Origin of the sequence: Enterobacter sp. BIDMC93, assembly GCF_001037805.1 — a bacterium.
GTDB lineage: Bacteria > Pseudomonadota > Gammaproteobacteria > Enterobacterales > Enterobacteriaceae > Enterobacter > Enterobacter hormaechei_C.
On sequence record NZ_KQ089962.1, the window covers coordinates 703756 to 759390 of the forward strand.

Sequence of the window (55635 nt, forward strand, 5' to 3'; positions counted from 1 at the left end):
ACTGGACGTGTTCAAACAGTTCAAGGTAGCGGTCTGCGGGCGTAAGGGCATCGGACGCCGGCAGTCCTTCAATCATTTCCGGTTCCGGCTCTGCCTCGATCATCTCATCCAGTTTTAACTCACAGGGATCGGTTTCGTAGCGCAGCTCTTCTGCAATCTCGAACTCGATATCCTCGGCAGTCTGTAGTTTCTGGTTGAACATGGTGTTCAGGACCTCCGGTTTTTGTCGTAACCAATACGGGTTTTTCCCGGCTATCTTTAAAGCGTAGACATTCGCTTCGGTTAATGCGGTGCGAAGTGTGCGGTAGATCACGCTTTCAAAATGGATTTAAACACGCTGAAAATCAGATATCCCTTTGATTATGAAATTATTAAATCAGAATCTTTGGAAACAGAGCAGGAATAAAATTCAGAGCATTCGGTATTCTGCATATACGCACAGATTAATGTGCCTGACGCGCATCGCCCTGAAGGCTGTTGGCGGTTTGATTGGCTTTCTGGCTGGCGCCTTCGCTTTTATCCATCGCCTTGCTGGCCGCTTTTTCCGCATGGGCGGCGCTGTACGCAGCCAGATGGGAAATCACGATGGCGTAAATGCTCATTAACGACACCCACAGAATGCTGTTTTTCCACCACAGCAGGGTAGGAATCGTCAGTATCGCCCATACCAGCGCGAGAACAAGGTGCATTTTGGCCATCAGTTTTGCGGTGATCTTTACGTGCATTTTCATATCTCTAATCTTTTTCCGTAGTAACAGGCGAACGCGTAGCGCTTTCTAAGATTAGTTAATTCCACCGCGGGTACCGGGTTATTTTGTTACCGTTTGTACAGCCGTTGGGTTTACCTGCCCAGGGCATAAAAAAACCGGCCTGCTGGCCGGTTTTGTTGCGGATCAGACGGATCAGCGCATAGTCACAAACTCTTCCGCCGCAGTCGGGTGGATCGCCACGGTGTTATCGAAGTCTTTCTTCGTTGCGCCCATCTTCAGTGCCACCGCGAAGCCTTGCAGGATCTCGTCCATGCCGAAACCAATGCCGTGGATGCCGACGATCTTCTCCTCCGGGCCCACGCAGACCAGCTTCATGCGGCATGGCTGACGGTGCGAGGTGACCGCGGTATACATCGCGGTAAACGCCGATTTATACACTTTCACCTGGTCATCGCCGTACTGCTCACGCGCCTGCGGCTCGGTTAAGCCGACGGTACCGATTGGCGGGTGGCTGAAGACCACGGTCGGGATGTTGCTGTAGTCCAGATGTTCGTCCGGCTTGTTATTAAACAGACGCTCGGAAAGACGACGCCCCGCCGCCACGGCAACCGGCGTCAGCTCTACGGCGCCGGTGTTATCACCGACGGCATAAATGCCCGGTACGCTGGTGTTCTGGAATTTATCAACGACAATGTAGCCTTTTTCATTGGTTTTCACCCCGGTTGCGGCCAGATTGAAGTTGTCGGTGGCCGGTTCACGACCAATCGCCCAGATCAGGCAATCAACGGTCTGGCTGCGACCATCTTCCAGCTCCAGAGTCAGGCTACCGTCCGCATTTTTCACCACCGCTTTTGGCACGGCGTTGGTGTGCAGGGTTGGGCCTTCGGCGTTCATCACCTCAACCAGCGTGTCGACGATCAGCGGGTCAAAGCTGCGCAGCGGCGCGTGTTTACGCACGAACAGGTGCGCTTCCGCTCCCAGGCCGTTAATCACGCCGGCCAGCTCAACCGCGATGTAACCTGCGCCCACAATGGCAACGCGTTCTGGCAGAGCAGGCAGCTCGAAGAAACCGTCGGAGTCGATACCGTATTCCGCGCCCGGAATGTTCGGGTGGCTCGGACGGCCACCGGTGGCGATCAGGATGTGATCGGCGGTGATCGTCTCGCCGTTCACTTCGATCGTCTTCGCATCCACGAAACGGGCGAAGCCGCGGATCACGTCGACGTTATTCTTGCCCAGTACGTTATCGTACGAGGTGTGAATACGGTCGATGTAGGCGGTACGGCTGGCGATCAGTTTATCCCAGTCGAAGTGGTTGATGGTGGTGTCAAAGCCGTAGTCCGGGCCATACATATGGATAGCTTCACGGATTTGCGCGGCATGCCACATCACTTTCTTCGGTACACAACCCACGTTCACGCAGGTGCCGCCGAGTTCTTTGGCTTCAATCAGCGCACACTTCTGGCCGTACATGGCTGCACGGTTGATGGAGGCGATGCCGCCGCTGCCGCCGCCGATTGCGATGTAGTCATAATGCTTAGTCATAGCGTTGTCCTTAATCGTGAATTGCCGCGATTGTATACCTGAAATCAATAGTTTCCACCGATGGCTGCGATTACTCCGGCACGATCCAGCTCACGGTGGCGTGACCCGTACCGGCTGGCACCAGCGTTTTGTGCAGCCACGGCAGCACGTTGTTCATCTGTGCTTCGAGCTTCCACGGCGGGTTAATGACGATCATGCCGGACGCGGTCATGCCGCGCTGGTCGCTGTCAGGGCGCACCGCCAGCTCAATTTGCAGGATTTTACGAATGCCGGTCGCTTCGAGGTCTTTGATCATGCGTTTAATTTGCGCGCGCAGCACTACCGGATACCACAGGGCATAGGTGCCGGTCGCAAAGCGTTTGTAACCTTCGTTAATGCCGGTCACCACCGCCTGATAGTCGGTTTTGATTTCGTACGGCGGGTCGATCAGCACCAGGCCGCGACGGGAAACCGGCGGCAGTTTGGCTTTCAGCTGCTGGTAGCCATCGGCTTTGTCCACGCGGGCGCGGTTATCTTTCTGAAACTCAGAACGCAGCAGCGGGAAGTCGCTCGGGTGCAGCTCTGTCAGCTGAAGGCTGTCCTGCTCGCGCAGCAGCTGGCGGGCAATCAGTGGTGAACCCGGGTAGTAACGCAGCTGGCCGTTGCGGTTGAAGTGATTCACCACGCCAATGTACGGCTCCAGCTCGGCAGGCAGATCGTCCTGCTGCCAGATACGCGCAATCCCTTCCAGATATTCACCAGTACGCTCGGCATGCTCGCCGCTCAGCTGATAACGGCCCGCGCCCGCGTGGGTGTCCAGATAAAGGAACGGTTTATCCTTTTCTTTAAGCGATTCGATGATCAGGCTCTGAACGGTATGTTTGAGGACGTCGGCGTGGTTGCCTGCGTGGAAGCTGTGGCGATAACTGAGCATGGGTAATGATATTCCGCTGAATTGACGATTTGCCACAGTTTACAGCAGAACGGCACAGATTACCCGCAGGCCCGGTAAGCGCAGCGCCACCGGGCGTTTTTCGACAACCTTCGGCATTGAAATCCTCTACACTTAACCCCATTACTGAAAACAATATGCACAGCGCCGGATGCGCGCTTCATTCATCTATTTCAACAGGACAGCGTTTATGACCAATCCATTACTGACGCCTTTTTCGTTGCCACCGTTTTCTAAAATCCTCCCTGAGCATGTGGTTCCGGCCGTTACCCAGTCGCTGAACAACTGCCGTGCGGCGGTAGAAAACGTGGTCGCGCAGGGCGTGCCGTACACCTGGGAAAATCTGTGTCAGCCGCTGGCCGAAGTGGACGACGTGCTGGGGCGTATCTTCTCCCCGGTGAGTCACCTGAACTCGGTGAAAAACAGCCCGGAGCTGCGTGAGGCCTACGAACAGACCCTGCCGCTGCTCTCTGAGTACAGCACCTGGGTCGGTCAGCATGAGGGGCTCTACAAAGCCTACCGCGACCTGCGCGACGGCGACCACTATGCCGAACTGAACACGGCGCAGAAAAAATCGGTCGATAACGCCCTGCGTGATTTCGAACTGTCCGGGATTGGCCTGCCAAAAGAAAAACAGGTTCGCTACGGCGAAATCGCCGCGCGCCTGTCCGAGCTGGGCAACCAGTACAGCAACAACGTCCTCGACGCCACCATGGGCTGGACGAAGCTGATTACCGATGAATCTGAACTGGCGGGTATGCCGGAAAGCGCGCTGGCGGCGGCAAAAGCCCAGGCCGAAGCGAAAGAGCAGGAAGGCTTCCTGTTAACGCTGGATATCCCAAGCTATCTGCCGGTGATGACCTACTGCGACAACCAGGCCCTGCGCGAAGAGATGTACCGCGCCTACAGCACCCGCGCCTCCGATCAGGGGCCGAATGCGGGCAAATGGGATAACAGCCCGGTGATGGCGGAGATCCTCGCCCTGCGCCACGAGCTGGCACAGCTGCTGGGCTTCGACAGCTACGCGGATAAATCCCTCGCCACCAAAATGGCCGAGAACCCACAGCAGGTGCTCGACTTCCTGACCGATCTGGCGAAACGCGCCCGTCCTCAGGGTGAAAAAGAACTGGCTCAGCTGCGCGCCTTTGCGAAAGCGGAGTTCGGCGTGGACGAGCTTCAGCCGTGGGATATCGCATACTACAGCGAAAAACAGAAACAGCACCTCTACAGCATCAGCGACGAACAGCTGCGTCCGTACTTCCCGGAAAACAAAGCCGTTAACGGCCTGTTCGAGGTGGTGAAACGCATCTACGGCATTACCGCGAAAGAGCGTACCGATATCGACGTCTGGCATCCGGACGTGCGCTTCTTTGAGCTGTATGACGAGAAAAACGAGCTGCGCGGCAGCTTCTATCTGGATCTTTACGCGCGTGAAAACAAACGTGGCGGGGCGTGGATGGACGACTGCGTGGGCCAGATGCGTAAAGCGGATGGTTCCCTGCAAAAACCGGTCGCCTACCTGACCTGTAACTTCAACCGTCCGGTGAACGGCAAACCTGCGCTGTTTACCCACGATGAAGTGATCACCCTGTTCCATGAGTTCGGTCACGGCCTGCACCACATGCTGACCCGCATCGAAACCGCTGGCGTCGCCGGTATCAGCGGTGTGCCATGGGATGCGGTCGAGCTGCCAAGCCAGTTTATGGAAAACTGGTGCTGGGAGCCGGACGCGCTGGCGTTTATCTCCGGTCATTACGAAACGGGCGAACCGCTGCCGAAGGAACTGCTGGATAAAATGCTGGCGGCGAAAAACTACCAGGCGGCGATGTTTATCCTGCGTCAGCTGGAGTTCGGCCTGTTCGACTTCCGCCTGCACGCCGAGTTCAGCCCGGAGCAGGGGGCGAAAATCCTCGAAACCCTGGCTGAGATTAAAAAGCAGGTCGCGGTTATTCCAGGCCCGACCTGGGGACGCTTCCCGCACGCGTTCAGCCATATCTTCGCAGGCGGGTACGCCGCAGGCTACTACAGCTACCTGTGGGCCGACGTGCTGGCGGCGGATGCCTTCTCGCGCTTCGAAGAAGAGGGGATTTTCAACCGCGAAACCGGTCAGTCGTTCCTTGATAACATCCTGACGCGCGGCGGTTCAGAAGAGCCTATGGAGCTGTTCAAACGCTTCCGTGGCCGCGAGCCGCAGCTGGATGCGATGCTGGAGCATTACGGAATCAAAGGCTGATTGCTACGTGAAGATCTGCTTAGTAGATGAAACAGGCGCCGGGGACGGCGCCTTATCTGTTCTGGCGGCCCGCTGGGGGCTGGAACATGATGAAGACAACCTGATGGCGCTGGTGATGACGCCGGAACATCTGGAGCTGCGCAAGCTCGATGAGCCAAAGCTTGGCGGGATTTTTGTCGATTTTGTCGGCGGCGCGATGGCGCACCGGCGTAAGTTTGGCGGCGGTCGCGGTGAAGCGGTGGCCAAAGCGGTCGGCATTAAAGGCAGCTATCTGCCGGACGTGGTGGATGCCACGGCGGGGCTGGGGCGCGATGCCTTTGTGCTGGCGTCTGTCGGCTGTCGGGTGCGGATGCTGGAGCGTAATCCAGTTGTCGCCGCGCTGCTCGACGACGGGCTGACGCGGGGCTACGCGGACCCGGAAATCGGCCCGTGGTTACAGGAACGTTTGCAACTTATTCATGCCTCCAGCCTGACGGCGCTGACCGATATCACCCCGCGCCCGCAGGTGGTCTATCTCGACCCCATGTTCCCGCATAAGCAGAAAAGCGCGCTGGTGAAGAAAGAGATGCGGGTGTTTCAGTCTCTGGTGGGGCCAGATTTAGATGCCGATGGCCTGCTGGAGCCGGCTCGTCAGCTGGCGACGAAGCGGGTGGTGGTGAAGCGGCCGGACTATGCGCCGCCGCTGGCGGACGTTGCGACCACTAACGCGGTGACCACCAAAGGACACCGATTTGATATTTATTCGGGAACGCCAGAATAAAAAAGCCGGGTGGCGGCTTCGCCTTACCCGGCCTACATTCAGTGCCGCTTGTAGGCCCGGTAAGCGTTAGCGCCACCGGGCTTTTTTGCACTTACTCGTCTTCTTCGTCACGCAGTGGAACAATCAGCATATCCACGTGTACGGTGTTAATCAGCTGGCGCGCGGAAGACATCAGCTTGCTCCAGAAGTCCTGGTGATGACCGCATACCACCAGGTCCATATCGTATTTCTTAATCGCATCAACCAGCACCTGGCCCAGATCGCCGCTACCGCTTAAGGTTTCAGTGATTGGATAGCCCGCGTTGGTAGAAAGCTCGCTCAGCGCGTGGTGAGTCTCTTCGGAGATGCGTTTCTGCATATCGCCGAGATTCACGTCGATCAGACCGGTGTAGAGGTCGGAGTAATTCACATCAACGTGAATCAGCGAAACTTTCGCGTTGTAGGGACGTGCCATGGATACTGCTTTATCAACCAGCACTTTACTCTCCGGGGAGAGGTCTACCGCGATGAGAATGTGTTTGTAAGCCATAGTGTTACTCCTTCCTTAAGTTATCGATGACTAAATGGGAAAGCCGTCGTCTGATGCTTTCATTACGGCCCAGTTAAACATATTTTTCAAGCTTTGGTGTTGATAACGATTAACCTTGTGGCAAAAAAATTAACGGATCTCCTACACTATTTAATGAGCCGTTCGGATATTAAAACGCGAACCGGATCGACTTTTGGTCATTCTTTCACTGAACTGTCTGTCAGGGCATTGGGGTGCGGTAGCTCAGGAGCCTTGCTTCGTGGGCGGACGCCGGGGAGGATGTATGATTAGCACCGTCGCATTGTTTTGGGCGTTATGCGTGGTTTGCATAGTGAATATGGCGCGCTACTTCTCATCGTTACGTGCGCTGTTAGTGGTACTTCGTGGTTGCGATCCGTTGCTTTATCAGTATGTGGACGGTGGAGGGTTCTTCACCTCGCACGGACAGCCCAGCAAGCAGATGCGTCTGGTGGGGTATATCTACTACCAACGCTACCGCGATCACCACGATGAAGAGTTTATCCGTCGCTGCGAGCGCCTGCGTCGTCAGTTCATTTTGACCAGCGCCCTGTGTGGCCTGGTTGTGGTGAGTATGATTGCGCTGATGATTTGGCACTGAGCATAAAAAAAGCGGGCCAGTTTCCTGACCCGCTTTTTTGTCGCCTTCAGCCGATTAAATCAGCTTCAGCGAAATCCAGTACAGACCGCCAGACAGCAGGATGGACGCCGGGAGGGTGAACACCCAGGCCATCAGAATGTTGGTCACGGTTTTACGCTGCAAACCGCCGCCGTCAACAATCATGGTACCTGCCACGGACGAAGAGAGTACGTGGGTGGTGGAGACTGGCATACCGGTGTAGCTCGCCAGACCGATAGATACCGCTGCCGTCATCTGCGCGGACATACCCTGCGCATAGGTCATGCCTTTCTTACCGATCTTCTCACCGATGGTGGTCGCCACACGACGCCAGCCAATCATCGTACCGATACCCAGCGCCAGTGCGACCGCCATGATGATCCAGATTGGCGCGTACTCAATGGTGTTGAGCATATCGCCTTTCAGTTTCTTCAGCAGACGTTGGTCGTCAGCATTAACCTCTGGCAGCTTCGCGACTTTATCGGTCACGTCGGAGATACAGAGCATGATGCGACGCAGTTGACCACGCTGTTCAACAGCCAGTTTGTCATAGCTTTCGATATCGGCCAGCATGCCTTTCGCACGTTCCAGCGCGTTAATCGCGTTTGCCGGATGGCAATGGAACTCGCCCGGTGCCGTCGTTGCGCCTGACTCCGGAGAAGGAATCAGCTGGTCCACGCCGGTCGCTTTCTTCAGCAAATCAGGATGCTGCTGGAAGTAAGTCTCAACGTTGTTCACCGCATCACGGGTACGGGTGATTTCGTAACCGGAGGCGTTCATGTTAACCACGAAGCCCGCCGGTGCGACGCCAATCAGAACCAGCATCACCAGGCCGATACCTTTCTGACCATCGTTCGCGCCATGAGAGAAGGCGACGCCAATAGCGGAAATGATCAGCGCGATACGCGTCCAGAACGGCGGCTTTTTCTTGCCGTCTTTCTTCTCACGCTCTGCTGGCGTCAGATGGATACGCGCACGTTTTTTCGTGTTGCTCCAGTAGCGACGCAGGATGAAAATCAAGCCACCCGCCACCACCAGACCGACGATAGGGGAGATGATCAGAGAGCCGAAAATACCGAGAACTTTCGGGATATTCAGCGCATCAACGACGGAGGTCCCGGTCATCAGGGCATTGGTTAACCCGATACCGATAATCGCGCCGATGAGGGTGTGAGAGCTGGATGCCGGCAGGCCGAAATACCAGGTACCGAGGTTCCAGATAATCGCAGCAAGCAGCATTGAGAACACCATGGCCAGGCCATGACCGGAACTCACGTTAAGCAGCAGATCCGTTGGCAGCATATGCACAATGGCATACGCAACGCTCAGTCCGCCCAGGAGGACACCAAAAAAGTTAAATACCGCCGCCATCACGACCGCAAGCTGCGATCGCATTGCGCGAGTGTAGATAACCGTTGCTACTGCGTTTGCAGTGTCGTGGAAGCCGTTGATCGCTTCGTAAAACAGCACAAAAACCAGAGCAAGCAATAATAAAAGCCCGGTATGTAAATCCAGGCCGGCAAACAAATGTAGCATAGGACGTTACGCCATTTTGAGGACATGAACGCGGCGCATTATCCAGGACAAATGCGCAACGGGCAAAGTGAAATATAGACTTTTTTTGACATACCACCTGATTTGAGAAATGTGCCTGAAAGGATAATCTTTAAATATCAATGAAATGGCTTTGTAATATCTTTTTACGCTGGTGCGACCACTGAGGAAACTTTACAATCCGCGGCAGTTAACGAAGAGGATTTTGACGTGGAAAGGTTTGATGCCGTAGTAATTGGCGCCGGTGCGGCGGGTATGTTTTGTGCGGCGATGGCCGGACAAGCGGGTCGTCGCGTGCTGCTGCTGGATAACGGAAAAAAGCCTGGCCGCAAGATCCTGATGTCTGGCGGCGGGCGATGCAACTTTACTAATCTTTTTGTCGAGCCTGCGGCCTATTTGAGCCAGAACCGTCATTTTTGCAAATCTGCGCTGGCGCGCTACACCCAGTGGGATTTTATCGAGCTGGTGGGTAAACACGGTATCGCGTGGCATGAGAAGACGCTGGGGCAGCTGTTCTGCGACGACTCCGCGCAGCAAATTGTCGATATGCTGGTGGCCGAGTGCGAAAAAGGCGGCGTAGTTATGCGCCTGCGCACCGAAGTGCTGGACGTCGCCCGTGACGAGGAGGGCTACACGCTGCAACTCAACGGTGAAACCGTCAGCGCCGATAACCTGGTGATCGCCAGCGGCGGCCTCTCGATGCCGGGTCTGGGCGCCTCACCGTTCGGCTATAAAATCGCCGAGCAGTTTGGCCTGAAGGTACTGCCCACCCGCGCCGGGCTGGTACCGTTCACGCTGCATAAGCCCCTGCTGGAACAGCTTCAGACGCTCTCCGGCGTGTCTGTGCCGTCGGTCATTACGGCCGAAGACGGCACGGTGTTCCGCGAAAATCTGCTCTTTACCCATCGCGGACTCTCGGGCCCGGCGGTATTGCAGATCTCCAGCTACTGGCAGCCGGGGGAGTTTGTCTCCGTAAACCTGGTGCCGGACTGCGATCTGGACGCCTTCCTCAACGAGCAACGCGCCGCGCACCCGAATCAAAGCCTGAAAAATACCCTGGCGATGCAGCTGCCGAAGCGTCTCGTGGAGTGCTTGCAGGTGTTAGGGCAAATTCCGGATGTCGCGCTCAAGCAGCTCAACAGCCGCGAGCAGGAAACGCTGGTGGAGACGCTGACGAACTGGCGCGTACAGCCAAACGGCACCGAAGGTTACCGCACGGCGGAAGTGACGCTGGGCGGCGTGGATACAAACGAACTATCATCCCGCACGATGGAAGCCCGCAACGTGCCGGGTCTTTATTTCATTGGTGAAGTGATGGACGTGACCGGCTGGCTCGGCGGGTATAACTTCCAGTGGGCGTGGGCCAGTGCCTGGGCATGCGCGCAGGCACTCGCTGAAAAGAACGGTTAATATTTATTTTTTTAGCGTGCTGCGTCCTTATCGGGTCCACGCTTTTTATTGTGTGCATGGTGTTTTGTCTTCTTAAAAGGGTTGTCTATGTCTGCTGCTCATCTCGGTTTCCCGACGGAAACCGTTGTTGTCTTCGTGGTGATGGCCGTTGGGGCGATGTTTATCGACCTCTTCATGCACCGTCACGATAAACCGATCTCGCTGAAAAGCGCGGTCATGTGGTCCATCTTCTGGGTCATGATGGCGATGGCCTTCGCCGGATTCTTATACGTGCACCACGGCGCGGAGATGGCCAGTCTGTTCCTGACCGGCTATGCGCTGGAAGAGGTGCTCTCCGTCGACAACCTGTTTGTGATGATGGCGATCTTCGCCTGGTTCGGCGTGCCGGATAGATATCGTCACCGCGTGCTCTACTGGGGCGTGCTCGGGGCGATTGTGTTCCGTGGTATTTTTGTTGCCATTGGCACCAGCCTGCTGAGCCTGGGACCGTATGTTGAGGTCATTTTTGCGCTGGTCGTCGGCTGGACGGCGGTGATGATGCTGAAACGCAATGAAGAGAGCGATGAAGTAGAAGATTACTCCAACCATCTGGCGTACCGCCTGGTGAAACGCTTCTACCCGGTGTGGCCAAAAATCAGCAGCCATGCGTTTATCCTGACCCAGAAAGAGGTGGATGCCGAACTGGAGAAACCTGAAAACAAGGATGTGATGGTAGGCCGCGTGAAGAAGGCGAAGCGCTACGCGACGCCGCTGCTGCTCTGCGTCGCGGTGGTGGAGCTGTCCGACGTGATGTTCGCCTTCGATTCCGTACCCGCAATCATTGCCGTCAGCCGTGAGCCGCTGATCATCTACAGCGCAATGATGTTCGCGATCCTCGGCCTGCGTACCCTCTACTTCGTGCTGGAAGCGCTGAAGCAGTATCTGGTGCATCTGGAGAAAGCGGTAGTGTTACTGCTGTTCTTCGTGGCGTTCAAGCTGGGGCTGAATGCGACCGACCACTTCTGGCATCACGGTTATAACATCGGCGCCACGGCAAGCCTGTTTGTGGTGCTGGGGGTACTGGCGCTGGGGATTATTGCGAGCGTGATGTTCCCGGGAAAACGTGAGGCCTGATGTACCGCTTTTCTCCCTCTCCCTGTGGGAGAGGGCCGGGGTGAGGGCACCGGGCCGCACCTAACCCTTAATTGGTGAATTTCGGCGCTTGCTCGGATGATGAAAATGCCGCCAGTGCGGATCCTGCGCCGCCGCCAGCAACTCGTGGTCGCCACGCGTGTCGCCCCAGGCGCGCAGGTGATACGCGTTCAAATCCCCATACACCTTCTCCAGCCTCGCTACCTTCTGGGCACAACGGCAGTTGTGGCCGGTGATCCGCCCGGTCAGCTTGCCGTCTTTCACTTCCAGCTGCGTGCCAATCAGCTTAATGCCGAGCTTATCGGCCCACGGCTGCAATACCAGCGCCGGGGAAGCAGAGCAAATCGTCACTTCCGCACCGGAATTGACCTCGTTGGCGACGGCCAGCACACCTTCCGGGCGCATCAGCTTGTTCCAGTATTTTTCACAGAAGGCTTCCGCCTGCTGACGTAACCAGTGCTCATCCACCCCCGTCAGGAAGGTTTTGATCAACACCTCTTTCAGCTCATCTCGCGTCAGCTTGCGGCGCACACAGTGCAGCGTAGGCAGGGCCATGCGCACCAGTCGGCCAGCAAAGTAGCGCTTGCCAAAGGCAAAGCGCAGGAACGGGATAAAACTGTCGTGGTGCGTCAACGTACCATCAAAGTCAAAGACAGAGAGCACGCTGGACTTCGCCACGGCTTCGTCGGCAATCATATTGGTCATAAATACGTCTTAGCTGAAATACACATTCTGTTCACTAGTTTACCTGCTTTACCTTCACAGTCCTTATATCAGGTCGCATTTTTTCCTGAACCTGTGGCCTGACGGGTCAAACAATGTCATCCACCACGCCGCCGTCAACGCGCAGCGCCGCGCCGGAAGTCGCGGAGGCCTGCATGGAACAGACATATACCACCATATTTGCCACTTCTTCCACCGTGGCGGCGCGCTGGATCACCGAGCTGGGGCGATTCGCCATCACGAACTCTTTCGCCAGCTGTTCCAGCGATTTACCGGTTCTTTCGATCTCGTCTTTCATCATCGCGGCAAAACCGTCCGACATTGTCGGGCCCGGCAGCACGCTGTTCACCGTCACGCCACTGCCTGCCACGAACTTCGCCAGACCGCGCGCCAGCGAGAGCTGGGCGGTTTTTGTCACGCCATAGTGGATCATATCCGCAGGAATATTGCAGGCCGATTCTGACGAGATAAACACTACCCGACCCCAGCCCTTTTGTACCATGCCGGGCAGCAGGGCACGGGAGAGGCGCACGCCGGACATCACGTTGGTCTGCCAGTAGCGTTCCCAGGTCTCGTCGTCGGTGGAATAAAAATCCTGCTGGCCATAGATCCCGGCGTTATTCACCAGAATATCGACGTGCGAGGCGACCCTGAGCAGTTCGTCAACGCCCTCCTGCGAGCTTAGATCGGCTATGGCGGCACGGACCTGTACGCCCGGCACCACCTGCTGTAGCGCCTGAATGCCTTTGTTCACCGAGTCGACGCTGCGCCCGTTCACGATCACTTCCGCACCGCTCTCCGCCAGCCCGCGGGCGATGGCAAACCCAATACCGCCGGTGGACGCGGTCACCAGCGCTACTTTCCCCGTTAAATCAATTTTCATCATTCGCTCCTTGTCATCTTATGGTTCAAAACTTAAAGCGTAGCAGTTGACGATGACGGCTCCTGTTTAAAAAGGCGCAACAGCGTCTCAACCTGCTCGTCCAGCGGGCTGAGGGTGCGTTTGACGATGAGGTGCAGCGGCGTGGCGCGACGTACGCCGTGGCTGAGCGGCAGCGTTTTAAGGATGCCTTGCTGGAGCGGGGTCTGAATGCGTTCTTCCGGTAACCAGCCGTATCCAACCTGATACATCACCGCTTCGATCGCGGCATCGATGGTGGAGAAGGTCCACGACTCCCCGGTGGGGTGAGCGGTGGGCTGGCTGTCTGCGATCTGAATGCGCGGCCACGGTCGTAGCATCTCGTCGTTAAGCGGTGTATCCAGCGCAAACAGCGGGTGAGCGTGATGCGCGACGGCAACAAAATCGATATTCATCAGCCATTCCCCCAGGCCGGTAATGTCCTGGCGGCGGGTTAAGACCATCACGTCGGCTTCATCATTGAGCGCATCCGCGCGGCTGTTTTCCAGCACCTCGGTAAGCCGCACCTGCGTTTGCGGGTACAGCTGCTGAAACTGGCGCAAAATCGCGAACAGCCGGCTGCGCGGAAAAATACTGTCTACCATCAGGTCGATACGGGTTCGCATCCCGCTGCGCAGGGTCGCAGCGCGCGTTTCAACATAGGCGAAGGCTTTCAGCAGCGGTTTAACCTGATTCAGCAACAGCTCACCCGCCGGTGTCAGCACGGCACGCCGTCCCTCTGTCATCAGGAGCGCCACGCCCAGCCGCTCCTGCAACAGCGACAGGTTATAGCTGACCGAGGACTGGCTGCGGTGGGTCTCTTCCGCCGCCTTAGCGAAGCTGCCAGCCTCGATGACTCTCTCCAGCAAGGCCCACTGTTCGAGCGTCGTCTTGTGCATAATTAATCTAAATTTTGGATGAATTTGATTCAAACATAGCGTTATTTATTCATTTTTTGAAGGGGTACGATCGTCTCATCAAAACAAAGGAGACATCGTATGAGCACCTTCGATAAACATGATTTAAGCGGCTTCGTCGGCAAACATCTGGTATATACCTACGATAATGGCTGGAATTACGAAATTTACGTTAAAAACGAAAACACCCTGGACTACCGTATTCACAGCGGCCTGGTGGGCAACCGTTGGGTGAAAGATCAGCAGGCCTACATTGTTCGCGTTGGGGAGAGCATCTATAAAATTTCCTGGACGGAGCCAACCGGTACCGACGTGAGCCTGATCGTGAACCTGGAAGACAGCCTGTTCCACGGCACCATCTTCTTCCCGCGCTGGGTCATGAATAATCCGGAAAAAACCGTCTGCTTCCAGAACGATCACATTCCACTGATGAATAGCTACCGTGATGCCGGGCCAGCGTATCCAACCGAAGTGATTGATGAATTTGCCACCATCACCTTCGTGCGCGACTGCGGTGCGAATGACGACAGCGTTATTGCGTGCGCGGCCAGCGAGTTGCCAAAAAACTTTCCTGATAATTTAAAATAAGCGCGACAATTAACTAAAAAGAAAAGTTCCCGACTCATTTCATATTTATTGGAAATGGTCGGGGATTTTTTTATTTGTTGATGTTTGGTTTAGATAATTGACTTTAATACGGTGAGCGGAATCACATAATAAATAATTCATAATTACTTAACCTATTGTTTAATAATAAATTTATATCAATTCATTCCTCCTTTTTATCACCATCTTAATTTTTCCCTAAGAAATGAACGTTACCTTGAGATGAGTTTATGGTTCGTTGAAATAAACGCATCGGCATTTGGTTAATATCAAAAAGTTGCCATGCATAACTCAAGGAAATTAATAATGCGTGATTTTTTGCCTTTTTCCCGGCCCTCAATGGGCGCGGAGGAAATCGCCGCGGTACAGGAGGTATTAACCTCCGGCTGGATCACCACCGGGCCGAAAAATCAGATGCTTGAAGAGGCGTTCTGTACGCTGACGGGAAACCGTCATGCGATTGCCGTCTCCTCTGCCACGGCGGGGATGCACGTCACCCTGATGGCGATGGGGATTGGTCCCGGCGATGAGGTGATTACGCCCTCCCTGACCTGGGTATCGACGCTGAATATGATCGTGCTGCTGGGTGCCATACCGGTGATGATCGACGTCGACAGAGACACGCTGATGGTGACGCCTGAAGCGGTCGACGCCGCCGTTACGCCTCGCACCAAAGCCATTGTGCCGGTTCATTATGCGGGTGCGCCGTGCGATATTGACGCCATCCGCGCCGTCGGTGAACGTCACGGTATTCCTGTCATTGAAGACGCGGCCCATGCCGCCGGAACGTACTACCACAGCCGTCATGTGGGCTGGCGGGGCACCGCAATTTTCTCCTTCCATGCCATCAAAAACATGACCTGCGCCGAAGGTGGGCTGGTGGTGACGGATGACGAGCAGCTGGCGCAAAACATCCGTAGCCTGAAATTCCACGGTCTGGGCGTTGATGCCTATGACCGCCAAACCCATGGCCGCGCGCCGCAGGCCGAGGTCATCACCCCGGGTTTTAAATACAACCTCGCGGATATCAACGCCGCGCTGGCGCTGGTGCAGCTCGGCAAGCTGGGCGAAGCCAACAGGCGCCGTCGCGACATTGCCGACCGCTACCTGCTTGAACTCTCGGATACCCCTTTCCAGCCGCTGTGCATTCCGTCCTGGCCGCATCTGCACGCCTGGCACCTGTTTATCATTCGCGTGGATGAGGCCCGGTGCGGCCTCTCGCGTGATGCCCTGATGGCCGCGCTGAAGGAGCAGGGCATCGGTACGGGCCTGCATTTCCGTGCGGCACATACGCAAAAATACTACCGCGAGCGTTTCCCTGATGTGTCGCTTCCGAACTCTGAATGGAACAGCGCGCGTATTTGTTCTCTCCCTCTTTTCCCGGACATGACCCATGACGACACAACCCGCGTCATTACCGCGCTCCATCAGCTTGCAGGACATTGATATGTTCAGTGCGCCGCCTGTACAAAAAGTTTCCGTGGTGATCCCGGTCTATAACGAGCAGGAGAGCCTGCCGGAACTGATCCGCCGCACGACTGCCGCCTGCGAGACGCTCGGCAAAGCTTATGAAATTCTGCTGGTGGACGACGGCAGCAGCGACAATTCCGCGCGGATGCTGACTGACACCGCGCAGGCGGAGGGCAGCCACATTGTTGCCGTACTGCTCAACCGTAACTACGGCCAGCACTCGGCAATTATGGCCGGGTTCAGCCACGTTACGGGAGATCTGGTGATTACCCTGGATGCTGATCTGCAAAACCCGCCGGAAGAGATCCCGCGTCTGGTCGCCAAAGCCGACGAAGGCTACGACGTGGTCGGCACCGTGCGGCAAAACCGCCAGGACAGCCTGTTCCGTAAGCTGGCGTCTCGCACCATCAACCGTCTGATCCAGCGCACCACCGGTAAAGCGATGGGCGACTACGGCTGCATGCTGCGCGCCTATCGCCGCCACATCGTCGACGCCATGCTGCACTGCCATGAGCGCAGCACCTTCATTCCGATTCTGGCGAACACCTTTGCCCGTAAAGCGACGGAGATCCCGGTGCTGCACGCCGAGCGCGAGCACGGGGAGTCAAAATACAGCTTTATGCGTCTGATCAACCTGATGTACGACCTGATCACCTGCCTGACCACCACGCCGCTGCGCCTGCTGAGCGTGTTCGGCAGCGTTATCGCGCTGGCCGGGTTTGCGCTTTCCGTTCTGCTGGTCGTTCTGCGGCTGGTCTTTGGTCCCCAGTGGGCGGCGGAAGGGGTCTTTATGCTGTTTGCCGTGCTGTTCACGTTCATTGGCGCCCAGTTCATCGGTATGGGTCTGCTGGGTGAGTACATTGGCCGTATTTACAACGATGTTCGCGCGCGTCCGCGCTATTTTATTCAACGTGTTGTCCGTCAGGAGCACCTGGCATCTCAAGAGGAAAACCACCCATGAAAACCGTCGTCTTTGCCTATCACGATATGGGTTGCACGGGCACGCAAGCCTTGCTGGACGCAGGCTTCGACATTACCGCCATCTTCACCCATCCGGATGTTGCCGGGGAAAACCACTTCTTCGGCTCGGTGGCGCGTATTGCGGCTGAACACGGTATTCCGGTTTACGCCCCGGACGATGTGAACCATCCGCTGTGGGTGGATCGTATTCAGAAGCTTGCGCCGGACGTGATTTTCTCTTTCTACTACCGCAATCTGCTTTGCGACGACATCCTGAGCGTGGCGACAAAAGGCGCATTTAACCTGCACGGCTCGCTGCTGCCTGCCTACCGTGGCCGTGCGCCGCTGAACTGGGCGCTGGTTAACGGTGAAACGGAAACCGGCGTAACGCTGCACAAAATGGTACGCCGTGCCGATGCGGGCGGTATCGTGGCACAGCTGAAAGTGGGCATTGGCGCTGATGAAACGGCGCTGGAGCTGCACCACAAGCTCTGCATCGCCGCGCAAAGCCTGCTTCGCGACGCGCTGCCGACGATCCGTCAGGGGACTTTTACCGAAACCGCGCAGGACGAAAGCAAGGCAAGCAGTTTTGGTCGCCGCACGCCGGAGGACGGGCGACTGGACTGGGCGAAACCGGCGCGTCAGCTGCATAACCTGGTGCGCGCCGTGACCGACCCGTGGCCGGGCGCGTACAGCTTCGCCGGGGTCAGTAAATTTATCGTCTGGAAATCCCGCGTGCGTGAGGACATTCCGGCGGCAAAACCGGGCACCGTCATCTCCGTCTCTCCGCTGATTGTGAGCTGCGGCGAGCAGGCGCTGGAGATCGTCACCGGACAAACGGATAACGGGCTGTACGTGCAGGGGGCGCAGCTGGCGCAGTCTCTTGGGCTGGTGGCGGGGGCGCTGATCACCAGCGCGCCGGTGGTGGCGATCAAACGCCGCACGCGCGTCTTAATCCTCGGCGTGAACGGGTTTATCGGTAACCATCTGACCGAACGGCTGCTGGAAGACGACAATTACGAGATCTACGGTCTCGATATCGGATCCGATGCGATCGGTCGATTCCTCACTAATCCCCGTTTCCACTTCGTTGAAGGGGACATCAGCATCCATTCCGAATGGATCGAGTACCACATCAAAAAATGTGACGTGGTGCTGCCGCTGGTGGCGATTGCCACCCCGATTGAATACACCCGTAACCCGCTGCGCGTGTTCGAACTCGATTTCGAAGAGAACCTGAAGATTATCCGCGACTGCGTGAAATACGATAAGCGCATCATCTTCCCGTCGACGTCGGAAGTGTACGGCATGTGTACCGACAATAACTTCGATGAAGACACCTCCAGTCTGGTGGTCGGGCCGATTAACAAGCAGCGCTGGATCTACTCCGTCTCCAAACAGCTGCTGGACCGCGTGATCTGGGCATACGGTGAGAAAGAGGGGCTACGCTTTACCCTGTTCCGCCCGTTTAACTGGATGGGGCCGCGCCTGGACAACCTGAACGCCGCGCGTATCGGCAGCTCCCGCGCTATCACCCAGCTGATCCTCAACCTGGTGGAAGGTTCGCCCATTAAGCTGATTGAAGGTGGCAAACAGAAACGTTGCTTCACCGATATCAGCGACGGTATTGAAGCGCTGTTCCGCATCATCGAAAACAAAGACGGCCGCTGTAACGGAGAGATCATCAACATCGGTAACCCGGACAACGAAGCGAGCATCCGCGAGCTGGCGGAAATGCTGCTGGCAAGCTTTGAACGTCACCCGCTGCGCAGCCAGTTCCCGCCGTTTGCCGGTTTCCGCGAAGTGGAGAGCAGCAGCTACTACGGCAAGGGTTATCAGGACGTTGAGCACCGCAAGCCGAGCATCCGCAATGCGAAGCGCTGCCTGAACTGGACACCGACGGTGAAGATGGAGCAGACCATTGATGAAACGCTCGACTTCTTCCTGCGCACCGTGGAGCTGTCGGAACAGGCATCATGAAAAAGGTCGGTTTACGCATTGACGTCGACACCTTTCGCGGCACGCGTGAGGGTGTGCCGCGGCTGCTGGAACTGCTGAGCAAGCACGACGTGCGTGCCAGCATTTTCTTCAGCGTCGGGCCAGACAACATGGGGCGTCATCTGTGGCGTCTGGTTAAACCGGCCTTTCTGTTCAAAATGCTGCGCTCGCGCGCGGCATCGCTCTACGGCTGGGATATCCTGCTGGCCGGAACCGCATGGCCCGGCAGGCGCATCGGCGCGGAAAATGAAGCGATCATCTGCAAGGCCGCGCAGCATCATGAAGTGGGGCTGCACGCCTGGGATCACCATGCCTGGCAGGCCTGGGCGGGCGTGTGGGATATCCCCCGCCTGGCGCGTGAGGTTGAGCGCGGCGTGCTGGAGCTGGAAGCCCTTACCGGCCAGCCTGTGCGCTGTTCCGCCGTGGCGGGATGGCGGGCCGACCAGCGCGTGGTGAAGGCCAAAGAGCGCTTTGCCTTTCGCTACAACAGCGATTGCCGGGGCACCGGACCGTTTTTACCGCTGCTGGGGGAAAACCGAACCGGCACGGTGCAGATTCCGGTCACTCTTCCGACGTGGGATGAAGTGGTCGGGCGCGAGGTGAGTGCCGACAGGTTTAACCGTTACATTCTGGATGCGATGCACCGCGATGCCGGTACGCCGGTTTATACCATCCATGCCGAAGTGGAAGGCATTGCGTATCAGCAGGATTTTGACGCGTTGCTTGCGCTGGCGGCGCAGGAGGGCATTCAGTTCTGCCCGTTAAGCCAGCTGTTGCCGGAGGATCCTGGCACGCTGCCCCTGGGAAAAATCGTCCGTCGTGAAATGGCTGGCCGGGAAGGCTGGCTTGGCTATCAACAAACCGTGAGCCCGGCACTATGAAAACAGCCCGCTATGGCCTGACGCTTCTCGCCCTGTTTGTCGTTTACTACCTCCTTCCGGTCAACCTTCGCCTGTTATGGCAGCCAGATGAGACGCGCTATGCGGAAATCAGCCGCGAAATGCTGGCCTCCGGCGATTGGGTGGTCCCGCATTTCCTCGGGCTGCGTTACTTTGAAAAACCCATTGCCGGTTACTGGGTGAACAGCATCGGGCAATGGCTATTTGGACACACCAATTTTGCCGTTCGTGCGGGGGCGATATTCTGCACCGGGCTGACGGCGCTGCTGGTGATCTGGCTGGCCTGGCGTCTCTGGCAGGATAAGCGGGTGGCGATCTTCTCCGGCCTGATCTTCTTAACCCTGTTCCTGGTCTATGGCATCGGCACCTACGCCGTGCTGGATCCCATTATCACCCTCTGGCTGGTGGCGGCTATGTGCAGCTTCTGGCTGGCTTCGCAGGCGAAAACGATAGCCGGAAAAGCGGGGGGCTACATTCTGCTGGGGCTGGCCTGCGGCATGGGCGTCATGACCAAAGGCTTCCTGGCGCTGGCGGTACCGGTGATTGGCGTGCTGCCGTGGGTGATTGCGCAACGACGCTGGAAGGAGGTGCTGGTTTTCGGCTGGCTGGCGATCCTCAGCTGCGTACTTATCGTCCTCCCCTGGGGGCTGGCAATTGCTCAGCGTGAACCCGATTTCTGGCGTTACTTCTTCTGGGTGGAGCATATCCAGCGCTTTGCCCGGAGCGATGCCCAGCATAAAGCGCCGTTCTGGTACTATCTGCCGTTCCTCATCGCGGGAAGTCTGCCGTGGCTGGCGATGCTGCCGGGCTCGCTGCGCCTGGGATGGCGAGACAGAGAAAACGAGAGGGCGGGGCTTTATCTGCTGGGCTGGATAGTGATGCCGCTGCTGTTCTTCAGCATCGCCAAAGGCAAGCTGCCGACCTATATCCTGCCGTGCTTTGCGCCGCTGGCGATCCTGATGGCGCGCTACGTCTGCACCGTCGCCGAAAAAGCGTTACGTATTAACGGTGGGATCAACATCGTGTTTGGTGTGCTTGGTGTGGTGGCAGCGCTGGTGGTATCCCCGTGGGGGCTTGCCAAACATCCGGTCTGGACACCGGTCGAATTGTACAAAGTCTTCTGTGCCGTGGTGGCGTTTCTGGTCTGGGCCTCGGTGGGCTGGTTTACCCTTAAAAATCCGCAGCGCTGGTGGCTGGCGGCGCTTTGCCCTGCCGGGCTGGCCCTGCTGGTGGGTTTTGCGATCCCGGACCGGGTAGTGGATTCCAAACAGCCGCAGTCGCTGGTGGATTCCGTTCGCGAGCCATTGCAGATGAGTAAATTCGTCCTGGCGAACAACGTTGGTATAGCCTCCGGGCTGGCGTGGGAGCTTCAGCGTAATGACATCATTTTGTATGGGCAGAGCGGTGAGCTGAAATACGGCCTGGATTATCCGGACGCTAAGGGGCGTTTTGTGAGCAAAGATGATATCGCGCACTGGCTTGAAGCGCATCGTCAGCAGGGACCGGTGTCGCTGGTGATCCTGCTGTCGAAAAACGACGACCTGGCCCGCGCCGGGCTGCCAAAACCGGACAACCTGACGATTCAGGGGCGTCTGGCTTACCTGCAATATCTGCCGCAGTGATGGCCTGGATCTGGCTGGTGCTGGCAAGCCTGTTGAGCTGCGCAGGTCAACTGTGCCAGAAACAGGCGACCCGGGCAGGCGGCGGTCAGCAGGTCGCCCTGTGGCTTGGGCTGGCCCTGCTGATGCTGGGTGGCGGGATGGTTGCCTGGCTGGTGGTATTGCAGCATCTGCCCGTCGGGGTGGCGTACCCCATGCTGAGCCTTAACTTTGTCTGGGTAACGCTGGCGGCAAAAATCGTCTGGCATGAGCCTGTCCCGCTACGTCACTGGCTGGGCGTCGGGTTGATTATCGTCGGGGTTATTTTGCTGGGAGGAAGCCTGTGAACGGTGCGTGTTGGGCGTTATGCAGCGTAGTGTTAGTCAGCGTGGCGCAGCTGCTGCTGCGTCATGCGATGGTAACGCTGCCCCCGATGGGCGACGCTTTCTGGGCAGCCCTCTGGCATATAGCCCCCGGTACGGGCGCGCTGATGCTGGGGCTGACAGGCTATTGCGCCTCAATGGGCTGCTGGTATCTGGCATTGCATCGTATGGCGCTCAGCAAAGCGTATGCCTTGCTGAGCCTCAGTTACATCCTGGTGTGGAGTGCTGCAATTTTACTGCCCGGCTGGGGAGAACACTTTTCCTGGCGCGGGCTGGCGGGCGTCGGCTTGATTATACTCGGCGTGCTGGTCATTTTTATGCCGCAGAAATACCGGAGTAAGTAACCGCTTCCGCCGTTAAGGTGAAAGGCGTAGGGGTACAGACCGCCAGGCTCAGCGAGCCGAAGCGTAGCTGACTGACCGGGAGGGTCTGGGCGGTGCTGTCAATACTGACAATCTGCCACGCGCTGCCGCCACGCTGTTTGACGATCGCCTCTTTGCGCGTCCAGATGCGCCAGAATGCGGAAAGCTGCTCTTCCGGCGCTTCACGTTCCAGCTCGTCATGTTCGGTGAGGCTGAAAACGGCATTCGCCAGCGCCTGCCAGTTTTCCCGCGGGCGGATCACTTCGATATCGCAGCCCACTTCACCTTCATCGCTCATCAGCAGGGCAATGTCGTCCCCGCTGTGGCTCAGGTTAAACCACAGAGGATGGCCGTTAGCGAAGGCCGGTTTTCCCTGCTCGCCGTAAATTATCTCGGGAAGCGGTGAGGGGGATAAGGTTCTGGCGAGCAGCGTCCGGCCTGCAAGCCAGGAAGCGTGTCGTGCACCCTGAGGTGCCATGTCTGCGAGCGTTGACGCCAGCGGGTCCGCGCTAAGGGTGGAGATCTTTCCCAGTACAAACTGGTACATAGTTACGCCCAGCGTTTAATGATTATCGAGGTATTGATGCCGCCAAAGGCAAAGTTATTGCTCTGAATAAATTCGCAATCAATCGGGCGGGTTTCCCCCATAATATAATCTAAAGCGCCGCATTGCTCATCCGGTTGTCTTAAATTGAGCGTTGGCGTGAACCAGCCCTCCCGCATCATGTGCAGACTCAGCAAGGCTTCCAGCGCGCCGCAGGCACCCAGGGTATGGCCGAAATAACTCTTTAAGGAAGAGATGGGCACGCTGTCGTCGAAAATGGCGGCGGTCGCCTGACTTTCGGCGATATCCCCGCGATCGGTTGCCGTGCCGTGGGCAGAAATGTAGCCAATCTCCTGAGGGCCAAGGCCCGCCATCGCCAGCGACTGCGCCATACACACCTGCATGGTTTCACGCTGGGGCTGGGTGATGTGCGCCGCATCGCAGTTGGTGGCAAAGCCCACGATCTCGCCATAGATTGTCGCCCCGCGCGCTCTGGCGTGATCCAGCTCTTCCAGCACCAGCGTGCCCGCCCCTTCGCCAATCACCAGGCCATCGCGCTGAACGTCAAACGGCGACGGCGTGGTTTTTGGCGCGTCGTTACGCTGGCTTGTGGCAAACAGGGTATCGAAAACCGCCGCTTCCGACGGGCACAGCTCTTCCGCGCCGCCTGCCACCATCACCGTCTGGTAGCCGTGACGAATCGCTTCCCAGGCGTAGCCAATCGCCTGGCTGCCAGAGGTACAGGCGCTCGAGGTGGGGATCACCCGTCCGCGCAGGCCAAAGAACAGCCCGGTATTCACCGCCGTGGTGTGCGGCATCATCTGCACGTAGGTGGTGCCGGTGATGTTGTGGGTGTGCTTTTCGGTGAGCATAGAGGCAAACTCGCTGACCGGCCCGGTGCTGCCGGTCGACGAGCCGTAGGCGATGCCGGTCTGACCGTTGGTCAGCACCGCGTCGTCGATCAGTCCCGCCTGCTCCAGCGCCAGCTCGGTGGCGCGGGTAGAGAGCAGCGACACCCGGCCCATGGCGCGAATGCGCTTACGGGTATAGTGAGCGGGGAGAGTGAAATCTTCAATCGGCGCGGCGAGCAGGGTTTGCAGGCCGTCATACGCCTGCCACTCCGTCATGGTACGCACCGCATTTTCATACTCGCGCAGACGGCGCGAGATGGTCGGCCAGTCCTCGCCGAACGCGGTGACGCCGCCCATGCCCGTAATCACTACCCGGCGGGTCATAGCATGCCTCCGTTAATCGAAATCACCTGACGCGTCACATAGCCTGCTTTATCCGACATCAGGTAACTCGCCAGCCCGGCGACCTCCTCGGCCTGGCCCATACGCTGCATCGGGATCATCGACATCGCCGCGTGCAGTGCGGCTTCGTCCATCTCGATCATGCCGGTATCGATCAGCCCCGGCGCGATGCAGTTGACGGTGATTTTGCGTTTTGCCAGCTCGGTGGCGAGCGCTTTGGTGGCGCCGATGATCCCGGCTTTCGCCGCGCTGTAGTTCACCTGCCCACGGTTGCCCATAATGCCTGACACCGACGACAGGGTGATGATCCGCCCGCCCTTGCGGGTGCCGATCATCGGCATAATGCAGGGATGAATGACGTTATAAAAACTGTCGAGGTTGGTGTGGATCACGCTGTCCCAGTCATCGTCGCTGAGCGCCGGAAAAGCACCGTCGCGGGTAATACCGGCGTTACTGACCACGCCATACCACGCGCCGTGGTCAGCGATCTCCTGTTCCAGCACCGTGCGGCACTGCTCGCGGTTGCCCACGTCGAAGGTGAGTAAACGGCCCGCGCCGCCTGCCTGGACAATCGCTTCCAGCGTCTCCTGCGCGCCCGCTTCATCACGATGGTAATGCACGCCGACGGTGAAACCGTCCGCCGCAAGCTGAAGGGCGATAGCGCGGCCAATGCCTTTGCTGGCGCCGGTGACCAGTACGGATCTCATGATGGTGTTCCCTGGTTGAAAAGTGTGGTTAATTCATCCTCGCTCGGCTGGAAGGTGTTCACGCGGCCCGTGGCGAGGGAGACATTATCCGCATGAATGGCGCACTCGAAGCTGCCAAAGCGTTCATCCTGCATCAGACGTTCGATGGTGATGGTCAGCGTGCAGCCTGCGGCAAAATGCCCTGCGTCGCACACCAGCTCGCGCGCGCCCAGCACCATGCCCAGCGCACAGTGCGGCAGCCCTTTTTGCATCCGGTGCCATTCAGACCAGACGCCCACGGTCTGGGCCATCAGCTCCAGCGCAAACCAGCCAGGCAGGTTGCCGTCCGCGTCCAGGAACGGAGCCAGAACGCCCCGATCGTTCACCGTCACGCTGCAAACGGCGCGGTCATCGGTGACGTTTTCCACGCTCTCAAGCAGCAGCATCGGCGTGTCGTGAGGAAGATAATCCCCGGGAGGTAAGTAGCGCATCATACCCTCCCCAGCAGAAGGCTGGCGTTGTTGCCGCCAAACGCGAAGGAGTTTGACAGGATCGCCGGTTTATTCAGCGGTGCGCTCTGGTGCAGCAGGCCGAAGGCGGGCAGGGTGTCGTCTGGTGCGTAGCGGGAAAAATCCTGCGGCGGCAGCGGCAGGTCTCGGGTCAGGATCAGCCAGCTCAGGGCGGCCTCGGTGATCCCCGCTGCGCCCAGCGTGTGGCCGGTAAGATGTTTCGTGGAGCTGCACGGCACGCGGTCGCCAAAGAGATCGTGGATCACCTGCGCCTCAATGCGATCGTTCAGCGGCGTGGCGGTGCCGTGCAGGTTGATATAACCGACGTCCGCCGCCGTCATGCCCGCCTCGTTCAGCGCCTGGTTGATGGCGCGGATCGCCCCTTCGCCCTGCGGATGCGGGGCGGAAATATGGTACGCATCGCTGGATTCCCCCGCGCCCAGGAGCGTAACCTCGCCCGGCTCGCGGGTCAGCACCATCAGTGCCGCCGCTTCGCCAATGGTGATCCCCCGACGGTGGCGGCCAAACGGTTCGCACAGGGTCGGGGAGAAGGACTCCAGGCTGTTGAAGCCGTTGACCGGCATGCGGCTCAGGCTGTCGGCCCCGCCGACGATGGCGACGTCCACCAGCCCGGCGTCAATCAGGCGCCGACCGCTGATGATCGCCCGCGCGCTGGAGGAGCAGGCGGTTGAGATGGTATACGCCGGGCCGTCCAGCGCAAGCCAGCGGGCGAGAAAGCGCGACGGATCGCCCAGCTCCTGCTGCGGATATTGCCACTGCGGGCTGCTCTCGCCGTTCTGCGCGCGGCGCACGTACTCATCACCCTCGTCCAGCCCGGAGGTGCTGGTGCCCAGAACAACCGCCACGCGGTCGCGCCCCACGCGCGCAATGGCCGCATCGACGGCGGGCCGGATTTGCGCCAGCGCCGCCAGCAGCAGCTGGTTGTTGCGGCTGCGATGCGCAGAAAAAGACTCGGGGACAGGGGGAAGTTCACCCTCCACGCCCCCCAGCACGGCCTCGGGTAAACCCTGTAGCCAGCCCGCACGCTGGCGCATCCCGGGGGCCACACCAGCGATCAGGTTCGCCGCTATTTCATCAGCCGAGTTGCCGAGCGCGTTGACCATGCCAACGGCAGAAAGGTAAATCATCTCAGTCACCCAGATATTGAATGGTGATGTGGTAGTGAAAAGCGTGCTGCACAATGCTAATCGGTTCGCGCCTGCCGTTACGGTTCAGGTAGACAATTTCCGTGACCAGCTTGCCCTCGGGGTTGCGCAGTTCGCGTCTGGTGTCAGTATCGTTCAGCGTCCAGCCTTTCGGCAACTGCGGCTGCCAGGCGCTGAGCGGCCAGTGGCTCAGCATCACGTCGGCCAGCACCTGGCTGGCGGGCGGCAGCTGCGGCATCACAACCGACTGCTCGGTGTGGATCCCGGTGTTGTCGTAGGTGGCGAGGAACAGGCGGATCCCGACGGAGGAGAGGCCGGCAAGCGCCACTTTATTTCCATCGGCGTTCAGCATCACCAGCAGCGACTGGGTCTGGCCTTTAAAACTGCCGGTAAGCAACTGCTGCGCGCGGATGGCAGGCGTGATGCCCGGCGGGGGCAGCGTGACGCGGGTGCCGGGCTGGAGCCAGGCCTGAGGGCGCGCGTCATCGCGGTTCGTCGTATGGCTACACCCCGCCAGCAACAGGGCCATCATCACTGCCGCCAGGCGAATGAAACGGGTCATGGTAAGTTCTCTTTGTTAGACGGCATCGCCAGCGGGGCGAGCAGGAACGCGGTGAAGATACCGCTCACCAGCACAATGCCAAAGCTGCTGATGGCCTGAGTGGTGCTGAACACCAGCATCCCCAGCGTCAGCAGGGTAGTCATCATGGCGAGGGTAATCGCCAGCATGGAGGTCAGCGGCGTGCCGCGCGGGTTGCTGAAAAACAGCGTGTAGTTAATGCCAATGCCGAGGACCAGCACCAGCGCCAGCAGGGAAAACAGGTTCACCGGATGGCCCGTCATGGCCAGCGCCGCCAGCCCGCCGCCCAGCGACAGCACGGACGGCACCAGCGCCACCAGCCCTTTTCGCCAGCCGAGGCGTAGCATCGCGCCGCAGGCAATCACCGCCAGCGCCACGCCCAGCAGCCCCGTCAGCAGCGAGCGGTAGAGCGCAAACAGGCTGTCGAAGCTGGCCTTACGGTCAACCCAGACGACCCCGGGATGGCGGGCGGCCAGTTCGCCGAGCGCGGCGCTGTTTCTGACGCCATCGACCGGGACCAGCACACCGCTTTTGCCGTCCGGCAGCGTCAGCCACAGCAAACGCCAGCCCTCGCTGGCCGGGCTGGCGAGCCACGCTTCCACGCTGACAGGCATGGCGTTCAGGTTCGGTTCACTGGTCTTCAGCCCCGTGCTTTGCAGCATTTTCATCACCGTCGGCGCGGCGTTACGCAGAAGATGCAGATCGCTGTTCTGCCGCGCCAGCGAGTTCAGCGGCAGGGTGCGCCAGCGGGTTAATTCACCGGCTTTTTGCGCCTGCGCCAGCGCCGGGGTAAACGCCTCCAGCCGCTCCAGCGTTTCCTGAGCCGACGCGCCGTACACCACGAACCACTTCTGATCGACATTTTGCCCGGTCAGGGCGGTGATGGTTTTTTCCTGCGCCAGAATGTCCTGCGGCAGCGCCTGAAGCCGGGCGATATCGTCATCCACCCGCAGGCTGGCGATCCCGATGGCGGAGAGCAGCGCCAGCGCTACCGGCAGCCCGACAGAGAGGGGTTTACTGTCGCGCCAGGCGTTCAGCCAGCGCTGCATCATCCCTCTCAGGGGGACCGGGCGGACCGGCATGCCCCGACATAACCACGGATGCCAGAACATTACCGTCAGGCACGAGGCGCTCAACCCTGCGGCGGCGAACACCGCCATCTGACGAATGCCGGGGAAGGGGGCCAGCATCATGAAGAGATACGCCACGACGGTGGTCAGCAGCGCCAGCAGCAGCGCGTTACGTACTTTCGCCAGGCTTTGCCAGGGCGAGTGTTCCGCGCCGTGCACCATCCGCTCCGTGAGGTAGTAAATCGTATAGTCCGCCGAGATGCCGATGATGCTCATGCTCATCACCAGCGTCATCAGGTGCAGTTCACCGAACAGCAGCAGCGTCACGACCGTCCCCGCCAGCGCGCCGATGGCAATGGAGAGCAGGCTCAGCAGCAGCGGACGCACGGAGCGAAACACCGACACAATCAGCAGGATCACCCCGAGCACCGTGGCGACGCCAAGCGTGGAAATATCGTTTTTAGCCTGTTGGCTGGCGTAATCGCTGTAGAACACCGTCCCGCGCGAGAGCAGCTGCGCCTGTGGATACTGGCTTTTCAGCGTCTGCTGCAACGCGTTAAGGGTGGTCACCAGCTGGTGGGTTTGCTGCATATCAAACGATGAGCCCGCCAGCTCGCCGTGCAGCAGATACCAGTAGTTCCCGGCCGCATCTTTTGTCACCAGCCAGCCGTCCATCAGCTGCATCTTTTGGCTGTTTTTCGCCAGCGCGAGCTGCGCGCCGCGCATCAGCATCAGCGGATCGTTTTGCAGCTCCTTGCCGCTCACGCCGGAAAAGGCGGAGTAGAGCTGGGACAGGATCCACTGGGCCTGTGCTTGACCGCCGTTTTGCAGGCGGGCGCGGGTGGCCGGATCGACCAGGCCATTGCGGTGTTGCCAGAAGAAATCTCCCCAGGCCTGTTGCCCGGCGGCGTCCAGCGGACCTTTTACGACACTCAGCGCCTGGCTGCGTTGCAGCAGGGTTAACCACTGCTGCGCCACGCGCGGGTCCGGCTGTTTGCCGGGGCTGACCAGCCAGATGAGCTGGCGGTCGAGGCGCTGCATAAATCCGTCGTTGAGAGCGGGAGGGATCGCGCCGAGCGTCTGTTTCGGCAGCATGGCGAGCACGCTGCTGTTCAGCCGCGCGCCGGGCAGCAGCGACAGCAGCACGCCCAGCAGGATCAGGCATACCGCGGCCCACAGCAGCGCCGGGCGCAGGGCGTTACGGTGCGGCAAAGCGCTGGCGTTCTGCATCGGTCAGGCGGGCGGGCGTCAGTTGGTGGCGGGAGAGGGCGATATCCGTCGTGTCGCCCTGCTTATCGTTCAGGCGAATGGATTCCAGATAGATCGCGCCCTTCAAATCAAGGGTGGAGAAAATCTTGTCCAGCGGCGTGGTGACGGGCGTCAGCACCAGCGACCAGCGGCCTTCGCCCAGGTCTTTGAAATCGACGCGGAAGTTCTCTTCCAGCACCTTGCGGTCGGCCTGGAACAGCGCCCGCAGCAGATGGTTGAACTGGAACATCTGCGGGTTAGTGTCGGCGGTAATGGTCTGCGGCGACTGACCGTTGACGATCTGCACCATCCGTTTGTCATCCAGCAGCAGCGTCATCGGGAACGGCGCTTTTTGATCCCACAGCAGGCCATTGTCACGGGCGATCAGCATCTCCCCCTGCGAGCGCAGGGGCTGAGGCATGTCCTTGATCGTGCGGGTCTGTTCGAAGTGTGCGCGTACCACTGGTTGCTCCGCAAACCGCTGTTGCAGTTCATCCAGCGTGATCGCGTTCACCAGCGGGCTTACCAGCAGCGCGAGTAGCGTTATCCATTTCATGGCGCGATCCCCATGCGTTCGAACAGAATGGCCGGGCTGACAAAGCACATCTCCCGGCTTGCTTCTTCCACCGCCACTTGAATGGTGTAGCCGGTGGTGGTGCGTTTCCCGGTTTGCGCGTCGAAGATTTGATAGGCGATGCGCAGACGGTTTTCAACCTCTTCAATGTGGGCGCGGACGCGAATGCGCTGCTCGAAGGTCACCGCGTCGCGGTATTTCACCCGGGTATCCACCACCGGCCAGACGTAGCCGGACGCTTTCATCTGGCGATAGCCGTAATCAAACTGGTTGAGCAGCGCTTCGCGGGCAATCTCAAAGTAGCGGAAGTAGTTGCCGTGCCACACCACGCCCATCATATCGACATCGTGGAACGGAACGGTGATTTCAACTTCAGCCGTAAAGCGGGGATCGGTCAGCACCCTTTACTCCTTCTCGTTGACCTCTGGCAGCTGCCAGAAATCGAAAAAATTAAACCAGTCGAGCGGCGACAAGAGCGCGTAATGCTCCAGCCGCTGCGCATAGCGGTCGACGGTCTGCTGTAGCGCCTGCTGGCGTTCGCCGCGCGGCAGCAGCAGCGGGTCGGCAAACGGCTCGCAGTGCAGGGTCAGCTTTCCCTGCTGACAGAGGGCAAAAATCAGCACCACCGGGCAGCGCAAAATGGACGCCAGGATAAACGGCCCCTGCGGGAACGGCGCGGGCTGGCCCATAAATTCGCTCCATATCACCCGCCAGCTGCCGCCGCGCTGCGGGGTGACGGCGATGCGATCGCCCACGATCGCCACCCATTCGCCGCGATCCAGCTTCTCTTTAATGAGGATGGCAGTCTCCGGGCCAATGTCGGTGACCGGCATCAGGTGAATGCCCGCCTGCGGCGCCATCTCCTCCATCACCTGCTTAAAGCGTCTGGCGTTGTCGCTGAAGACCAGCGCGTTGATGGTTTTCGCCCCTTCGCGCTGGGCCAGCGCACGGCAGGCTTCCACATCGCCAAGATGCGACGCGAGCAGCAGTTTGCCCTGAGGATCGTCGAGCCCCAGCGCCTCCTGCGCGCCTGGCGCAAAGACCAGATCGCGATGGAGTTTCATTTCGCCGCGCCAGCTGGCCACTTTATTCAGCATGGCATGACCGAAGCGCAGGAAGTGGGAAAAACTGTTTAGCCGCGCGAGGGGCGGCATTTGCCGCTGTGCCATCACCGTTTTAACCCGCGCCAGCCACTGCTGCGACGCCTGACGCGCAGAGCGGGCGGTCAGCCAGTAGACGGCGGTAACCGGCCACAGCAGGGCGGTAAACGCCTTACGCCCCAGCAACTGCCAGACGCGCAGCATCAGGCGCATGCCCCATAATCCTTTTACCTCCTGCTGCTGCGCCCAGTGCTGCGAGCGGCGACGCATCAGCAGGGAAGGAATGCGCGGCAGCATGCCGAGAAACAGACGGGTATGCATCAACGAGATGCGCACGTTGTCTTTCAGGGCATCAAAATGGGATACCCCGTCCGGCGGATAGGTCACGCGGGTGGGCAGAAAATAGCTGGTGTTGCCCTGCCAGTAGAGGCGCACCATCACTTCGGTATCAAAATCCATTCGCCTGCCGAGCGGCGTGGTTGCTGCAAGGCGCAGAACCGGGGCTATCGGGTAAACGCGAAACCCGCACATACTGTCTTTCAGTTGCAGGGAGAGGGTTTCAATCCAGACCCAGACGTGCGTTATCCAGCGCCCGTACAGGCGCGAACGGGGGATTGAGTCATCGTAAACGGGCTGCCCGGAAATGAGCGCATCGGGATGACGCCCGGCCAGCGCCAGCAGTTTGGGAATGTCCTCGATAGCGTGCTGGCCGTCAGCGTCCACCTGAACGGCGTGGGTGAAGCCGCGATCGGCGCAGGCTTTCAGCCCCAGCATCACCGCCGCGCCTTTGCCGCTGTTTTCGGCCAGCCGCAGCAGTGTCATCTGCGGACGATCCGCCGCCAGCGCTTCAAGCGTGCGGCGCGTGGTTTCATCGCTGCCGTCGTCCACCACCAGACAGGGCAGATCGAAAGGCGCCAGGCGCGCCAGCACCGAAGCCATCATCGCCCCGTGGTTGTAGCAGGGGATCAGCACGCAGGGACGGAAGGTTACTGACATAAGCGAATCTTCCCGCTGCTGGCGGTGTGGCGCTCGTTACCCGCATGGCGCTGGTAGCTAAAGGTCAGCAACTGGCGTTCAGGCTGCCAGGCAAGGAGCAGCGTGACCGTGTTCTCCGGCAACAGCGGGGCGGCGAACTTCACGTTCTGAATACTGTGAAAACGGTAGCCCGACGCCAGCGCGGCGGCGTAATGCATCACCCAGTCGAGCTGCGCCACGCCCGGCAGCAGCGGCTGTACGGCGAAATGTCCCTTAAACCAGAGCAGGTCAGGATCAAGATAAAAGGTTATCTCCAGATGCTGTGGATCGGGCTGGAGGCGCCCGATTTCAGGGATCTTCATGAAACAACTCCTGTAGCTGCGCAGTCACGCGCTTGTTCATGCTGTTGACCGGGATTTCATCAACGATCCGCCAGTAGCGCGGTACGGCAACCGGTTCAAGCCAGGGGCGAAGGGCGCGTCGCCAGGCGAGCTCCTGCGCTGTTTTGCTCTGTTCGTGTTGCTGACGCACCGCTTCATTCAGCACCAGCAATACGCCAATGCCCTGACGCCCGCCGCGCGTCACCGTCAGCGCGGCGGCCTCGCGGATGCCGTCCAGCGCCAGCAGGCGGTGCTCAATGTCATCGAGTGAAATGCGCTTATCTTCAATTTTGACCACCCGACCACGACGCCCGACGAGGCTGAACTGCCCGTCAGCCGTGAAGTGCAGGATATCATCCAGCACGATTCCCTCCGCCTCGGGGATCAGCGGCGACGTCACGCGATCGCCGTGAAACGCCACGCCGGGAAAAGGCTGCCAGCGCGTGCTTTCCTCCTGACGGTAGCGCCAGGCCATTACGCCCGTTTCCGTGCTGCCGTATATTTCATCCGGCCAGACGTTGAGCCAGGCCTGAACCGCGGCGACCTCCAGCCAGGGCAGTGCGCCGCCGGCGGAGACGAGCAGGTTGACGGGGGGCGGCGTCAGCGACGCGTCCAGCCGCTTGAGAAACGCCGGACTGCTGATGAAAAGATAGCGTTTATCGTCGGGAAGGGCAGAGAGCTGCTCGGCATAGTTGAGCAGGCTGGCATGCAGCGGCAGGCCGAGCGCCATGGGTAAGACAACACGAAACGTCAGGCCATACAGGTGGTGCAGCACCACGGAAGCCACGACGTGACAGCCCGCCAGACGCTCGCCAAAATGCGCCGCCAGCAGACGAGCCTCACGATCAAGGCTGACCACCGGCTTACTGACCCGCTGCGGCGTGCCGGTCGAGCCGGAGGTGTAAAGCTCGATCGTGCGCATCTCACCGATGGCAGGCAGCGGTGAAAAGGGATGGCCTGCCCGCTGCGCGGAAGCCACCCGCAGCTGTCGCCCCTGAAAATCGAGCGTGGTGTCGCTCAGGACGCCGCTGAACAGCGCCCGCTGTTCGTTAAGCTGCGCCGCCCGGCTGTGCCCGGGGAGGACCGGCGTTTTACCCGCATGCAGCGTCGCCAGCAGCGCGACAATAAACAGATAACCGTTTTCGATGCACAACGCCCAGCGCTCGCCATCTTCACGACGCAGCGTGTCGACCAACTGAGTGACGTCGTGGCGCAGATCGCCAAGCGTCCAGAGATGGTCGTCCTGCCAGGCGACAGGGGTGTCGTCAGGGCGGGGCGCACTGAGCCACTGGCTAAGCGGAAGAGGGTTAAGCATCGTTTTTCATCGCCCGTTGTCGCACCACCCACTCGCCAGCCATCAGCGTGCCCATCAGGAGATAGGCAATCATCCCATTCCACAGCGTCCACAGACGGATATCGGCGTGTAATACGGTAAACAGCGCGATCGCCCCGTTGATAATAAAAAAGCCGCACCAGACCTGGGTAACCCGGCGCGTGTAACGTACCCCGACGGGGGAGAGATCCGGTTCACGCAGGCGCGCCAGCCGTTCAACGACAGGCATTGCCGTCCACAGCGAACCGCCAAACACCACCAGCATCACCAGATTCACCACCACTGGATATAACAGCACCCACTGGTGCGCGTGCAGGACGTAGCTCGCCGCGCAAAGCGCTATGCCAGCCAGCGCCACGCTCACGAACAGATAACGCAGGGGGCCGCCCTGCCGACGGGCCTGGCAGACGCGCAACAGCAGCACCAGCGCCATCACGGGCAGTATCCCGTGCAGGCTATTATTCGCCAGCCCGAAGCCGATCAAAAACGGCCATGCCAGCAGCATCAGCCCCGTCAGGGCGGGAAGAACTGGAATCGAACGCACGTTACGCGTCGCGCTGAAGCTGTTCCACAACGTCCACGACGTCCTGCACCGTGCGCACCGCTTTGAAGGTTTCGGGCTTGATTTTATGGCCCGTTTTCTTTTGCAGGTGCACCACCATATCGACGGCATCAATGCTGTCGAGGTCCAGATCCTCGTAAAGACGTGCCTCAGGGGTAATATCCTCCGGGGCGATTTCAAACAGCGTAATAAGAAGCGCAGAGACTTCCTGATAAATCGTTTGTTGTTCTGTCATAGCGGTCATTCTCAGGCGCGTTGTTGATGGATAAAAGCCGCGAGCGTGGCAACGGAATAGAAGTGCTGACGCATCTCGTCACTTTCGGCAGAAAGCACTACGCCGTACTGATTTTTTACCGCCAGCCCCAGCTCAAGGGCGTCGATTGAGTCCAGACCGAGGCCGTCGCCAAAGAGCGCGGCGTCTGTATCAATATCCTCTGGGGTAAGTTCTTCCAGATTCAGCGTAGAGATAATGAGATTCTTAATTTCAAGATAGAGCGCTTGCATCTTTCGTTCCTGACAAAGATTGAAGACCGGTTGTTAACTGATGCTGCATATGCCGGTTTAACTGCCTTGCTGCCAGCGCGGGTTCGTGCTGACTCGCATCATAAAAATCATGAATGTTGATGCGTTCGCGAACATCCACGGTGAAAACAGGTTTGTTGGGGGGCACGTTATACCAGCTGCTCTGTTTATCAAGCATCCGTTCGCTACAGTGGATCACCACCACGCGCACGGCGCTGTTGCAGCGAACGGCGATATTCGCCGCCCCACGTTGCAGGGTCATGGCTTCCCCCACCCGGGTGCGGGTGCCTTCAGGGAAGATAAGCAGGGTGTCGCCCTGGGCCAGACGCTGCTGGCTTGCGGCAAGCAGCGTGTCGGCTTCGCTGTTAATCAGATAGTCAGCCGCGCGGATCACGCCGCTGACGAACGGGTTACGCAGCAACGCGCTTTTCACCAGACAGTCGGTTTCGTTCATCACCGACGCCAGCAGAACGTAGTCCAGCAGCGAGGGATGATTCGCAATCACCAGACAGCCCCGCTCGGCGCGCAGAACGTCCAGGTTGTTGAAACGGTAATCCAGTACCCCTGCACCGCGTACCACCGCGAGGAACAGGCGAAAACTGGCAGAAATAGTGCGGCGTGCCAGGCGGCGACGTTGAGTGCGGTCGCGCTGGAAAATCAGCAGCAGGTTAAACCACACCAGCGACAGCGTCAGCCCGCCGAGGCCGAACAGGACGAAGCACAATCCGGTCATCAGCATCCGCCATATCCGATCGAGGCGGGAACGTAACCCTCTCATTGGCGCGTCCATTGCCACAGCAGGCGCTCGCCCGGCAGGGTAAACTGGCGCTCGTCCCGCAGGTAATGGCGCAGGAACTGGAGGCTTTGCGGCAGCGCGGGCTCTTCAGGCGTGCGGTTGACGTGCGTTTCACAGCTGAGCGTATTTCCCGCCTCAATCACCAGCGCCAGCGCGTAGGGCCAGACGGGCATCTGCGGCGGCAGCCCGGCGTGATAAAAATCAGGCAGCAGACCGTCGAAATCCACCAGCAACACGCGGGAGTAGCCCGCATGCAGCAGGCTCAGCACGTCGCACAAGCTCTGCTGGAAGGTATCCATACCGGCGGAAACCGACGAAGAGACAACAGGCTGACGCGCGGCGATAGTGAGATTGCCGACCGCCGAGTTGTGTACCGACATGGCAAAATCGGTGGGGGAAACGGGCTGTTCTGCCGCCAGGGCCTGGAGAATACGGAAATTGCGCTCCAGCTCCCCATGACGGCTGCTGTAGACGACGGCATCGATGCGGTGTTTGCGCAGCATCATCAGGCCAAGATCGACGGCCAGCCTGCTGCCTGAATTCAGGCGGCGGGCGGTCATCATCGGCAGATCGGTCAGTTTCGCCAGCGGTGCAGCGGGATCGATGGCGTCAGACCGGCGTGACCATGCCTGCCATTCGTCGGCATCGCTGAGTCCTGGCGCTCTTGCCTGCCAGTCGATAAGGGTAAGTGTAAATTTCATCTACGCGCGTCCGCGATAAACCTGTTTCTGTGACTTTTTCTTCGCCAGCGCGATTTGCTGCGCACATCGTACAATGTTGTCGTCGCGCTGGCGAATAAACGTCACTTTTGACCCTTTCCACCCGGTTATCCCGGCAAACGGCTTTTTGGCCGACCCGGACCCAGAAGAATGGCGAGTTTACTGCCTCCTTTCGTGGTTTCCATCCAGATTTTACAGACGCTGGTGAGCGGCACGGAGAGCAGCATGCCCACCGGACCCAGCAGCCATCCCCAGATCAGTAACGATAAAAACACCACCATCGTCGACATGCCCAGACGATGGCCCATCATGCGCGGCTCGAGAATGTTACCCAGCACCATATGCACGACAAGGAACAGCGCCCCTACCAGCATGCACTCATAAAAACCGTTAAACAGGAACGCCTGGATCATCGGCGGAACGGCGGAAAGCACCGCGCCGATATTGGGTACGTAGTTTAGTAAAAAGGCCAGCACGCCCCACATCAGCGCGAACTGCACGTCCAGCAGTACCAGCCCCAGCCAGACGATCACGCCGGTCCACAGGCTTAACAGCGTTTTCAGCGCCAGATATTTGGATACGCCCTTCAGCGCACGGTGCAAGCCGGCAATGTGGATCTGAGGATTGTTCAGGGCAAAACGCAGTTTATACGGCACGTGGCGCACTTCGAACAGCATAAACACCACCGTCATCACCAGCAGCAGAATGCTGGCCATTGCCCCGGAAAGCCCGGTCATCAACGTGGTGGCGTAGGTCATCACCTTCTCGGAATCCATCCGACGCAGCATCCGTTCCGGTGAGATATGCAGATTCACGAACGGCAACATGCGCTGAAGATCGACCAGCTTGCGCGTCAGCTCTTTATTGTACTGCGGCAGCATGGTGGAAAATTCGCTCAGCGAGGCGGCGAGCACGCCGAACAGCGCCGTCAGGACAACCAGCATCACCATCACCACAATGGTAATCGCGACCGGGCGGCTGATGCCCCGGCGTAAAAACCATGTCACCAGCGGGTTGAGCACAATGGCGAAAAACAGCGCCAGCAGAAGCTGAACAATGATATCCGCCGCCGCGTGGATACCCGCAAGGATAACCACCAGGCAGGCAAGTTTTAATAAAATATGAAGTCCGGCTTTGTCGGGCGGGCTGGCAGTCATAAGAATTCCTTTTTCCGGGGGGCGTGTTAATTGTAGTGCGCCGGATGGGCTTCGTCTGGCGTGTTAGTCTGAAAGTCGTGGCAAAAAAATGGCCCCCGGCGCAAGCGACGGAGGCCACGGCATCCTGGTGAACGATTACTGGATCACGAGGGTGTTAATGATGTTTTCAGCGGCGGTCTGCGCTTTCTGCTGATTGTCTGCCGGCAGGGTGATCTGCATGGTCAGCAGTTTATTGTCCACCTTGCCGAGCACCACGGAGGAGTAGGCGGTCTGGCCTTTGGCAGAGATGATGCTGTCCAGTTGTTGCAGCGTGTGGCCTTTCAGTTCAACAGACTTGTTGGTGACCACCTGAAGCTGCGGGTCGCGGCTGCGCTGCTGATCTTCCAGGCGTTTGGCCAGCACGCCAAGATCTTCGCTGGTATCGTCACCGACGATCACAATCACCGCTTTTTGGCCGGTGGCATCGGAATAGACGTGCATATTGTTCGCCTGGGTACCCAGCTTACCGCTCTGGTCGGTCATGTCCGCAGGCAGAGAGAAACTGAGTTTGCCATCCATCAGGCTCACCGGCTGACCGGTGGCGTTGCTTTCTGCTGACGCGCCCTGAGCAGGCGTTTTGGTGTCGCTGTTATCACAGGCTGCAAGGCCAACAACCAGCAGGCCAATCCCGACATATTTAACCAGATTGCGCATTGACTTCTTCCTTTCGATAAACGGCCATAACGGCTCATTCGTTCATCTTATCACAACTGATAAAGCGAACCCTTAACCTGCCTGCAATGCGGAGATTTCAGATTTATCTGCCAGCCTTTTCAGCAGCATATTCAACAGCACGCCGTACATCGGCAGGAAGAAAACCAGGCTGATAAGCACCTTAAAGGCGTAGTCCACCAGAGCGATTTCCATCCAGTGTTCTGCCATGAAGGCGTCCGGGCTGCGCCAGAAGGCGATGAAGAAGAAGGCCAGCGTATCGCTCACGTTACCGAACAGCGTGGAGGCCGTTGGTGCCATCCACCAGCGATGGTTTTGACGCAGGCGGTTAAACACGTGAACATCGAGGATCTGCCCCAGGGCATAAGCCATAAAGCTGGCGGTGGCAATACGCGCGACGAACAGGTTGAAGTGCGTCAGCGCTTCGAAGCCCTGCCAGCTGCCCATGTAAAACAGCGAGGAGATGGCGTAGGAGACAAACAGTGCCGGGATCATCACCGCAAAAATAATCCGCCGCGCCAGCGGTGCGCCAAAAATACGCACGGTTAAATCCGTCGCAAGGAAAATAAACGGGAAACTGAACGCGCCCCAGGTGGTATGGAAACCAAAAATGGAGATGGGGAGCTGTACCAGATAGTTACTGGAGATGATCACCAGCAGATGAAATAGCGAAAGCCAGAACAACGCCTTGACGCGCTGCGATTGTGTAAAGGAGTTCATATTGTACCTTTTTGATTAATATTTGGGGTGAGGGAACCCAATAAAGCCGCCGCATGATACTGCTTTGACGACACTTTGCAATGGCTAATTTTCACGCAATCGTTAACCTGGTTTGCATTGGCGATAGCGGGGCGTAAACTACAGCCGTTTTTACCTGAACGAGAAGAAAATGACCGACCTGTTTTCCAGCCCAGACCACACGCTTGATGCTCAGGGCCTCCGCTGCCCGGAGCCGGTAATGATGGTGCGTAAAACCGTCCGTAACATGCAGAGTGGCGAAACGCTGCTGATCGTCGCTGACGACCCGGCTACCACCCGTGATATCCCCGGCTTTTGTACCTTTATGGAACATGAACTGGTGGCGCAGCAAACCGAGACCTTGCCGTACCGGTATTTGATTCGTAAGGGGTAAGTGCGGCCTGACGCCCGGCGGCGCTTCGCTTGCACGGGCCTACGGGTGTAGTAGGTCGGGTAAGGCGCAGCCGCCACCCGACAAGTACTCATCACAATTTCGAACCATCGTTTCAAAATTTCGCGCTTTTGTGAGGCGCTTCACCCTCCCTTTTCCAGCCGTAGTCTAATTTTTAAGCGTCAAAAACTAAAACATCGTTTTAACGCTTATCTCACTACCCTGGAGTTGACTCAATGAAAACGACCCTCAAGCCGTTACTGGCCGCGCTGTGCCTGTCTGCTTTTGCCTGCTCCGTTTCTGCCCAGACCATCAAAGCCGCCGATGTGCATCCCGAAGGCTACCCGAACGTGGTGGCGGTTCAGCACATGGGTGAAAAACTCAAACAACAAACCGATGGCAAGCTGGAGATTAAGGTCTTCCCCGGCGGCGTGCTGGGGGATGAAAAGCAGATGATTGAGCAGGCGCAGATGGGGGCGATCGACATGATCCGCGTCTCTATGGCGCCGGTGGCTGCCATTCTGCCGGATATCGAAGTGTTTACGCTGCCCTACGTATTCCGCGATGAAGACCACATGCACAAGGTGATCGACGGGGATATCGGCAAGCAGATCGGCGACAAACTCACCGCCAACCCGAAATCGCGTCTGGTCTTCCTTGGCTGGATGGATTCCGGCACCCGTAACCTGATCACCAAAGAGCCGATCGTCAAACCGGACGATCTGAAAGGGAAGAAAATCCGCGTGCAGGGCAGCCCGGTGGCGCTGGCCACGCTGAAAGCGATGGGGGCGAACTCGGTGGCGATGGGCGTCAGCGAGGTTTACAGCGGCATGCAGACCGGGGTGATCGACGGCGCGGAGAACAACCCGCCAACCTTTATCGCCCACAACTATATGCCGGTCGCCAAAAACTACACGCTGAGCGGCCACTTCATCACCCCGGAAATGCTGCTCTATTCCAAAGTGAAATGGGACAAGCTCAGCGCTGACGAACAGCAAAAGATCCTGGTGCTGGCCCGCGAAGCGCAGTTCGAGCAGCGCAAGCTGTGGAATGCGTATAACGACCAGGCGCTGGCGAAAATGAAGGCCGGCGGGGTGCAGTTCCACGACATCGATAAAACGGTGTTTATCAAGGCGACAGAGCCGGTGCGCGCGCAGTATGGCGATAAGCATCAGGATCTGATGAAAGCCATCGCTGACGTCCAGTAAACCGGAGTACGTATGTCCGAACTCTACCTGAAGTGGATGGACCGTCTGTACCTGTTCGCCATGGCGGTGGCAGGTATTTCGCTGTTGGTGATGACGATTGTCATCCCCATCGGCATTTTTTCACGCTACGTGCTCAATCGCGGCGAATCCTGGCCGGAGCCGATCGCCATTATCTGCATGGTGACGTTTACCTTTATCGGCGCGGCGGTGAGCTACCGCGCCGGGTCGCATATTGCGGTCAACATGCTCACCGACCGCCTGCCCGCGTCGCTGCAAAGAGTGTGCGCGCGGATGGTGGATCTGCTGATGCTGCTGATTTCAGGCCTGATGTGCTGGTACAGCTACTGGCTGTGCGTCGAGCTGTGGGAGCAGCCGGTGGCGGAGTTTCCGCTTCTGACCTCCGGCGAAAGCTATCTGCCGCTACCTGTCGGGTCGGCCATTTTGATCCTGTTTGTGCTTGAACGCCTGCTGTTTGGCTCGCAGGAAAACCGTCCGGTCGTGCTGATCGGCAATCACAGTTAAGGGGTGAACAATGGATGCGTTTGTTTTGTTATTCACCCTCGCCATTTTGCTGGCGCTGGGGATGCCGGTGGCCTTCGCCGTCGGGTTAAGCGCCGTGGCGGGGGCGTTGTGGATCGATCTGCCGCTGGAGGCGTTGATGATCCAGATCACCAGCGGGGTGAATAAATTTACCCTGCTGGCGATCCCGTTCTTCATTCTTGCCGGGGCGATCATGGCGGAAGGGGGCATTGCCCGACGGCTGGTCAACTTCGCGTACGTTTTTGTCGGCTTTATTCGCGGCGGGCTGTCGCTGGTGAACATCGTGGCATCAACGTTCTTCGGCGCGATTTCCGGCTCGTCGGTGGCGGATACGGCGTCTATCGGCAGCGTGATGATCCCGGAGATGGAGAAGAAGGGCTATCCGCGCGAATACGCGGCGGCGGTGACGGCCAGCGGGTCGGTGCAGGCGATCCTGATCCCGCCCAGCCACAACTCGGTGATTTACTCCCTGGCGGCAGGGGGAACGGTCTCCATCGCCACGCTGTTTATCGCGGGCGTGCTGCCGGGCCTGCTGCTGGGCGTGAGCCTGATGGTGCTCTGCCTGTGCTTCGCCCGCAAGCGCGGCTATCCGAAAGGGGACAAAATCCCGTTCAGGCAGGCGCTGAAAATCATGCTCGATGCTCTGTGGGGGCTGATGACGGTGGTGATTATCCTCGGCGGGATCTTGTCCGGGATCTTCACGGCGACCGAATCTGCCGCCGTGGCCTGCCTGTGGGCGTTCTTCGTCACCATGTTCATCTACCGCGATTACAAGTGGAATGAGCTGCCGAAGCTAATGTGTCGCACGGTGAAAACCGTCACCATCGTGATGATTTTGATTGGCTTTGCCGCGGCGTTTGGCGCGGTAATGACCTACATGCAGCTGCCGATGCGCATCACCGAATTCTTCACGTCGCTGTCCGATAACAAATACGTGATCCTCATGTACCTCAACATCATGCTGCTGCTGATTGGCACGCTAATGGACATGGCGCCGATCATCCTGATCCTGACCCCGGTACTGCTGCCGGTGACCAACTCGCTGGGGATCGATCCGGTGCATTTCGGAATGATCATGATGGTGAACCTGGGGATTGGGCTGATCACGCCGCCGGTCGGGTCGGTGCTGTTCGTGGCGAGCGCGGTGAGTAAGCAGAAGATCGAGCACGTGGTGCGGGCGATGCTGCCGTTTTACGGTATGTTGCTGGTAGTGCTGGGGATGGTGACATACATCCCGGCGATATCATTGTGGTTGCCGGGGGTGCTAGGGATGCAGTGACGCCGTTTTATGCCGGGTGGCGGCTACGCCTTACCCGGCCTACGGTTACGGTTCGGAGATGTTGTAGGCCCGGTAAGGCGTAGCCGCCACCGGGCATTTTTACCGACGGCGCAACAGCCGCAACGCGTTCGCCGTAACCAGCACCGTTGCCCCCGTATCCGCCAGTACCGCCAGCCACAGTCCGGTCATGCCGAGCAGCGTGGTGACGAGGAATATCCCCTTCAGCCCCAGCGCAATCCCAATGTTCTGGCGGATATTGGCGCGCGTCGCCCGCGCCAGGCTAATCATCTGCGCCAGCCCGGTCAGGCGGTTGTGGGTCAGCGCCGCATCCGCCGTCTCCAGCGCCACATCGGTGCCGCTGCCCATCGCAATGCCGATGGTGGAAGCCTTCATTGCCGGGGCATCGTTTATCCCGTCCCCGACCATCGCCAGCGGGGCATGACCGTTCAGCTCGGTTACCGCGCTGACTTTATCCGCAGGCAACAATCCGGCCTTAAACTCCAGCCCCAGCTCGCCGGCAATCGCCGCCGCCGCACGCGGGTTATCACCGGTCAGGATCACGCCCTGTACCCCCAGCCTGTGCAGCGCGTCGACGGCGTCTTTCGCATCGTCACGCAGGGTGTCGCGCAGCGCCAGCATGCCCATCGGTACACCGTCCTGCATCACGGCAACAACCGTCTGCCCGGCCTGCTCTAATGCCTCAACCTGTGGATTCGGGAACGCGCCTGCCGCGGCGATCAGCACTTTTTTGCCTTCGACCACAGCCTCAATCCCTGACCCGACAAGCGCTCGCTGGGCGGTTGCCGGAGGGATGGTCAGCCCGCGCCCCTTCGCTTCACGCACAATCGCCTGCGCCAGAGGGTGGGTGGAGCCCTGCTCCACGGCAGCGGCCAGCGTCAGCAGGGCGTCTTCACTGATGTCCTGCGGATACACGCCGGTCACCTGCGGCTTGCCGACGGTCAGCGTGCCGGTTTTATCGAAGGCGATGTGCTGAACCTGGCTCAGCTGTTCCAGCGCCGCGCCGCCCTTAATCAGCGCCCCGCGACGTGCCGCCGCCGCCAGCCCTGAGGTAATCGCCGCCGGGGTGGAGATCACCAGCGCACACGGACAGCCGATCAGCAGCAGCGTCAGCCCTTTGTAAATCCAGCCCTCCCACGGCGCGCCGAAGAACAGCGGCGGGACGACGGTGACCAGCAGCGCCACCAGCATGGTGGCGGGGGTGTAAATCCGGCTGAAGCGATCGATAAAGCGTTCTACCGGCGCGCGGCGCTCCTCGGCTTCTTCTATCAGCCTGAGGATGCGGTCGATGGCGCTGTCGCCCGGTTCGGAAAGGACCGTCAGCAGCACCAGTCGGTCGACGCTGGTGGCGCCCGCAGGCACCTTTTCACCTGCCGCGCGCGCTACCGGGATGGATTCCCCGGTCAGGGCGCTTTCGTCAAAGCTCGCGGTGGCGGTAATGAGGGCCCCATCGGCTGGCAGACGTCCGCCTGCGGGCACTTCAATCACGTCGCCCGGGCGCAGGGTATTGATGGCGACCGTTTCACGCTGACCATGAATAACCCGCGTGGCGGTTTCCGGCTTCAGCGCCATCAGCGCGCTCACCCCTTTACGCGCCCGACTCGCCGCCCAGCCCTCAAGGCGTTCGCCAATTAAGAACAGCAGCAGCACCATCGCCGCTTCCGCCGTCGCGCCAATAAACAGCGCCCCGATAGCCGCCACGCTCATCAGCGTTTCGATGGCAAACCAGCTGCCGCTTCTCATCAGACGCAGCGCCTGACGCGCAATCGGGAACAGGCCAACCAGCGTGGTGGCGATAAACGCCAGGTTGCCGAACGGGTGGTTGATTTGCTCCAGCCCCCAGCTCAGGGCCATCATGATGATGAGGGTGATAAGGGGCAGGTTTTCTTTTAGCGGGGACGTTTTTTCTGCGGGCGCCGTTTCGCTGCGCAGGGTATAACCCGCTTTGCTGACGGCGGCTTCAACCTGTCTGCTGACGTCGTTTTCGGCGCTGACCAGCAGCTTTTCGGTAGCGAACAGCACCTGAACGTGGTTCACACCCGGCACCTGCTTCACCGCATTTTCCACTTTGCGGGCGCAGGCCGCGCAGTCCATGCCGTTGACCACCCAGCTGTAGTGATTGCCGTTTTCAGGCAGCGCTTCGGTCCGGGTTTCGCACGCGCCCTCGCAGCAGCAGTCCTCTTTTGGCGGAACCGGGCTGAGCTTAAGTGCCGAGAATTGGGGAACTTTTTTAGGTATTTCTGGAGTCGACATGGCAGTCTCCGGTAATGATAATTTTCTCATTAACCGCAGCATACACTCTGGAGTCGACTCCAGAGTCAAGCGTTATTTAGATATACAGCGAACGCACAATCAGGAAGTGTCCGGCAAAGTAACAGGCGGCGGAAATCGCATTATCCGCACGGAAGCGGCGGCGATAGTGGCTGCCCAGCCAGACGATATTACCCAACAGCAACAGTGCGGCACCGAAGAACGCAGACATTGCCGGAGCGGTCGGACGGAAGAACCACAGCTCGCCCGCCAGCCACACCATCACCAGCGTCATGGCGATAAACGTACAGACCGGGAGACGCATCTCTTCCAGACGCGACCAGATCACCGCGATCAGCAGGGCGCCAATCACCAGCAGCACCAGCGGCAGCGGCCAGAAGAAGGAGAGCGTCATCTGGCTGGCAAAGTAGATGGTATAGAGCAGATGCGACAGGAAGAACGCCCCCACGGCGTACAGCAGGCGCTGGCGCGGCAGCAGGGTTAAGGCATCGCCAATCAGGGAAGCACACAGCCCCGCGAGGACAAGATAGCTAACGGCGTTAAACATCGGGGCCTGCCAGGCAAGCAACAGCAGGAGTAATAGCGTGACGGGTTTAAACAACCAGCGCTGCCAGGCTGGGCCACGGTAGGACGCATCGACGTAAAGCCATGCGGAAAAACAGACAGCGATAAATGACCAAAGCATATTAACTCCCTGTAACTGTTGAGGCTGAATGATCAGTTCCTGATCCAGTGTAGTGACGCGAGCGGGCGTTTGGCAATGCCGGGGCAGGCGAGGTATCCTGAATTCCGCATAATCTGATGGGACTTTTCAATGAGCAAGATGCCGCTGTTTTTCATTATCGTGGTGGCGATTATCGTCATTGCCGCCTCGTTTCGCTTCGTGCAGCAGCGCCGTGAGAAGGCCGACAATGACGCCGCGCCGCTGATGCAAAAGCGCGTGGTGGTGACGAACAAGCGTGAGAAGCCGCTTAACGACCGCCGCTCCCGCCAGCAGCAGGTGACGCCAGCGGGCACAACGATGCGCTATGAAGCGAGCTTTAAGCCGGAAACCGGCGGGCTGGAGATGACCTTCCGCCTGGAGGCGCAGCAGTACCACCAGCTGACGGTGGGGGAGAAAGGCACGCTGAGTTACAAAGGGTCGCGGTTTGAAGGTTTTACACCTGAGCAGTAATGCCGGGCGGCACTGCGTTTGCCCGGCCTACGGGGTTACGTAGGCCCGGATCGCTGCGCGCCACCGGGCAATAGCGCACCTTACTTCTTCACCTGCGCCTTAAACTTCTTCATCCACACCAGCAGCTCAAACACGCCGAAAATAAACACCCGCAGCTGCTGCCAGCCGGTCATCGGTGGGCCATCTTTAGGCAGACCGTTTTTCAGCATCACCATCTGCAAGGCATGCATGAACGCGGTAAAAATCAGCGCCACGTTAATAAAGATATTCAGCGGACGCGGGAACGGGTGCACCAGATTCAAAATCAAAAATGCCCAGACGCACAGCATCAGCACGCGCCCTACGTTAATCAGTACTGGCATCGGATCCTCCTTGTGCCTGACGGTGATACAGACGATAAGCCACCTGGCCGGCGACCTTCTCGCGGTGTAGATCCCAGTGAACGGGAACGGGCGGCAGGCCATTTTCCACTTCGCTTTCAACGTAAATCAGCGCGTCGTCTGCCAGCCAGCCATTTTTTTCCAGCAACGATAATGTCTCTTCCAGCAGCCCTTTACGGAACGGCGGGTCAACAAACACCACGTTGAAGGGTGTCCCCTGTTGGGCGAGGAAGCTCAGCGTGTTGGTATTCACCACTTTCGCGTTGGTTGCCTTCAGCGTAGCCAGATTTTGCTGCAACGTCTGCGCGACGCCGCGCTCCATCTCCAGCAGCGTGGCGCTGGCGGCATAACGCGACAGCGCTTCCAGCCCCAATGCACCGCTTCCGGCGAAGCAGTCCAGGCAGTTGGCGTCTACCATAGACGGGGCGAGCCAGTTAAACAGCGTCTCGCGAACGCGGTCCGTGGTGGGGCGTAAACCGGGGCTGTCCGGCACCGGTAATTTCCGGCCTCGCCACTGACCGCCGATAATGCGAATTTGACCGGCCGGGGCGCGGGTGGGTTTCTTCATCTCAGGAAAGCTCTGTTAACCATTGCCCTACGATTGCGGGCGGTGATGTCAATTAAGTAAAGTGTTAGACTATTTCATCATTTTTTTAGCTTCCCTGTATATAGCGCCGCGAGGAGTGTAGTCGCAGATGGCAAAACAAAAAAAACGTGGCTTCTTTTCCTGGTTGGGTTTCGGTGAAAAAGAGCAAGAAACAGAACAGAAAACCGAAGAACAGCAGGTTGTAGAAGAGCCGTCACAGCCTGAAACGCCTGTCGAAACCGCTGCGGTTGTCGAAGCGGAAGAGCCAGCCCACAGCAAAGAAGAGATTGAATCCTTTGCCGAAGAGGTGGTTGAGGTTACTGAACAGGTTCAGGAGAGCGAAAAACCAGAGCCGGTTATCGTTGAAACCCTTAACGAAGCGCCGCAGGCCACTATCGAACACGAAGAGCTGCCGCTGCCGGAAGAGGTGAAAGCTGAAGAGGTTTCTGCCGAAGAGTGGCAGGCCGAAGCGGAAACCGTTGAAATTGTTGAGGCGGTGGAAGAAGAAGCGGCCCTTGAGCCAGAGTTGACCGACGAAGAGCTGGAAGCCCAGGCGCTGGCGGCGGAAGCGGCTGAAGAAGCGGTCATCGTCGTGCCGGTGGAAGCGCAGGCCGAAGAAGAGATCGTTCAGGAGCAAGAAAAACCGACCAAAGAAGGTTTCTTCGCGCGCCTGAAGCGCAGCCTGCTCAAAACCAAAGAAAACTTAGGTTCCGGATTTATCAGTCTGTTCCGCGGCAAAAAGATCGACGACGATCTGTTTGAGGAGCTGGAAGAGCAGCTGCTGATTGCGGACGTGGGCGTGGAAACCACCCGGAAGATCATCGCCAACCTGACCGAAGGGGCGAGCCGCAAACAGCTGCGTGACGCCGAGGCGCTGTACGGCCTGCTGAAAGACGAGATGGGTGAAATTCTAGCAAAAGTTGACGAACCGCTTAATATTGAAGGCAAAATGCCGTTTGTTATCCTGATGGTTGGCGTCAACGGCGTGGGCAAAACCACCACCATCGGCAAGCTGGCGCGCCAGTTTGAGCAGCAGGGCAAATCGGTGATGCTGGCGGCGGGCGATACCTTCCGTGCGGCAGCGGTGGAACAGCTTCAGGTGTGGGGCCAGCGCAACAATATTCCGGTTATTGCTCAGCACACCGGCGCGGATTCCGCGTCCGTGATTTTCGATGCCATCCAGGCGGCGAAGTCGCGTAACGTGGACGTGCTGATTGCGGATACCGCAGGGCGTTTGCAGAACAAATCGCACCTGATGGAAGAGCTGAAGAAAATCGTTCGCGTCATGAAGAAGCTGGACGAAGATGCACCGCATGAAATTATGCTGACTATCGATGCCAGCACCGGACAGAACGCCATCAGCCAGGCGAAACTGTTCCATGAAGCGGTAGGACTGACCGGGATCGCGCTGACCAAGCTGGACGGGACCGCGAAAGGCGGGGTGATCTTCTCCGTGGCCGACCAGTTCGGCATTCCTATCCGTTACATCGGTGTGGGCGAGCGTATTGAGGATTTACGTCCGTTTAAAGCGGACGACTTTATTGAGGCACTATTTGCCCGAGAGGACTAACAATGATTCGCTTTGAACACGTCAGCAAGGCCTATCTCGGCGGGAGACAAGCGCTACAGGGGGTGACATTCCACCTCCAGCCAGGCGAGATGGCATTCCTGACCGGCCATTCCGGCGCGGGGAAAAGTACCCTGCTCAAGCTGATCTGTGGGATCGAGCGGCCAAGCGCCGGGAAAATCTGGTTCAGCGGCCATGAAATTAGCCGTCTTAAGAACCGTGAAGTGCCGTTCCTGCGTCGTCAGATTGGCATGATTTTCCAGGATCACCACCTGCTGATGGATCGCACGGTTTTCGATAACGTCGCGATCCCGCTGATTATTGCTGGCGCCAGTTACGATGATATCCGCCGTCGCGTTTCGGCGGCGCTGGATAAGGTCGGGCTGCTGGACAAAGCGAAGAACTTCCCGATCCAGCTCTCCGGCGGTGAGCAGCAGCGCGTGGGTATCGCCCGCGCGGTAGTGAACAAGCCTGCCGTTTTGCTGGCGGATGAACCGACCGGTAACCTGGACGATGCTCTCTCTGAAGGGATCCTGCGTCTGTTTGAGGAATTTAACCGCGTGGGGGTCACGGTACTGATGGCGACGCACGACATGGGGCTGATCTCCCGCCGTTCGTACCGCATGCTGACCCTGAGCGACGGGCATTTGCACGGAGGCCACGGTGAATAAGCGTGATGCAATGAACCAGATTCGGCAGTTCAGCAACCGGTTTGACCGTTTCCGCAAGCCTCAGGGCGGCGGGGACGGCAATCGCAATGCGCCTAAGCGTGCCAAAGCGGCACCGAAACCGAACTCCCGCAAAACCAACGTCTTTAACGAGCAGGTGCGGTACGCCTTCCAGGGCGCGTTGCAGGATCTGAAAAGCAAACCGCTGGCGACGTTCCTGACGGTGATGGTGATTGCCATCTCCCTGACGCTGCCCAGCGTCTGCTACATGGTTTACAAAAACGTAAACCAGGCGGCGTCCCAGTACTATCCGTCGCCGCAGATCACCGTTTATCTGGATAAAGCCCTCGACGATAACGCGGCGGCTCAGGTGGTGGGGCAGATTCAGGCCGAGCAGGGCGTGGAGAAGGTGAACTATCTTTCCCGCGATGAAGCGCTGGGTGAGTTCCGCAACTGGTCCGGATTCGGCGGCGCGCTGGATATGCTTGAAGAGAACCCGCTGCCCGCGGTGGCGGTGGTGATCCCGAAACTCGATTTCCAGGGCACGGATTCGCTCAACACCCTGCGCGACCGCATTACCCGCATTAACGGGATTGATGAAGTGCGCATGGACGACAGCTGGTTTGCCCGTCTTGCCGCCCTGACCGGGCTGGTAGGACGCGTGTCGGCGATGATCGGCGTGCTGATGGTGGCGGCGGTGTTCCTCGTCATCGGTAATAGCGTGCGCCTGAGCATCTTCGCCCGTCGCGATACCATCAACGTGCAGAAACTGATTGGCGCAACGGATGGTTTCATCCTCCGCCCGTTCCTTTACGGCGGCGCGTTATTAGGTTTTTCTGGTGCATTTCTTTCATTGATATTGTCAGAAATTTTGGTGATGCGGCTGTCGTCTGCCGTGACTGAAGTGGCGCAGGTTTTCGGAACTAAGTTTGATATCAGTGGCTTAGGGTTCGATGAGTGCCTGCTGTTGCTGCTGGTGTGCTCCATGATCGGCTGGGTGGCGGCATGGCTGGCAACGGTTCAACATTTACGCCACTTTACTCCCGACTAATAAAAGCGTGATATAATCTTTCCCTGCACCGAGATGTTCGCTTGCAGGGAAAGCGTCCCTGTTGTCTCTTCCCCTGTAATCATCTTCATGTCACATTTTGTGCGTAATTTATTCACTGTTGCACCTGGAACTTGTGGATAAAATCACTGTCTGATAAAAGAGTGAATGCTAATCTCGTTGCTCAAACGCTTTGGCATGGTTGTTGCCTGACGGGGACAACCTGGACCAGAAGAAACATTGAGAGGAATGAATGACCAAAGAAATGCAAACTTTAGCTTTAGCCCCTGTTGGTAACCTGGAATCTTACATCCGGGCTGCGAACACTTGGCCGATGTTAACGGCTGAGGAAGAAAAGGAGCTTGCTGAAAAGCTGCATTACCAGGGCGATCTGGAAGCAGCTAAAACGCTGATCCTGTCTCACCTGCGCTTTGTTGTTCACGTTGCTCGTAATTATGCGGGCTACGGCCTGCCGCAGGCGGACCTGATTCAGGAAGGTAACATTGGCCTGATGAAGGCGGTACGTCGCTTTAACCCGGAAGTGGGTGTGCGACTCGTCTCCTTCGCCGTGCACTGGATCAAAGCGGAAATTCACGAATACGTCCTGCGTAACTGGCGTATTGTGAAAGTCGCCACGACGAAAGCGCAGCGCAAACTGTTCTTCAACCTGCGTAAAACCAAGCAGCGTCTGGGCTGGTTCAATCAGGATGAAGTGGAAATGGTGGCGCGCGAGCTGGGCGTTTCCAGCAAAGACGTCCGCGAGATGGAATCCCGTATGGCCGCGCAGGACATGACATTTGATATGTCTGCCGACGACGACGCGTCCGACAGCCAGCCGATGGCCCCGGTTCTGTATCTACAGGATAAAACCTCTAACTTTGCTGACGGCATTGAAGAGGATAACTGGGAAGACCAGGCGGCGAACAAGCTGACCTTCGCGATGGAAGGCCTCGACGAGCGTAGCCAGGATATTATCCGTGCCCGCTGGCTGGACGAAGATAACAAGTCCACGTTGCAGGAACTGGCCGACCGCTACGGCGTCTCCGCTGAACGTGTGCGTCAGCTTGAGAAAAACGCCATGAAAAAACTTCGCGCCGCTATCGAAGCGTAATTTCCGCGAAGTACACCGAGAACCCTCGAATGCAAATTCGGGGGTTTTGTTTTTTTAGCGCCCGCTCTGGCGAATTTCTTCCCCCTGGCAAACACTTACTGATGCGCTAAGCAGGCGACTTTCAGAGGGTGACAGGGTGAAAAATAACGAACTGAACGACCGGCGTTTACAGGCGACGCCGCGCGGTATCGGCGTCATGTGTAACTTCTATGCCGATAAAGCCGAAAACGCCACGGTGTGGGACGTGGAAGGTAACGAGTATATTGATTTTGCCGCCGGGATCGCCGTGCTGAATACCGGGCATCGCCATCCTAAAGTTATCGCCGCCATCGAAAAACAGCTTCACGCCTTTACCCATACCGCTTATCAAATCGTCCCCTATGAAGGTTATGTGGCGCTTGCCGAGCGCATCAACCAGCGCGTACCCATAGAGGGGCCAGCCAAAACCGCCTTCTTCTCAACGGGGGCGGAAGCGGTCGAAAACGCGGTGAAAATCGCCCGCGCGTACACCAGACGTCCCGGCATTATCACCTTCGGCGGCGCGTTCCACGGCCGTACCTTTATGACCATGGCGATGACCGGCAAAGTGGCGCCCTATAAGCTCGGCTTCGGCCCGTTCCCCGGCTCGGTGTACCACGCGCAATTCCCCAACAGCCTGCACGGGGTTAGTACCGCCGAAGCGCTAAAAAGCCTGGAGCGCATCTTCAAAGCCGATATCGCGCCCGATCAGGTGGCGGCAATCATTATTGAACCGGTTCAGGGCGAGGGCGGGTTCAACGTCGCGCCCGCTGATTTTATGCAGGCGCTGCGTGCCCTGTGCGATACCCACGGGATTTTACTGATTGCCGACGAAGTGCAAACCGGCTTCGCCCGTACCGGCAAGCTGTTCTCCATGGAAAACCACTGCGTGAAGCCCGATCTGATCACCATGGCGAAAAGCCTGGCGGGCGGGATGCCGCTCTCTGCCGTCTCTGGCCGGGCGGAGGTGATGGATGCGCCCGCCCCGGGCGGGCTGGGCGGAACCTACGCGGGTAACCCGCTGGCGATTGCGGCGGCCCATGCGGTGCTGGATGTGATTGACGAGGACGATCTCTGCACCCGCGCGGCGCATCTCGGGCATCATCTGGTCGAGGTGCTGAATAAAGCGAAGGATGGCTGTCCGTATATCGCCGATATCCGTGGGCAGGGCTCGATGGTGGCGGTAGAATTTACCGATCCGCAAACCGGACAGCCGTCGCCCGAATTTACCCGTCAGGTTCAGGAGCGCGCGTTGAACGAAGGGCTGCTGCTTTTGAGCTGCGGCGTTTACGGCAACGTTATTCGCTTCCTCTACCCGCTCACCATCCCCGAAGTGCAGTTCCGTAAAGCGCTGGATATTATTTCCGCCTCGCTGACACGATAAAGCCAAAAGCCCGGCTGAAATGACAGTTGGGCTTATCATATTTTCATTTCAAATTAGCTATTCCAAAATCATAAAAATGGGGTATGTTTTAGCAGAGTATGCTGAAAAAGCGCGAACAGCACGCCTATAACTGAAATAAAGCGCTACACAATAACATCACAACAATCGTTATAACCATAATAATGGGGAATCTCAGGATGAACATGAAGGGTAAAGCGTTACTGGCAGGATGTATCGCGTTGGCATTCAGCACTATGGCCCAGGCCGATATTAAAGTGGCCGTGGTGGGCGCGATGTCCGGTCCGGTAGCACAGTACGGCGACCAGGAATTTACCGGCGCGGAACAGGCGGTTGCAGACATTAATGCTAAGGGCGGCATCAAGGGCGAAAAGCTGCAAATCGTAAAATATGACGATGCCTGTGACCCGAAACAGGCGGTCGCGGTGGCGAACAAAGTGGTAAACGACGGGATCAAATACGTTATTGGTCACCTGTGCTCCTCTTCCACCCAGCCCGCGTCTGACATCTACGAAGACGAAGGCATTCTGATGATCACGCCGGCCGCGACGGCGCCAGAGCTGACCGCGCGCGGCTATAAGCTGATCCTGCGTACCACCGGTCTGGACTCCGATCAGGGGCCAACCGCCGCGAAATATATCGTGGAAAAAGTGAAGCCGCAGCGCATCGCGATTGTTCATGACAAACAGCAGTACGGCGAAGGCCTGGCCCGTGCGGTGCAGGATAACCTGAAAAAAGCGAACGCCAACGTGGTGTTCTTTGACGGTATCACCGCCGGTGAGAAAGACTTCTCGACCCTGGTCGCGCGTCTGAAGAAAGAAAATATCGATTTCGTTTACTACGGCGGCTACCACCCGGAAATGGGGCAGATCCTGCGCCAGGCGCGTGCGGCGGGTCTGAAGACGCAGTTCATGGGGCCAGAAGGTGTCGCGAACGTTTCCCTGTCTAATATCGCGGGTGAATCCGCTGAAGGGCTGCTGGTGACCAAACCGAAGAACTACGACCAGGTGCCTGCGAACAAACCTGTTGTCGATGCCATCAAGGCGAAGAAACAGGATCCAAGTGGTGCGTTCGTCTGGACCACCTACGCAGCGTTGCAGTCTCTGCAAGCGGGCCTGAACCAGTCAGCCGATCCGGCGGAGATTGCCACCTGGCTGAAAGCGAACTCGGTGGAAACCGTGATGGGGCCGCTGTCCTGGGATGAGAAGGGCGATTTGAAGGGCTTCGAGTTCGGCGTGTTTGACTGGCATACCAACGGCACGGCGACTGACGCAAAATAAACGCAAAAAGGCAACGCAAGTTGCCTTTTTTAATGTTTTCTCCCTCTCCCCGTGGGAGAGGGCCGGGGTGAGGGCATCAGCCCGCTCAGCCCTCTTTTGCCCGGTGGCGCTTCGCTTACCGGGCCTACTATGAGCACCTCGCAGCCGCCACCCGGCTTTCTTTTAGCGCTTCTCCCACCCGTTCGCCTGCGCCGTAAACCCTAACGCCTGCATAAACGCCGCCATCACGCCGCGATCCTCTACGCCCACGTCGGCCATCCACCAGGAGGTTACGCTCGGGTTTTCGCGGATCACCTCTTCAATCAAATACTGCCCGACCCCGCGACGACGGGTCACGTCGCGCACGCGCAGGGAGTCCAGCGCCCCTTCCGTGCCGCTCAGCGTTACGCGGACGGCGGCCAGCAGACGTTCATTAAAACGCGCGGCATAGATGCGGTGGTTTTCATCGACGGCCAGCGATGAAGGGGAATATTCCGGCCAGATCTTGCCCAGGTCGATACGATCCTGGTCGCTAAAGGTCACCAGACGCACGATAGTCAGTTTCATTAGCTGCTTGTCCAAATCAAAAAGAGTAGGGCCAGTGTACTCAATTTATTTGCTCAGGCGCTTTCTCTTTTTCTTCCCATTTACCAGGTGATTAGTTTTTTGGCAGCGCGATGGGCAGTTTGAAAACACATGGATCGAAAAATAAGCAGAATTTTAACCTGAAGGGCAGTGATTTATTCGGCGCTTTGTACCGTTATTTTATGCTGCAAACCGCGCTTTTATTTGTTTATCTCCGCCTGATTTCAGAATATTATCTTTGCTTAATCGCCTGAAAAATAGAGATTTTAGTCTGGTTTTTGACAAAAAACTGCGCTAAACCATTAAAGGCACTGGTAAAAATAGCGTTGTTCATAAAAAGTACAGAATGCTTTTTAACCATAATAAAACAAAATATAAACATGACATCACGAATGGGGATTCAGAGATGAAAAGGAACGCGAAGACGTTAATCGCGGGGATGGTCGCACTGTCGATCTCGCATGCCGCTATGGCAGACGACATTAAAGTTGCGGTAGTGGGGGCGATGTCCGGCCCTGTTGCCCAGTGGGGTGACATGGAGTTCAACGGCGCGCGTCAGGCCATCAAAGATATCAACGCCAAAGGCGGCATCAAAGGCGACAAGCTGGTAGGCGTGGAGTATGACGACGCCTGCGATCCTAAACAGGCCGTCGCGGTCGCCAACAAAATCGTTAACGACGGTATCCAGTACGTCATCGGGCACCTGTGTTCTTCCTCCACGCAGCCTGCGTCTGATATCTACGAAGACGAAGGCATTCTGATGATCACCCCGGGTGCCACCAACCCGGAACTGACCCAGCGCGGCTACCAGCACATCATGCGTACCGCCGGTCTGGACTCCTCTCAGGGGCCAACCGCCGCCAAATACATCCTCGAAACCGTTAAGCCGCAGCGTATCGCCATCATTCATGATAAACAGCAGTACGGCGAAGGCCTGGCGCGTTCCGTACAGGACGGCCTGAAAAAAGGCGGCGCAAACATCGTCTTCTTCGACGGCATTACCGCTGGTGAGAAAGACTTCTCCGCGCTGATCGCCCGCCTGCAAAAAGAGAATATCGACTTCGTTTACTACGGCGGCTACTACCCGGAAATGGGGCAGATGCTGCGCCAGGCGCGCGCCACCGGCCTGAAAACCCAGTTTATGGGGCCAGAGGGCGTCGGTAATGCCTCCCTGTCCAACATCGCGGGCGATTCTGCCGAAGGCATGCTGGTGACGATGCCAAAACGCTATGACCAGGATCCGGCGAATAAGG

The 55635-nt window shown here is 58.3% G+C and carries 59 protein-coding genes (2 of these 59 cut by a window edge); 25 read left to right on the forward strand and 34 right to left on the reverse strand.

The genetic code is table 11. The annotated features are described in order from the left end of the window. The 4 genes from SK58_RS03205 to SK58_RS03220 all read right to left on the reverse strand — a co-directional run. Positions 1-202, reverse strand: partial view of an alpha,alpha-trehalase gene (locus SK58_RS03205; RefSeq protein WP_015571511.1) — the start only. It extends 1448 nt beyond the left edge of the window; 202 of the gene's 1650 nt are visible here — the first part of the coding sequence; its start codon is at positions 200-202; its stop codon lies off the left edge, out of view. A 241-nt stretch (positions 203-443) separates the two neighbouring features. Next, complete coding sequence (locus SK58_RS03210) at positions 444-731, reverse strand: hypothetical protein (protein ID WP_015571509.1); 288 nt, start codon at positions 729-731, stop codon at positions 444-446. Between the two features lie 171 nt (positions 732-902). Then, positions 903-2255, reverse strand: a complete 1353-nt coding sequence (gorA, locus tag SK58_RS03215) for a glutathione-disulfide reductase (RefSeq protein WP_017384179.1) — start codon at positions 2253-2255, stop codon at positions 903-905. 70 nt (positions 2256-2325) lie between these two features. Next, entirely contained in the window at positions 2326-3168 is an 843-nt protein-coding gene (locus SK58_RS03220; protein ID WP_006808562.1) for a 23S rRNA (adenine(2030)-N(6))-methyltransferase RlmJ, read from the reverse strand. A 208-nt stretch (positions 3169-3376) separates the two neighbouring features. On the opposite strand from SK58_RS03220, the gene prlC reads away from it, so the two are divergent. Both prlC and rsmJ read left to right on the forward strand, forming a co-directional pair. Next, positions 3377-5419: an oligopeptidase A gene (gene prlC, locus SK58_RS03225; RefSeq protein WP_048219362.1), complete on the forward strand. Its 2043-nt coding sequence runs from the start codon at positions 3377-3379 to the stop codon at positions 5417-5419. Positions 5420-5426: 7 nt separating this feature from the next. Next, complete coding sequence (gene rsmJ / locus SK58_RS03230; protein ID WP_017693818.1) at positions 5427-6179, forward strand: 16S rRNA (guanine(1516)-N(2))-methyltransferase RsmJ; 753 nt, start codon at positions 5427-5429, stop codon at positions 6177-6179. 91 nt (positions 6180-6270) lie between these two features. On the opposite strand, the gene uspA is transcribed toward rsmJ, so the two are convergent. Further along, positions 6271-6708: a universal stress protein UspA gene (gene uspA, locus SK58_RS03235; RefSeq protein WP_003861223.1), complete on the reverse strand. Its 438-nt coding sequence runs from the start codon at positions 6706-6708 to the stop codon at positions 6271-6273. 283 nt (positions 6709-6991) lie between these two features. Here uspA and uspB point away from each other — a divergent pair, with 283 nt between their 5' ends. Continuing rightward, the gene (uspB, locus tag SK58_RS03240; RefSeq protein WP_003861224.1) at positions 6992-7327 is read left to right on the forward strand and encodes a universal stress protein UspB; all 336 of its coding nucleotides are present in this window, start codon (positions 6992-6994) and stop codon (positions 7325-7327) included. A gap of 54 nt (positions 7328-7381) precedes the next feature. Here uspB and pitA read toward each other — a convergent pair whose 3' ends face one another. Beyond that, positions 7382-8881 (reverse strand): inorganic phosphate transporter PitA, encoded by a 1500-nt coding sequence (gene pitA, locus SK58_RS03245; RefSeq protein WP_003861225.1) that lies wholly within the window; start codon positions 8879-8881, stop codon positions 7382-7384. A 228-nt stretch (positions 8882-9109) separates the two neighbouring features. Here pitA and SK58_RS03250 point away from each other — a divergent pair, with 228 nt between their 5' ends. Next, positions 9110-10309, forward strand: coding sequence for a BaiN/RdsA family NAD(P)/FAD-dependent oxidoreductase (locus SK58_RS03250; RefSeq protein WP_048219364.1), 1200 nt, complete (start codon positions 9110-9112; stop codon positions 10307-10309). An 87-nt stretch (positions 10310-10396) separates the two neighbouring features. After that, on the forward strand, positions 10397-11422 hold the full coding sequence (locus SK58_RS03255; RefSeq protein WP_015571505.1) for a TerC/Alx family metal homeostasis membrane protein: 1026 nt from the start codon (positions 10397-10399) through the stop codon (positions 11420-11422). Positions 11423-11482: 60 nt separating this feature from the next. Here SK58_RS03255 and SK58_RS03260 read toward each other — a convergent pair whose 3' ends face one another. The 3 genes from SK58_RS03260 to SK58_RS03270 form a co-directional block, all read right to left on the reverse strand. Then, positions 11483-12145, reverse strand: coding sequence for an HAD family hydrolase (locus SK58_RS03260; RefSeq protein ID WP_003861228.1), 663 nt, complete (start codon positions 12143-12145; stop codon positions 11483-11485). Between the two features lie 106 nt (positions 12146-12251). Beyond that, the gene (locus SK58_RS03265; protein WP_017384097.1) at positions 12252-13046 is read right to left on the reverse strand and encodes an SDR family NAD(P)-dependent oxidoreductase; all 795 of its coding nucleotides are present in this window, start codon (positions 13044-13046) and stop codon (positions 12252-12254) included. Between the two features lie 32 nt (positions 13047-13078). Continuing rightward, on the reverse strand, positions 13079-13960 hold the full coding sequence (locus SK58_RS03270; protein ID WP_017384098.1) for a LysR family transcriptional regulator: 882 nt from the start codon (positions 13958-13960) through the stop codon (positions 13079-13081). A 99-nt stretch (positions 13961-14059) separates the two neighbouring features. Here SK58_RS03270 and SK58_RS03275 point away from each other — a divergent pair, with 99 nt between their 5' ends. From SK58_RS03275 to arnF, 8 genes are all read left to right on the forward strand, one after another. Next, the gene (locus SK58_RS03275) at positions 14060-14566 is read left to right on the forward strand and encodes a phenolic acid decarboxylase (RefSeq protein ID WP_048219367.1); all 507 of its coding nucleotides are present in this window, start codon (positions 14060-14062) and stop codon (positions 14564-14566) included. A gap of 324 nt (positions 14567-14890) precedes the next feature. Beyond that, entirely contained in the window at positions 14891-16030 is a 1140-nt protein-coding gene (gene arnB / locus SK58_RS03280; protein WP_048219369.1) for a UDP-4-amino-4-deoxy-L-arabinose aminotransferase, read from the forward strand. 1 nt (position 16031) lies between these two features. After that, complete coding sequence (gene arnC / locus SK58_RS03285; protein ID WP_045348748.1) at positions 16032-17015, forward strand: undecaprenyl-phosphate 4-deoxy-4-formamido-L-arabinose transferase; 984 nt, start codon at positions 16032-16034, stop codon at positions 17013-17015. Continuing rightward, positions 17012-18994, forward strand: a complete 1983-nt coding sequence (arnA, locus tag SK58_RS03290) for a bifunctional UDP-4-amino-4-deoxy-L-arabinose formyltransferase/UDP-glucuronic acid oxidase ArnA (protein WP_015571500.1) — start codon at positions 17012-17014, stop codon at positions 18992-18994. Before arnC ends, arnA begins: the two co-directional genes overlap by 4 nt. Next, positions 18991-19893, forward strand: coding sequence for a 4-deoxy-4-formamido-L-arabinose-phosphoundecaprenol deformylase (gene arnD, locus SK58_RS03295; RefSeq protein ID WP_045328548.1), 903 nt, complete (start codon positions 18991-18993; stop codon positions 19891-19893). Before arnA ends, arnD begins: the two co-directional genes overlap by 4 nt. Continuing rightward, on the forward strand, positions 19890-21533 hold the full coding sequence (gene arnT, locus SK58_RS03300; RefSeq protein WP_048219372.1) for a lipid IV(A) 4-amino-4-deoxy-L-arabinosyltransferase: 1644 nt from the start codon (positions 19890-19892) through the stop codon (positions 21531-21533). Before arnD ends, arnT begins: the two co-directional genes overlap by 4 nt. Next, positions 21533-21856, forward strand: coding sequence for a 4-amino-4-deoxy-L-arabinose-phosphoundecaprenol flippase subunit ArnE (arnE, locus tag SK58_RS03305; protein WP_015571497.1), 324 nt, complete (start codon positions 21533-21535; stop codon positions 21854-21856). The genes arnT and arnE overlap by 1 nt, the downstream gene beginning before the upstream one ends. Then, the gene (arnF, locus tag SK58_RS03310) at positions 21853-22236 is read left to right on the forward strand and encodes a 4-amino-4-deoxy-L-arabinose-phosphoundecaprenol flippase subunit ArnF (protein WP_045344692.1); all 384 of its coding nucleotides are present in this window, start codon (positions 21853-21855) and stop codon (positions 22234-22236) included. The genes arnE and arnF overlap by 4 nt, the downstream gene beginning before the upstream one ends. Here arnF and acpT read toward each other — a convergent pair. From acpT to SK58_RS03410, 20 genes are all read right to left on the reverse strand, one after another. Then, positions 22208-22801: a 4'-phosphopantetheinyl transferase AcpT gene (acpT, locus tag SK58_RS03315; RefSeq protein WP_015571496.1), complete on the reverse strand. Its 594-nt coding sequence runs from the start codon at positions 22799-22801 to the stop codon at positions 22208-22210. The two genes, arnF and acpT, sit on opposite strands and share 29 nt — an antisense overlap. Positions 22802-22803: 2 nt before the next feature. Then, positions 22804-24033, reverse strand: coding sequence for a beta-ketoacyl-ACP synthase (locus tag SK58_RS03320; RefSeq protein ID WP_048219374.1), 1230 nt, complete (start codon positions 24031-24033; stop codon positions 22804-22806). Next, positions 24030-24761 carry a 3-ketoacyl-ACP reductase FabG2 gene (locus SK58_RS03325; RefSeq protein ID WP_026094333.1) on the reverse strand — a complete coding sequence of 244 codons (732 nt, stop codon included), beginning with the start codon at positions 24759-24761 and terminating at the stop codon, positions 24030-24032. Before SK58_RS03325 ends, SK58_RS03320 begins: the two co-directional genes overlap by 4 nt. Continuing rightward, the gene (locus SK58_RS03330) at positions 24755-25231 is read right to left on the reverse strand and encodes a hotdog family protein (protein ID WP_094314641.1); all 477 of its coding nucleotides are present in this window, start codon (positions 25229-25231) and stop codon (positions 24755-24757) included. Before SK58_RS03330 ends, SK58_RS03325 begins: the two co-directional genes overlap by 7 nt. Beyond that, the gene (locus tag SK58_RS03335) at positions 25228-26394 is read right to left on the reverse strand and encodes a beta-ketoacyl-[acyl-carrier-protein] synthase family protein (RefSeq protein WP_048219376.1); all 1167 of its coding nucleotides are present in this window, start codon (positions 26392-26394) and stop codon (positions 25228-25230) included. Before SK58_RS03335 ends, SK58_RS03330 begins: the two co-directional genes overlap by 4 nt. A gap of 1 nt (position 26395) precedes the next feature. Next, on the reverse strand, positions 26396-26974 hold the full coding sequence (locus SK58_RS03340; protein ID WP_032655423.1) for a DUF3261 domain-containing protein: 579 nt from the start codon (positions 26972-26974) through the stop codon (positions 26396-26398). Continuing rightward, entirely contained in the window at positions 26971-29292 is a 2322-nt protein-coding gene (locus tag SK58_RS03345) for an MMPL family transporter (protein ID WP_023304571.1), read from the reverse strand. The genes SK58_RS03340 and SK58_RS03345 overlap by 4 nt, the downstream gene beginning before the upstream one ends. After that, positions 29261-29866 (reverse strand): outer membrane lipoprotein carrier protein LolA, encoded by a 606-nt coding sequence (locus tag SK58_RS03350; RefSeq protein ID WP_015571489.1) that lies wholly within the window; start codon positions 29864-29866, stop codon positions 29261-29263. Before SK58_RS03350 ends, SK58_RS03345 begins: the two co-directional genes overlap by 32 nt. After that, positions 29863-30285 carry an acyl-CoA thioesterase gene (locus tag SK58_RS03355; protein WP_006812302.1) on the reverse strand — a complete coding sequence of 141 codons (423 nt, stop codon included), beginning with the start codon at positions 30283-30285 and terminating at the stop codon, positions 29863-29865. The genes SK58_RS03350 and SK58_RS03355 overlap by 4 nt, the downstream gene beginning before the upstream one ends. Positions 30286-30288: 3 nt before the next feature. Then, positions 30289-31980 carry a glycosyltransferase family 2 protein gene (locus tag SK58_RS03360; protein ID WP_023304570.1) on the reverse strand — a complete coding sequence of 564 codons (1692 nt, stop codon included), beginning with the start codon at positions 31978-31980 and terminating at the stop codon, positions 30289-30291. After that, entirely contained in the window at positions 31971-32321 is a 351-nt protein-coding gene (locus SK58_RS03365) for an ApeI family dehydratase (RefSeq protein WP_017693835.1), read from the reverse strand. The genes SK58_RS03360 and SK58_RS03365 overlap by 10 nt, the downstream gene beginning before the upstream one ends. Next, the gene (locus SK58_RS03370; RefSeq protein ID WP_023295554.1) at positions 32308-33654 is read right to left on the reverse strand and encodes a class I adenylate-forming enzyme family protein; all 1347 of its coding nucleotides are present in this window, start codon (positions 33652-33654) and stop codon (positions 32308-32310) included. Before SK58_RS03370 ends, SK58_RS03365 begins: the two co-directional genes overlap by 14 nt. Further along, positions 33647-34246, reverse strand: coding sequence for a COG4648 family protein (locus tag SK58_RS03375; protein ID WP_023304569.1), 600 nt, complete (start codon positions 34244-34246; stop codon positions 33647-33649). The genes SK58_RS03370 and SK58_RS03375 overlap by 8 nt, the downstream gene beginning before the upstream one ends. Further along, positions 34218-34469 carry an acyl carrier protein gene (locus SK58_RS03380; protein ID WP_003861262.1) on the reverse strand — a complete coding sequence of 84 codons (252 nt, stop codon included), beginning with the start codon at positions 34467-34469 and terminating at the stop codon, positions 34218-34220. Before SK58_RS03380 ends, SK58_RS03375 begins: the two co-directional genes overlap by 29 nt. An 11-nt stretch (positions 34470-34480) precedes the next feature. Beyond that, positions 34481-34738, reverse strand: a complete 258-nt coding sequence (locus tag SK58_RS03385; RefSeq protein WP_003861263.1) for a phosphopantetheine-binding protein — start codon at positions 34736-34738, stop codon at positions 34481-34483. Further along, entirely contained in the window at positions 34719-35534 is an 816-nt protein-coding gene (locus SK58_RS03390) for a lysophospholipid acyltransferase family protein (protein WP_023304568.1), read from the reverse strand. The genes SK58_RS03385 and SK58_RS03390 overlap by 20 nt, the downstream gene beginning before the upstream one ends. Next, positions 35531-36253 carry a beta-ketoacyl synthase chain length factor gene (locus SK58_RS03395; RefSeq protein WP_017384119.1) on the reverse strand — a complete coding sequence of 241 codons (723 nt, stop codon included), beginning with the start codon at positions 36251-36253 and terminating at the stop codon, positions 35531-35533. Before SK58_RS03395 ends, SK58_RS03390 begins: the two co-directional genes overlap by 4 nt. Positions 36254-36378: 125 nt before the next feature. Then, a complete protein-coding gene (locus tag SK58_RS03400; RefSeq protein WP_003861270.1) occupies positions 36379-37428 on the reverse strand; it encodes an AI-2E family transporter in 1050 nt (349 codons plus the stop codon). A gap of 135 nt (positions 37429-37563) precedes the next feature. Beyond that, positions 37564-38121 carry a DcrB family lipoprotein gene (locus SK58_RS03405; RefSeq protein WP_003861272.1) on the reverse strand — a complete coding sequence of 186 codons (558 nt, stop codon included), beginning with the start codon at positions 38119-38121 and terminating at the stop codon, positions 37564-37566. Between the two features lie 72 nt (positions 38122-38193). Further along, complete coding sequence (locus tag SK58_RS03410; protein WP_003861274.1) at positions 38194-38859, reverse strand: 7-cyano-7-deazaguanine/7-aminomethyl-7-deazaguanine transporter; 666 nt, start codon at positions 38857-38859, stop codon at positions 38194-38196. Positions 38860-39028: 169 nt separating this feature from the next. On the opposite strand from SK58_RS03410, the gene tusA reads away from it, so the two are divergent. The 4 genes from tusA (at position 39029) to SK58_RS03430 (ending at position 42295) form a co-directional block, all read left to right on the forward strand. Beyond that, positions 39029-39271: a sulfurtransferase TusA gene (gene tusA, locus SK58_RS03415; protein ID WP_000130627.1), complete on the forward strand. Its 243-nt coding sequence runs from the start codon at positions 39029-39031 to the stop codon at positions 39269-39271. Positions 39272-39504: 233 nt separating this feature from the next. Continuing rightward, positions 39505-40476 (forward strand): TRAP transporter substrate-binding protein, encoded by a 972-nt coding sequence (locus SK58_RS03420; RefSeq protein ID WP_045328567.1) that lies wholly within the window; start codon positions 39505-39507, stop codon positions 40474-40476. A gap of 12 nt (positions 40477-40488) precedes the next feature. Beyond that, positions 40489-40998, forward strand: a complete 510-nt coding sequence (locus SK58_RS03425) for a TRAP transporter small permease (RefSeq protein ID WP_015571482.1) — start codon at positions 40489-40491, stop codon at positions 40996-40998. 10 nt (positions 40999-41008) lie between these two features. After that, complete coding sequence (locus tag SK58_RS03430) at positions 41009-42295, forward strand: TRAP transporter large permease (protein WP_015571481.1); 1287 nt, start codon at positions 41009-41011, stop codon at positions 42293-42295. A gap of 99 nt (positions 42296-42394) precedes the next feature. Here the strand turns inward: SK58_RS03430 and zntA are convergent, their stop codons facing one another. Then, entirely contained in the window at positions 42395-44566 is a 2172-nt protein-coding gene (gene zntA / locus SK58_RS03435) for a Zn(II)/Cd(II)/Pb(II) translocating P-type ATPase ZntA (protein WP_047728568.1), read from the reverse strand. Positions 44567-44642: 76 nt separating this feature from the next. Then, complete coding sequence (locus SK58_RS03440) at positions 44643-45269, reverse strand: lysoplasmalogenase (RefSeq protein WP_003861515.1); 627 nt, start codon at positions 45267-45269, stop codon at positions 44643-44645. 129 nt (positions 45270-45398) lie between these two features. Between SK58_RS03440 and SK58_RS03445 the strand changes: the two genes are divergently transcribed. Continuing rightward, positions 45399-45758, forward strand: a complete 360-nt coding sequence (locus tag SK58_RS03445; RefSeq protein WP_032620984.1) for a DUF2500 domain-containing protein — start codon at positions 45399-45401, stop codon at positions 45756-45758. A gap of 80 nt (positions 45759-45838) precedes the next feature. Here the strand turns inward: SK58_RS03445 and SK58_RS03450 are convergent, their stop codons facing one another. Together SK58_RS03450 and rsmD are read right to left on the reverse strand one after the other, a co-directional pair. Further along, positions 45839-46120 carry a DUF1145 family protein gene (locus SK58_RS03450; protein ID WP_017384124.1) on the reverse strand — a complete coding sequence of 94 codons (282 nt, stop codon included), beginning with the start codon at positions 46118-46120 and terminating at the stop codon, positions 45839-45841. Then, a complete protein-coding gene (gene rsmD, locus SK58_RS03455) occupies positions 46104-46706 on the reverse strand; it encodes a 16S rRNA (guanine(966)-N(2))-methyltransferase (RefSeq protein WP_015571477.1) in 603 nt (200 codons plus the stop codon). The genes SK58_RS03450 and rsmD overlap by 17 nt, the downstream gene beginning before the upstream one ends. Before the next feature lie 127 nt (positions 46707-46833). On the opposite strand from rsmD, the gene ftsY reads away from it, so the two are divergent. The 6 genes from ftsY to livJ all read left to right on the forward strand — a co-directional run bounded on the left by ftsY (position 46834) and on the right by livJ (position 53818). Further along, positions 46834-48294: a signal recognition particle-docking protein FtsY gene (gene ftsY / locus SK58_RS03460; protein ID WP_015571476.1), complete on the forward strand. Its 1461-nt coding sequence runs from the start codon at positions 46834-46836 to the stop codon at positions 48292-48294. 2 nt (positions 48295-48296) lie between these two features. Next, on the forward strand, positions 48297-48962 hold the full coding sequence (gene ftsE, locus SK58_RS03465; RefSeq protein WP_006812284.1) for a cell division ATP-binding protein FtsE: 666 nt from the start codon (positions 48297-48299) through the stop codon (positions 48960-48962). Beyond that, positions 48955-50010 (forward strand): permease-like cell division protein FtsX, encoded by a 1056-nt coding sequence (gene ftsX / locus SK58_RS03470; RefSeq protein WP_017384126.1) that lies wholly within the window; start codon positions 48955-48957, stop codon positions 50008-50010. The genes ftsE and ftsX overlap by 8 nt, the downstream gene beginning before the upstream one ends. Before the next feature lie 250 nt (positions 50011-50260). Continuing rightward, entirely contained in the window at positions 50261-51118 is an 858-nt protein-coding gene (rpoH, locus tag SK58_RS03475; RefSeq protein ID WP_000159624.1) for an RNA polymerase sigma factor RpoH, read from the forward strand. Between the two features lie 136 nt (positions 51119-51254). Continuing rightward, on the forward strand, positions 51255-52520 hold the full coding sequence (locus SK58_RS03480; protein ID WP_017693844.1) for a 4-aminobutyrate--2-oxoglutarate transaminase: 1266 nt from the start codon (positions 51255-51257) through the stop codon (positions 52518-52520). Positions 52521-52717: 197 nt separating this feature from the next. Continuing rightward, positions 52718-53818, forward strand: a complete 1101-nt coding sequence (gene livJ, locus SK58_RS03485) for a branched chain amino acid ABC transporter substrate-binding protein LivJ (RefSeq protein ID WP_156174990.1) — start codon at positions 52718-52720, stop codon at positions 53816-53818. A gap of 162 nt (positions 53819-53980) precedes the next feature. On the opposite strand, the gene panM is transcribed toward livJ, so the two are convergent. Beyond that, a complete protein-coding gene (panM, locus tag SK58_RS03490) occupies positions 53981-54364 on the reverse strand; it encodes an aspartate 1-decarboxylase autocleavage activator PanM (protein WP_015571473.1) in 384 nt (127 codons plus the stop codon). 424 nt (positions 54365-54788) lie between these two features. On the opposite strand from panM, the gene livK reads away from it, so the two are divergent. Continuing rightward, positions 54789-55635 carry the 5' portion of a high-affinity branched-chain amino acid ABC transporter substrate-binding protein LivK gene (livK, locus tag SK58_RS03505; protein ID WP_023295547.1) on the forward strand. Its footprint extends 263 nt past the window's final position, so 847 of the gene's 1110 nt are visible here — the first part of the coding sequence; it begins with the start codon at positions 54789-54791; its stop codon lies off the right edge, out of view.

What these genes read in the sequence shown, in the direction of transcription:
- SK58_RS03210 (WP_015571509.1), bottom strand. Translation starts at nt 731, where the DNA reads ATGAAAATGCACGTAAAGATCACCGCAAAACTGATGGCCAAAATGCAC.
- gorA (WP_017384179.1), bottom strand. Translation starts at nt 2,255, where the DNA reads ATGACTAAGCATTATGACTACATCGCAATCGGCGGCGGCAGCGGCGGC.
- SK58_RS03220 (WP_006808562.1), bottom strand. Translation starts at nt 3,168, where the DNA reads ATGCTCAGTTATCGCCACAGCTTCCACGCAGGCAACCACGCCGACGTC.
- prlC (WP_048219362.1), top strand. Translation starts at nt 3,377, where the DNA reads ATGACCAATCCATTACTGACGCCTTTTTCGTTGCCACCGTTTTCTAAA.
- uspA (WP_003861223.1), bottom strand. Translation starts at nt 6,708, where the DNA reads ATGGCTTACAAACACATTCTCATCGCGGTAGACCTCTCCCCGGAGAGT.
- uspB (WP_003861224.1), top strand. Translation starts at nt 6,992, where the DNA reads ATGATTAGCACCGTCGCATTGTTTTGGGCGTTATGCGTGGTTTGCATA.
- pitA (WP_003861225.1), bottom strand. Translation starts at nt 8,881, where the DNA reads ATGCTACATTTGTTTGCCGGCCTGGATTTACATACCGGGCTTTTATTA.
- SK58_RS03255 (WP_015571505.1), top strand. Translation starts at nt 10,397, where the DNA reads ATGTCTGCTGCTCATCTCGGTTTCCCGACGGAAACCGTTGTTGTCTTC.
- SK58_RS03260 (WP_003861228.1), bottom strand. Translation starts at nt 12,145, where the DNA reads ATGACCAATATGATTGCCGACGAAGCCGTGGCGAAGTCCAGCGTGCTC.
- SK58_RS03265 (WP_017384097.1), bottom strand. Translation starts at nt 13,046, where the DNA reads ATGAAAATTGATTTAACGGGGAAAGTAGCGCTGGTGACCGCGTCCACC.
- SK58_RS03270 (WP_017384098.1), bottom strand. Translation starts at nt 13,960, where the DNA reads ATGCACAAGACGACGCTCGAACAGTGGGCCTTGCTGGAGAGAGTCATC.
- SK58_RS03275 (WP_048219367.1), top strand. Translation starts at nt 14,060, where the DNA reads ATGAGCACCTTCGATAAACATGATTTAAGCGGCTTCGTCGGCAAACAT.
- arnB (WP_048219369.1), top strand. Translation starts at nt 14,891, where the DNA reads ATGCGTGATTTTTTGCCTTTTTCCCGGCCCTCAATGGGCGCGGAGGAA.
- arnC (WP_045348748.1), top strand. Translation starts at nt 16,032, where the DNA reads ATGTTCAGTGCGCCGCCTGTACAAAAAGTTTCCGTGGTGATCCCGGTC.
- arnA (WP_015571500.1), top strand. Translation starts at nt 17,012, where the DNA reads ATGAAAACCGTCGTCTTTGCCTATCACGATATGGGTTGCACGGGCACG.
- arnD (WP_045328548.1), top strand. Translation starts at nt 18,991, where the DNA reads ATGAAAAAGGTCGGTTTACGCATTGACGTCGACACCTTTCGCGGCACG.
- arnT (WP_048219372.1), top strand. Translation starts at nt 19,890, where the DNA reads ATGAAAACAGCCCGCTATGGCCTGACGCTTCTCGCCCTGTTTGTCGTT.
- arnE (WP_015571497.1), top strand. Translation starts at nt 21,533, where the DNA reads ATGGCCTGGATCTGGCTGGTGCTGGCAAGCCTGTTGAGCTGCGCAGGT.
- acpT (WP_015571496.1), bottom strand. Translation starts at nt 22,801, where the DNA reads ATGTACCAGTTTGTACTGGGAAAGATCTCCACCCTTAGCGCGGACCCG.
- SK58_RS03320 (WP_048219374.1), bottom strand. Translation starts at nt 24,033, where the DNA reads ATGACCCGCCGGGTAGTGATTACGGGCATGGGCGGCGTCACCGCGTTC.
- SK58_RS03330 (WP_094314641.1), bottom strand. Translation starts at nt 25,231, where the DNA reads ATGATGCGCTACTTACCTCCCGGGGATTATCTTCCTCACGACACGCCG.
- SK58_RS03335 (WP_048219376.1), bottom strand. Translation starts at nt 26,394, where the DNA reads ATGATTTACCTTTCTGCCGTTGGCATGGTCAACGCGCTCGGCAACTCG.
- SK58_RS03340 (WP_032655423.1), bottom strand. Translation starts at nt 26,974, where the DNA reads ATGACCCGTTTCATTCGCCTGGCGGCAGTGATGATGGCCCTGTTGCTG.
- SK58_RS03345 (WP_023304571.1), bottom strand. Translation starts at nt 29,292, where the DNA reads ATGCAGAACGCCAGCGCTTTGCCGCACCGTAACGCCCTGCGCCCGGCG.
- SK58_RS03350 (WP_015571489.1), bottom strand. Translation starts at nt 29,866, where the DNA reads ATGAAATGGATAACGCTACTCGCGCTGCTGGTAAGCCCGCTGGTGAAC.
- SK58_RS03360 (WP_023304570.1), bottom strand. Translation starts at nt 31,980, where the DNA reads ATGTCAGTAACCTTCCGTCCCTGCGTGCTGATCCCCTGCTACAACCAC.
- SK58_RS03365 (WP_017693835.1), bottom strand. Translation starts at nt 32,321, where the DNA reads ATGAAGATCCCTGAAATCGGGCGCCTCCAGCCCGATCCACAGCATCTG.
- SK58_RS03370 (WP_023295554.1), bottom strand. Translation starts at nt 33,654, where the DNA reads ATGCTTAACCCTCTTCCGCTTAGCCAGTGGCTCAGTGCGCCCCGCCCT.
- SK58_RS03380 (WP_003861262.1), bottom strand. Translation starts at nt 34,469, where the DNA reads ATGACAGAACAACAAACGATTTATCAGGAAGTCTCTGCGCTTCTTATT.
- SK58_RS03385 (WP_003861263.1), bottom strand. Translation starts at nt 34,738, where the DNA reads ATGCAAGCGCTCTATCTTGAAATTAAGAATCTCATTATCTCTACGCTG.
- SK58_RS03390 (WP_023304568.1), bottom strand. Translation starts at nt 35,534, where the DNA reads ATGAGAGGGTTACGTTCCCGCCTCGATCGGATATGGCGGATGCTGATG.
- SK58_RS03395 (WP_017384119.1), bottom strand. Translation starts at nt 36,253, where the DNA reads ATGAAATTTACACTTACCCTTATCGACTGGCAGGCAAGAGCGCCAGGA.
- SK58_RS03400 (WP_003861270.1), bottom strand. Translation starts at nt 37,428, where the DNA reads ATGACTGCCAGCCCGCCCGACAAAGCCGGACTTCATATTTTATTAAAA.
- SK58_RS03405 (WP_003861272.1), bottom strand. Translation starts at nt 38,121, where the DNA reads ATGCGCAATCTGGTTAAATATGTCGGGATTGGCCTGCTGGTTGTTGGC.
- SK58_RS03410 (WP_003861274.1), bottom strand. Translation starts at nt 38,859, where the DNA reads ATGAACTCCTTTACACAATCGCAGCGCGTCAAGGCGTTGTTCTGGCTT.
- tusA (WP_000130627.1), top strand. Translation starts at nt 39,029, where the DNA reads ATGACCGACCTGTTTTCCAGCCCAGACCACACGCTTGATGCTCAGGGC.
- SK58_RS03420 (WP_045328567.1), top strand. Translation starts at nt 39,505, where the DNA reads ATGAAAACGACCCTCAAGCCGTTACTGGCCGCGCTGTGCCTGTCTGCT.
- SK58_RS03425 (WP_015571482.1), top strand. Translation starts at nt 40,489, where the DNA reads ATGTCCGAACTCTACCTGAAGTGGATGGACCGTCTGTACCTGTTCGCC.
- SK58_RS03430 (WP_015571481.1), top strand. Translation starts at nt 41,009, where the DNA reads ATGGATGCGTTTGTTTTGTTATTCACCCTCGCCATTTTGCTGGCGCTG.
- zntA (WP_047728568.1), bottom strand. Translation starts at nt 44,566, where the DNA reads ATGTCGACTCCAGAAATACCTAAAAAAGTTCCCCAATTCTCGGCACTT.
- SK58_RS03440 (WP_003861515.1), bottom strand. Translation starts at nt 45,269, where the DNA reads ATGCTTTGGTCATTTATCGCTGTCTGTTTTTCCGCATGGCTTTACGTC.
- SK58_RS03445 (WP_032620984.1), top strand. Translation starts at nt 45,399, where the DNA reads ATGAGCAAGATGCCGCTGTTTTTCATTATCGTGGTGGCGATTATCGTC.
- SK58_RS03450 (WP_017384124.1), bottom strand. Translation starts at nt 46,120, where the DNA reads ATGCCAGTACTGATTAACGTAGGGCGCGTGCTGATGCTGTGCGTCTGG.
- rsmD (WP_015571477.1), bottom strand. Translation starts at nt 46,706, where the DNA reads ATGAAGAAACCCACCCGCGCCCCGGCCGGTCAAATTCGCATTATCGGC.
- ftsY (WP_015571476.1), top strand. Translation starts at nt 46,834, where the DNA reads ATGGCAAAACAAAAAAAACGTGGCTTCTTTTCCTGGTTGGGTTTCGGT.
- ftsE (WP_006812284.1), top strand. Translation starts at nt 48,297, where the DNA reads ATGATTCGCTTTGAACACGTCAGCAAGGCCTATCTCGGCGGGAGACAA.
- rpoH (WP_000159624.1), top strand. Translation starts at nt 50,261, where the DNA reads ATGACCAAAGAAATGCAAACTTTAGCTTTAGCCCCTGTTGGTAACCTG.
- livJ (WP_156174990.1), top strand. Translation starts at nt 52,718, where the DNA reads ATGAACATGAAGGGTAAAGCGTTACTGGCAGGATGTATCGCGTTGGCA.
- panM (WP_015571473.1), bottom strand. Translation starts at nt 54,364, where the DNA reads ATGAAACTGACTATCGTGCGTCTGGTGACCTTTAGCGACCAGGATCGT.